This window comes from Pseudomonas sp. AK-TSAG1-1 (genome assembly GCF_056821665.1).
Genome location: NZ_CM165965.1, coordinates 6,059,928 through 6,116,896 on the forward strand (window position 1 = coordinate 6,059,928; position 56,969 = coordinate 6,116,896).

The window sequence follows — 56,969 nt, forward strand, 5'->3', positions numbered from 1 at the left end:
GATGCGCCGGTACAGCGCGTTGACGAAATGATTGGGTTTGCCCAGCCCCAGCGGCATGCCCATGTGGATATGCGCCGGCAAGCGTGCGAGCACCTCGTCCACTGCCTGTTCGATCGAACACAACTGCACCATCTGAAGCCTCCTGCCCGTTCCGTGAATAGAGGTACGACCGAGATTGCCCTGAGTTTGCTGCAAAGGACAGCCCGCGCCGTGAATCGCGGGCACAAAAAAACCGTCCGAAGACGGCTTTTTTCGTCAGAAGCGTGGCTTATTTCAGGCCGGACATCTTCTGGATAGCGCCCTTCAACTCGTCATCCGAGCAGTCGGCGCAGGTGCCTTTCGGCGGCATCGAGTTCAGGCCGGTGATGGCTTTGGCCAGCAGGCCGTCGAGGCCACCCTGGTGATCGGCGCGGTCTTTCCAGGCCGCCGCGTCACCGATTTTCGGTGCGCCCAACAGGCCCGTACCGTGGCAAGCGTTGCAATGTTTTGCAATCACTTCATCAGGCGTCTTCGCCCCGCCACCGCCGCCAGCGGAGGCTGCCACTTCCATACCCTTGCATTCCTGCCCCTGAACGCACACCTGGCCGACCGGCTCGAGGCGCTTGGCAATGTCGTCATTCGTCGCAGCTTGAGCGCTGACAGCCCAGAGGGCCAGTACGGTTGCTGGTGCGGCCAGCATTTTCATAATTAGGTTCACGCGTTCACCCTCAATGGTGGCTATTCACGCCTGCGGCCACGGTTCGCAGGCGGGCGCAAGTATAGCGGGTAGCCCGCCACACTGAAACAACCCCATAGTCGAAGGGGTTATACCGCGCAGTGGAAAAACTCTTCGGATGCCTTCGCCGTCATGGCTTGGCACCTCTCTTTTCAAAAATTCGCCGGCGTGGCTGCGCTGATTAGTCGCGCAGGCAAGTCGAACGGATTACGGAAACGATGCGGCTTGGTACTTTCAAAGTAGTAGCTGTCGCCGGCTTCGAGAATAAAAGTTTCCAGCCCCACCACCAATTCCAGACGCCCTTCAACCAGAATCCCGGTTTCCTCGCCTTCATGGGTGAGCATTTCTTCGCCGGTATCTGCGCCCGGCGGGTAGATTTCGTTGAGGAACGCGATAGCCCGGCTCGGGTGCGCGCGACCGACCAGTTTCATGGTCACGGCGCCGTCGGAAATGTCGATCAGCTCGTTGGCCTTGTAGACGATCTGGGTCGGAATTTCCTGCAGGATTTCTTCGGAAAAGAACTCGACCATGGACATGGGGATGCCGCCCAGCACCTTTCTCAGCGAACTGATCGAAGGGCTGACGCTATTCTTTTCGATCATCGAAATGGTGCTGTTGGTGACGCCCGCGCGTTTGGCGAGTTCACGCTGGGAAAGCCCTTTGAGCTTGCGGATCGATTGCAGTCGTTCACCGACGTCCAAGGCGGGAGCCTCCTGATGTTGTAAGAATATTGAGCGTTATCATGGCGACAGCGTTCAGTATTTACAACACTTGGCCCCCGCAGCGGCCTCAACCCTCGGAATAGAGCCTTGGCACTCGACGCAGGTTGCAGAAGATCTGGTACGGAATGGTGTCGGCCCACTGCGCCACTTCGCTGGCGAGGATGTTTTTGCCCCACAGCTCAACGGTCGAACCCAGGTCGGCGTCCGGCACATCGGTAAGGTCGACGCAGAGCATGTCCATCGATACGCGACCGAGAATCCGGCTGCGCTTGCCGGCCACCAGCACCGGCGTGCCGGTCGGTGCCTGACGCGGGTAGCCATCGGCATACCCCATGGCGACCACGCCGATGCGCATCGGTTTGTCGGTGATGAACCTGGCGCCATAACCAATCGGCTCGCCGGCGGGCAGTTCACGTACGCAGATGACTTTCGATTCGAGGGTCATCACCGGTTGCAGGCGCTCGGCCACGGCGTTGGCTTCTTCGAACGGGGTCGCGCCGTAGAGCATGATGCCCGGGCGCACCCAGTCGCTGTGGATCTGCGGCCAGCCGAGCACGGCGGGCGAGTTGCGCAGGCTGACTTCGGCAGCCAGGCCCTGGCGCGCAGCCTCGAACACCGCGACCTGATCGGCGCTGCTCTGTTCGTGCAGCTCATCGGCGCGGGCGAAATGGCTCATCAGCACGATCTTCGCCACTTTGCCGCTGGCCAGCAGACGCTGGTAGGCCGCCGCGTAATCCTTCGGATGCAGACCAACACGGTGCATGCCCGAATCGAGCTTGAGCCACACGGTGATCGGTTTGCTCAAGGCCGCCTGCTCAATCGCTTCGAGCTGCCACAGCGAATGCACCACACACCAGAAATCATGCTCGACGATCAGCGCCAGCTCATCGGCTTCGAAGATGCCTTCGAGCAACAACACCGGTGCCTTGATCCCGGCGGCGCGCAGCTCCAGCGCCTCTTCGATGCAGGCGACGGCAAATCCGTCGGCTTCGGCTTCCAGCGCCTGGGCGCAACGCACTGCGCCGTGACCGTAGGCATCAGCCTTGATCACCGCCAGCGCCTTGGCGCCGGTGACTTCGCGGGCAATTCGGTAGTTGTGGCGCAGGGCTTCTAGGTCGATCAGGGCACGGGCAGGACGCATGGCGGCAGACTTCTAGGCGGTCATGGGAAGAAAAACCGGCGCTGGCTGACGACGTGAACCGCCAACAGCGCCGGGAGAGGGATCTTTAAACGGTTACGGCAGCGCGGCGACGATAGAGATTTCTACCAGAATGCTCGGCTTGGCCATCTTCGCTTCGACGGTGGCACGGGCCGGTGCAGCACCTTTGGGCAGCCACTCGTCCCACACCGAGTTCATCCCGGCAAAGTGCGCCTCGATGTCGTTCAGATAAATCGTCGCCGACAGCAGATGCTGCTTGTCAGTCCCGGCCAGATCCAGCAAACGCTCGATGTTGGCGAGCACGTCGCGGGTCTGCTGCTCAACCCCGGCGTTGAAGTCGTCGCCGACCTGGCCGGCCAGATACACGGTGCCGTTGTGGCTGACGATCTGACTCATGCGCTCATTGGTGAGCTGGCGCTGGATTGCCATGTTTTGCAGACTCCTGAGGTTTGTTGCCGTAACGGGAAATATCGAGGCCTTCGGCGCTGATCTGTGGTTTTTTCTTCGCCATCAGATCGGCCAGCAAACGACCGGAACCGCACGCCATGGTCCAACCCAGGGTGCCGTGACCGGTGTTGAGGAACAGGTTCTTGAACGGCGTGGCGCCCACGATCGGCGTGCCGTCCGGGGTCGTCGGACGCAGACCGGTCCAGAAGCTTGCCTCGGCCAGATTGCCGCCCTGAGGATAAAGGTCGTTGACGATCATCTCCAGGGTTTCGCGCCGGCGCGGGTTCAGCGACAGGTCAAAACCGGCAATCTCCGCCATGCCGCCAACGCGGATACGGTTATCGAAACGGGTGATCGCGACCTTGTAGGTCTCATCGAGAATGGTCGAGGTCGGGGCCATGTCCGGGTTGGTGATCGGCACGGTCAGCGAGTAACCCTTGAGCGGATACACCGGGGCCTTGATGCCCAGCGGCTTGAGCAGTTGCGGCGAATAACTGCCGAGGGCCAGCACGTAGCGGTCGGCGGTTTCCAGCTTGCCGTCGATCCACACGCCGTTGATGCGATCACCCGCGTAGTCAAGGCGCTGGATGTCCTGACCGAAGCGGAATTCCACACCGAGTTTCACAGCCATTTCAGCCAGGCGCGTGGTGAACATCTGGCAGTCGCCGGTCTGGTCGTTCGGCAGACGCAGGGCACCGGCGAGGATGTCGGTGACATTGGCCAGGGCCGGTTCGACGCGGGCGATGCCGGCGCGGTCGAGGACTTCAAACGGCACACCGGACTCTTTCAGCACGGCGATGTCTTTGGCGGCGCCATCGAGCTGCGCCTGAGTGCGGAACAGTTGGGTGGTACCGAGGCTGCGGCCTTCGTAGGCGATGCCGGTTTCCGCACGCAGTTCGTCGAGGCAGTCGCGGCTGTACTCGGACAGACGCACCATGCGCTCCTTGTTCACCGCGTAACGGCTGGCGGTGCAGTTGCGCAGCATTTGCGCCATCCACAGGTACTGGTCGATGTCGGCGGTGGCCTTGATCGCCAGCGGCGCGTGGCGTTGCAGCAACCACTTGATGGCCTTGAGCGGCACGCCCGGGGCGGCCCACGGCGAGGCATAACCCGGCGACACCTGGCCGGCGTTGGCGAAGCTGGTCTCCATGGCCACGGCTGGCTGCCGGTCGACCACCACCACTTCAAACCCGGCACGGGCCAGATAGTAAGCACTGGCGGTCCCGATGACGCCGCTACCCAAGACCATTACGCGCATTTTTGTATCCCTCATCGCGGCAGGGCCGCGTACGTCTGTTGTTAGAGCAATGATGCGCGCAGTGTAAAAAAGAATGGCCAGTGCTTTTCACTGTATAAGCGCCTATATTTGGCGACAATTCTCGGCAAAAACCCTTTTCACGGAGGCGCATCCCCTATGCGTACCAACACTCAGACCAAACGTGAGCTGGACAAGATCGACCGCAATATCTTGCGGATCCTGCAGGCGGACGGGCGGATATCGTTTACCGAACTCGGGGAGAAGGTCGGCCTGTCCACCACGCCGTGTACGGAGCGGGTGCGGCGACTGGAGCGCGAGGGGATCATCATGGGCTATAACGCCCGGCTCAATCCGCAGCACTTGAAAGGTAGCCTGCTGGTGTTCGTCGAGATCAGCCTCGACTACAAATCCGGCGATACTTTCGAGGAGTTCCGGCGCGCGGTGCTGAAATTGCCGCATGTGCTTGAGTGTCACCTGGTGTCCGGGGATTTCGACTACCTGGTAAAGGCGCGGATTTCCGAGATGGCCTCCTACCGCAAGCTGCTGGGCGACATTCTGTTGAAGTTGCCGCATGTGCGCGAATCAAAAAGCTATATCGTGATGGAAGAAGTGAAAGAGAGCCTGAGCCTGCCGATTCCGGATTGAGGTTTGTGGCGCCCCCTTCGCGAGCAAGCTCGCTCCCACATTTGAAATGTATTTCCCTGTGGGAGCGGGCTTGCTCGCGAATGCGTCGCCACGGTGCCGAGTGAACCCGCTAAACCAGCACCTGCCGATTCGAAGCCATGTACTCGAAGATCTGCTTTTCAACCCGCGGATGAATCAGCTCCACCGGCCCTCGCCCGTTCGGGCAAGGCAACGTCTTGGTCGTACCAAACAACCGGCAGATCAACGGCCGCTCTTCATACACCGTGCAGCCTTCCGGCCCCAGGTGCACACAATTCAACTCGTCCATTGCCGCATCCTGCTCGGCGCGGGTCTTGCGCGGCAGGCGCGACATTTCTTCCGGCGAGGTCGTCACCGGCCCACAGCAGTCATGGCAGCCCGGCACGCAGTCGAACGTGGGGATCTGCTGACGCAGGTCGCGGATTGTCTGGCGGTTGCAGCTCATCGAAACGGTAACCCACATGAAATAGGCGGCGATTGTGCCGCAAAAGCCGTGATCCAGACAGCAACGGCCGACCAGTGTTGCCCCGCTTCGGGCGTGCGGCTTATGCTCCGTCAAATTTTCTCGACACTCAGCCGTTGGACGATGCCCATGAATGCCCGCGCCCGAACCTTCGCGAGCCAACCCCACGTTGCCTCTTACTACGCCGCCAGCAGCCTGCCGCAGCCGGATCATTCGCAGTTGCGGGGTGAAGTGATCGCAGACGTGTGCGTGGTCGGCGGCGGGTTTTCCGGGCTCAACACCGCACTGGAACTGGCCGAGCGTGGCCTCAGCGTGGTGTTGCTGGAAGCGCACCGCATCGGCTGGGGCGCCAGTGGCCGCAACGGTGGGCAGTTGATTCGCGGGGTCGGCCACGGTCTCGATCAGTTCGCCAACGTCATCGGGGCCGACGGTGTTCGCCAGATGAAACTCATGGGCCTGGAAGCGGTGGAAATCGTCCGTCAGCGGGTCGACCGTTTCCAGATCCAGTGCGACCTGACCTGGGGCTACTGCGATCTCGCCAACAAGCCCGGCGACCTCGAAGGCTTTGCCGAAGACGCCGAAGAACTGCGCGGCCTCGGCTATCGCTACGAGACCCGCCTGCTGCAAGCCGACGAGATGCACACCGTGGTCGGCTCCAAACGCTATGTCGGCGGCCTGATCGACATGGGATCCGGGCATCTGCATCCGCTTAACCTGGCGCTGGGCGAAGCCGCTGCCGCGCAGCAGCTGGGGGTCAAACTGTTTGAGCAGTCAGCAGTCACCCGCATCGATTACGGCCCTGAAGTTCGCGTGCACACCGCGCAAGGCTCGGTGCGCGCCAAGACGCTGGTGCTCGGCTGCAACGCCTACCTCAATGACCTCAACCCGCAACTGAGCGGCAAAGTCCTGCCCGCCGGCAGTTACATCATCGCTACCGAGCCACTGAGCGAAGCCCAGGCCCACGCCCTGCTGCCGCAAAACATGGCGGTCTGCGATCAGCGGGTGGCGCTGGATTACTACCGGCTCTCGGCGGACCGGCGCCTGCTGTTCGGCGGCGCCTGCCATTATTCGGGGCGCGATCCGAAGGACATCGGTGCGTACATGCAGCCGAAGATGCTCGAAGTGTTTCCGCAATTGGCTTCAGTGAAGATCGACTATCAATGGGGTGGCATGATCGGCATCGGCGCCAATCGTCTGCCGCAGATCGGCCGGCTCAATGATCAGCCGAACGTGTATTACGCCCAGGCCTATTCCGGGCACGGGGTGAATGCCACACACCTGGCGGGCAAGTTGCTGGCCGAGGCAATCAGCGGCCAGCACAGCGGCGGGTTCGATCTGTTCGCCAGGGTGCCGCACCTCACCTTCCCGGGCGGCAAGCATTTGCGCTCGCCGTTGCTGGCGTTGGGGATGCTGTGGCATCGGCTCAAAGAGCTGGCCTGATAAATAGATGGCGCGATTTAAGACGCCTTCGCGAGCAGGCTCGCTCCCACATTGGAATGCATTTTCCTGTGGGAGCGAGCCTGCTCGCGAATGGGCCTCATGAGCTCCGAAGATTCAGATCCGCCAGAACGGTTTCAACCCCTCCTCCAGCGCCTGCTCGCGGGTCAACCCGACATCCTTGAGTTGCTCCGGCGTCAGGTTCAGCAACGCCTTGCGTGTGTGCAGACGATGCCAGAACAGGCCCCAGCGACTCAGGCCGGACGGTGCGTTGCGCAACATCTCATTGCGCGCACTGTCCCTCTGCCCCGCCTCCAGTTCCTGACTGTGTAACGTCAGCCGCACATCGCTCAAGCCGTTCATTTTTGTCGCTCCTGTTTACTTGGGTAGCCAGAGATTCCATGATGCGCGGGTCGGGAAAAGCATTACAGATTCAACACATCTGTATTAATCCCATACAGATTTGCCGTACCTGAGACTGAATCACCGATTTTTGCCGCATCTGTACTGGTTTAACGAATCACCTGCATCGAGGCAGTGCCATGACCCTGTATGTGAACCTCGCCGAGCTGCTCGGCACCCGCATCGAACAAGGCTTCTACCGTCCTGGCGATCGCCTGCCTTCGGTGCGCGCCTTGAGCGTAGAACACGGGGTTAGCCTCAGCACGGTGCAGCAGGCCTATCGCATGCTTGAAGACAGCGGTCTGGCCACACCGAAACCCAAGTCCGGCTACTTCGTGCCGGTGGGGCGCGAGCTGCCGGAACTGCCTGCGGTCGGGCGCCCGGCGCAAAGGCCGGTGGAGATTTCGCAGTGGGATCAGGTGCTGGAACTGATTCGCGCGGTGCCGCGCAAGGACGTGGTGCAACTGGGTCGCGGCATGCCCGATGTGACCACCCCAACCATGAAACCGCTGCTGCGCGGACTGGCGCGAATCAGCCGTCGCCAGGACATGCCCGGCCTGTATTACGACAACATCCACGGCACCCTCGAACTGCGCGAACAGATCGCCCGACTGATGCTCGATTCCGGCTGCCAGTTAAGCGCCAGCGATCTGGTGATCACCACCGGTTGCCACGAAGCCTTGTCCACCAGCATCCACGCGATCTGCGAGCCGGGTGACATCGTCGCGGTGGATTCGCCGAGCTTTCACGGCGCCATGCAAACGCTCAAAGGGCTGGGCATGAAAGCGCTGGAAATCCCCACCGACCCGCTGACCGGTATCAGCCTCGAAGCGCTGGAACTGGCGCTGGAACAATGGCCGATCAAGGTCATCCAGATCACCCCCAACTGCAACAACCCGCTGGGCTACATCATGCCGGAGTCGCGCAAGCGCGCTCTGCTCAACCTTGCGCAGCGCTTCGACGTGGCGATCATCGAGGACGATGTGTATGGCGAACTCGCCTACACCTACCCACGTCCACGCACGATCAAGTCCTTCGACGAGGACGGTCGGGTATTGCTCTGCAGTTCGTTTTCCAAAACCCTGGCGCCGGGGCTGCGCATCGGCTGGGTCGCGCCGGGACGTTATCTGGAGCGAGTGCTGCACATGAAATACATCAGCACCGGCTCCACCGCGCCACAGCCGCAGATCGCCATTGCCGAATTCCTCAAAGGTGGGTACTTCGAACCGCATTTGCGGCGGATGCGCACTCAATACCAGCGCAATCGCGACGTAATGATCGACTGGGTCACGCGTTATTTCCCGGCCGGCACCCGCGCCAGCCGCCCGCAGGGCAGTTTCATGTTGTGGGTCGAATTGCCCGAAGGTTTCGATACGCTGAAGCTCAATCGCGCGCTGCATGACCAAGGTGTACAGATTGCTGTCGGCAGCATCTTTTCCGCCTCGGGCAAGTACCGCAACTGCTTGCGGATGAACTACGCTGCCAAACCGACACCGCAAATCGAAGACGCGGTGCGCAAGGTCGGTGCAGCCGCGATCAAATTGCTGGCCGAAGCCGACTGACCTTTTTCGAGTGATCAGCGTCCATATGCCGACCTTTGCCGCCGACCGGAACGTTCCTACGTGAGCTTCAGACAGCCCCTACTCGCTTTGCTGATGTTCGCCTCGCTCCTGAGCGGCTGCGCCAGCCTCGACGTCCCGCGTGAGCCAAGCCAGGCCCTGCCGGCGTCAGACTCCAGCTTCGGCCGCTCGATTCAGGCCCAGGCCGCGCCCTATCAGGGCCGCTCAGGTTTCCGCCTGCTGTCCAACAGCACCGAAGCATTCACCGCCCGCGCCGAGCTGATCCGCAACGCGCAGACCAGCCTCGACTTGCAGTACTACATCGTCCATGACGGCGTCAGCACACGGATGCTTGTGGAGGAACTGCTCAAAGCGGCCGACCGTGGCGTGCGCGTACGCATCCTGCTCGACGACACCACCAGCGACGGCCTCGACACGATCATCGCCACGCTGGCGGCGCATCCACAGATCCAGATCCGCCTGTTCAACCCTCTGCACCTGGGCCGCAGCACCGGCGTGACCCGCGCCGCCGGACGCTTGTTCAACCTGTCGCTGCAGCACCGGCGCATGCACAACAAATTGTTCCTGGCGGACAACAGCGTGGCCATCGTCGGCGGGCGCAATCTGGGTGACGAGTATTTCGATGCCGAGCCGAACCTGAACTTCACCGACATCGACATGCTCAGTGTGGGACCTGTGGCCGAGCAACTCGGGCACAGTTTCGACCAGTACTGGAACAGTGCGCTGAGCAAGCCGATCAACGAGTTCCTCTCCAGCAAACCGACCGCCAAGGACTTGCAGAACACTCGCACGCGCCTGGAAGAATCGCTGGATGAAACCCGCAAACAGAATCACGCGCTGTATCAACAGCTGATGACGTTCAAGACCGCACCGCGCATGGATGTCTGGCGCAAGGAACTGATCTGGGCCTGGAACCAGGCGCTGTGGGATGCGCCGAGCAAGGTGCTGGCCAAGGACGAACCGGACCCGCAACTGCTGCTGACCACGCAACTGGCGCCGGAGCTCAAAGGCGTCAACAAAGAGCTGATCATGATCTCGGCGTACTTCGTGCCCGGTCAGCCGGGGCTGGTGTACCTGACCGGGCGCGCCGACGCCGGGGTGTCGGTGAGCCTGCTGACCAACTCACTGGAAGCCACCGACGTGCCGGCGGTGCACGGCGGTTATGCGCCATACCGCAAGGCGCTGCTGGAACACGGGGTGAAGCTGTATGAACTGCGCCGTCAGCCTGGGGATAACTACGGCAGCGGCCCGCATCTGTTTTACAGCAAGTCGTTTCGTGGCTCGGATTCCAGCCTGCACAGCAAGGCGATGATATTCGACCGGCAGAAGGCGTTTATCGGCTCGTTCAACTTCGACCCGCGCTCGGTGCTGTGGAACACCGAAGTCGGGGTTCTGGTCGACAGCCCGGAACTGGCCGAACACGTGCGCGAACTGGCCCTGCAAGGCATGGCGCCAGCGCTGAGTTACGAGGCGAAACTGCAGGATGGGAAGATCGTCTGGGTGACCGAGGACAACGGCCAGACCCACACGCTGACCAAGGAACCGGGGAGCTGGTGGCGGCGGTTCAATGCGTGGTTCAGCACCGCCGTAGGCCTTGAGCGGATGCTGTAATCACGGTTGTCCCTTGTGGGAGCGGGCTTGCTCGCGAATGCGGTTTTACATTCAGTCAATGTACTGACTGACACACCGCTTTCGCGAGCAAGCCCGCTCCCACAGGGAAGCATTCAAGCAGGCTGTGCTTCGGTGCCGAATGCACCTTGGCGCATCAGCAGTATCACCAGCCCAAATGCGCCGACCGCCATCAACAACGGCAACGCATGCCCGCTGATCCATTGGCTGCCCGCCCCCGCCATCAAAGGCCCGATCAGACAGCCAACACCCCACAGCTGCGCAATGTGCGCATTGGCCCGCACCAGCGCATCGTCGCGATAGCGCTCGCCGATCAGGATCAGTGACAAGGTGAACAAGCCGCCAGCGCTGGCACCGAACAATACCCACAACGGCCAGATCAGCAGCGTATCGATCAACAGCGGGATCGCCAGGCTCGACAACATCAGGATCACCGCGCAGCCGGTGAACAATGTGCGCCGCGAGAGATAATCCGCCAAGGCGCCAATCGGCAATTGCAGCAGGGCGTCACCGACCACCACGGTGCTGACCATCGCCAGCGCGATCTCGGCGGTGAAGCCCTGCTGCAGGCAATACACCGGCAGCAGGGTCAGGATCATCGCCTCGAATGCTGCAAACAACGATACCGCCCAGGCAATCGCCGGCAACTCGCGGGCAAAGCCCCACAGATCGCGGAAGGTCACGCTGCTGGCTTCACTGCTCGGCGCACCGCTGCGCCCCAGCAACAACAAGGGCGAAACCAGCAACAGCCCGACGCCCACCCAAAACCCGTAATCGTGCTCAGTGCCGAGCGCGCCCAGTAGCAGCGGACCAGACAGTTGGCTCAACGCATAGCTGCTGCCATACAGCGCCACCAGACGCCCGCGCCAGTTCTCCACCACCAGTTGGTTGATCCAGCTCTCGCCAAGGATAAACACGATGGTCAGGATCACCCCGATCATCAGACGCAGGACCAGCCAGATCGGATAACTCGGCAACAGCGCCAGCAACCCGATCGACAACGCCCCGGCCCACAGGCACAGGCGCATCAGGTTCGCCGTGCCGAAACGCGCCGCCAGATGGCTGGAAATCTTCGCCCCCAGCAACACGCCAATTGCCGGCATCGCCGCCATCACACCAATGGCGAAGGCGCCGTAACCCCAGCCCTCGAGGCGCAATGACACCAGCGGCATGCTGACCCCCAGGGCCAGACCGACACTCAAGACAGACGCCAACACGGCGAAATACGTCGCCCAACGCATGGTCCACGCTCCTGTGGATATTCTTGTATGCAGCACAAAACCACTGTGGGAGCGGGCTTGCTCGCGAATACGGTTTCACATTCAGCAAATGTGCTGACTGATACGCCGCTTTCGCGAGCAAGCCCGCTCCCACAGGGGATCTCTGTATGTTCGGGAGCCTGAACGACCCAGGCTCCCGCTAAAGGCTTACAGCTTGATCCACGTCGCCTTCAGCTCGGTGTACTTGTCGAACGCGTGCAGCGACTTGTCACGACCGTTGCCCGACTGCTTGAAGCCACCGAACGGCGCAGTCATATCGCCGCCGTCGTATTGGTTGACCCACACGCTGCCGGCACGCAGGGCCTTGGCGGTGAGGTGCGCCTTGGAGATGTCCTGGGTCCATACCGCAGCGGCCAGGCCATACGGCGTGTCGTTGGCGATCTGGATCGCTTCTTCGGCAGTGTCGAACGCGATGACCGACAGCACAGGGCCGAAGATCTCTTCCTGAGCGATCTTCATCGCGTTGCTTACGCCGTCAAAGATCGTCGGCTCAACGTAAGTGCCACCGGTTTCCTGCAGGATGCGCTTGCCGCCAGCCACCAGTTTGGCGCCATCGGTGTGGCCGGATTCGATGTACGACAGCACGGTGTTCATCTGCTGGGTATCGACCAGCGCACCGACGTTGGTCGCCGGATCCAGCGGGTTGCCCGGCTTCCAGGTTTTCAACGCCTCGATCACCATCGGCAGGAATGTGTCCTTGATCGAACGCTCGACCAGCAGACGCGAACCGGCGGTGCAGACTTCGCCCTGATTGAAGGCGATAGCGCTGGCGGCGGATTCGGCAGCGGCCTGCAAGTCCGGCGCATCGGCAAACACGATGTTCGGGCTCTTGCCACCGGCTTCCAGCCACACGCGCTTCATGTTCGATTCGCCTGAGTAAATCATTAGCTGCTTGGCGATCTTGGTCGAACCGGTGAACACCAGAGTGTCGACGTCGTTATGCAGGGCCAGCGCCTTGCCAACGGTGTGACCGTAGCCCGGCAGCACGTTGAGCACGCCTTTTGGAATACCGGCTTCAACGGCCAGCGCAGCGATACGGATGGCGGTCAGCGGGGACTTTTCCGACGGCTTGAGGATCACCGAGTTACCGGTCGAAAGCGCAGGTCCCAGTTTCCAGCAGGCCATCATCAACGGGAAGTTCCACGGCACGATGGCGCCGACCACGCCCACTGGCTCGCGGGTGACCAGACCCAGTTGATCGTGCGGCGTGGCGGCGACTTCGTCGTAGATCTTGTCGATCGCCTCACCGCTCCAGCTCAGCGCTTGCGCCGCACCTGGCACGTCGATGTACAGCGAGTCACTGATCGGCTTGCCCATGTCGAGGGTTTCGAGCAGCGCCAGCTCCTCGGCGTGCTGCTTGAGCAGGCCGGCGAAACGAATCATGGTGGCTTTGCGTTTGGTCGGCGCCAGGCGCGACCAGACGCCGGAATTGAACGTGGCGCGGGCATTTTCCACAGCGCGCTGGGCGTCGGCGGCATCACAGCTGGCAATCTTGCCCAGCAGACGGCCATCGACCGGGCTGATGCACTCGAAGGTCTCGCCGGAGACGGCGTCGGTGTATTCGCCATTGAGGTAGGCGCGGCCTTCGATCTTCAGGTCGCGGGCGCGTTGTTCCCAATCGGCACGAGTCAGGGTGGTCATTCGAGTGTCCTCCTCTTGTTGAATAGAGCGCCGCGTTCTTCGCGGTCGTCTTCAGGAATGCTGCCCGGCCAGCCTGCTTTTCGGCCCAAGGCACCCGCCACCCTAAACCAGCGGCCGGGGTTGTTTCAATATATTTGACATAAGCGCGCTATACGGCCTTGCGGTGTTCATTTTAATAAACATAGACTTTGGCCCTTTCAAGCCAACGCGCCGTCATCACGGGAGAAAACAACAATGAACATCCAGAACGTCGTCGACATCAGCCTGACCAGCAGCGAAGCCGAACGCTATCGCCCGGACCCGGCCAAAGTGCTCAAAGGTGACCCTGAACAAGCGGTGTTCCATCAATACGAAAGCCCTTGTGGGCAAATGGGCGTTGGCGTGTGGGAAGGTGCGGTTGGCCAATGGACGGTGAATTACACCGAACATGAATATTGCGAAATCCTGCAGGGGGTTTCGGTGCTGCGTGACAGCGATGGCAATGCCAAGACGTTGCGTGTTGGTGATCGCTTTGTGATTCCGGCAGGGTTCCGCGGCACTTGGGAAGTGCTGGAGGCTTGCCGCAAGGTCTATGTGATCTTTGAACAGAAGGCCTGAGGATTTTCGCTGATATTACCGGCCCCTTCGCGAGCAGGCTCGCTCCCACAATGGAATGCGGTCGAATGTGGGAGCGAGCCTGCTCGCGAAAGCGTCGCAACAGTCAGCACAAAACTCCAGGCAACAAAAAAGGCCCGTATCGTGAGATACGGGCCTTTTTTGTAAGTCGGGAAAAATCAATTACTTGATTTTGCCTTCCTTGTAGATCACGTGCTTGCGAACAACCGGATCATATTTCTTGATCTCGATTTTGTCCGGAGTAGTACGCTTGTTCTTGTCGGTAGTGTAGAAGTGACCAGTACCGGCGCTCGAGATCAAACGAATCAATTCACGCATGATTAGCTCCCTTAAATCTTGCCATCGCGGCGAAGTTCGGCGAGCACGACACTGATGCCACGCTTGTCGATGATGCGCATGCCTTTGGCAGATACGCGCAGACGCACAAAACGTTTCTCTTCTTCAACCCAGAAGCGGTGATGCTGCAGGTTCGGCAGGAAACGACGACGGGTTTTGTTGTTTGCGTGGGAAATGTTATTCCCGGTTACCGGACCCTTACCGGTAACTTGACATACTCTCGACATGCCTCAGCCCTCTAAAACCACATGCCCAACCCGGCATGGGTTGGCCGCTTAATCTCTCAGTCATTTGGCGCCAGGCGCCGCGTTTCTTTAGAGGTCTTACCGGCTACACCTACAGTGAAGGAACCGGGCCCCTAGAAAAGAGCGCTGCTTTATACCAGAAAGACCGGGGTGCAACAACAATGGATGTGCAATCAACCGGCAAAAAGGCGCTTTTTCCGGCTGCGGACGCTTTGGATAAAGGCTGCCGCGAGTTTTGACCACTCGTCGCAGAAAACCGCTCTCCAGGGCGTTTCCGACTTTTCGCCACGCGCCGCGGTCTGAAAAACGCCACTGCGCTGCCCCAAAAATGCAAAAAGGGGATAGTCATTTGCAATCCAGCCCTCTAGGGTAACCCTTTTCCAGACTGCACCTGCAGATGGCCTTCGATCTGTAAAGGAAGCCGACCATGCGCCTCGCTGCCCTACCCCTGTTGCTCGCCCCGCTTCTGCTGAGCCCTCTGGCCCAGGCTGCCGCCCTGAGCGTCTGCACCGAGGCCAGCCCTGAAGGGTTCGACGTGGTGCAATACAACTCGCTGACCACCACCAATGCTTCGGCCGATGTACTGATGAACCGCCTCGTGGACTTCGACACTGCCAGCGGCAAAGTCGTGCCCAGCCTGGCCGACAGCTGGGAAGTCAGCACCGATGGCCTGAGCTACGTGTTCAAACTGCACCCGCAGGTGAAGTTTCACAGCACTGACTATTTCAAGCCGACCCGCACCCTGAGCGCCGAAGACGTCAAGTTCAGCTTCGACCGCATGCTTGATCCGGCCAACCCATGGCACAAAGTGGCGCAAAGCGGCTTCCCGCACGCCCAGTCCATGCAGTTGCCGGCGCTGATCAAGAAGATCGACGCACTCGACCCGTTGACCGTGCGCTTCACCCTCGACCACCCGGACTCGACGTTCCTCGCAACCCTGAGCATGGGCTTCGCCTCCATTTATTCCGCCGAATACGCCGACAAATTGCTCAAGGCCGACGCGACCGACAAGCTCAACAGCCAGCCGGTCGGCACCGGCCCGTTCGTGTTCACGCGCTTCCAGAAAGACGCCTCGGTACGCTACAAGGCCAACCCGGACTACTTCGGCGGCAAGCCTGCGGTCGACCCGCTGATCTTCGCCATCACCCCGGACGCCAACGTGCGCCTGCAAAAGCTGCGACGCAACGAGTGCCAGATCGCGCTTTCGCCAAAACCGCTGGACGTGAAGGCGGCGCAGCAAGAGCCGACGCTGAAAGTGGAAAAGACTGACGCCTTCATGACCGCCTTCGTCGGCATCAACAGCCAGCACCCTCCGCTGGACAAGCCGGAAGTCCGCCAGGCGATCAATCTTGCCTTCGACAAGGCCAACTACGTCAAAGCCGTGTTCGAAGACACCGCAGAACCGGCCAGCGGCCCTTACCCGCCAAACACCTGGAGCTACGCGAAGAACCTGCCGGGCTATCCTCACGACGTGGCCAAGGCCAAGGCACTGATGGCCAAGGCCGGACTCAAGGACGGTTTTCAGACCACCATCTGGACCCGACCGTCCGGCAGCCTGCTCAACCCGAACCCGAGCCTGGGCGCCCAGCTGCTGCAATCGGACCTGGCAGAAATCGGCATCCAGGCGGAAATCCGCGTGATCGAATGGGGCGAACTGATTCGCCGCGCCAAGGCCGGCGAGCATGACCTGTTGTTCATGGGCTGGGCCGGCGACAACGGCGACCCGGACAACTTCCTTACACCGCAGTTTTCCTGTGCGGCGGTCAAGTCCGGCACCAACTTCGCCCGCTACTGCAACGCCGACCTGGACAAGCTGATCAGCGCCGGCAAGACCACCAGCGAACAAGGTGTGCGCACCAAGCTGTACGAGCAGGCGCAGGCGCAGATTCAGCAGCAGGCGCTGTGGCTGCCGCTGGCGCATCCGACGGCGTATGCGCTGACGCGCAAGGACGTGCAGGGTTACTCCGTCAGCCCGTTTGGCCGTCAGGACTATTCCAGGGTCACCCTGAAATAACCCGCCACAACACAGCCCCCAGTGGGAGCGGGCTTGCTCGCGAATGCGTCGGATCAGCCAACATTTTTAGTGACTGACCCACCGCCTTCGCGAGCAAGCCCGCTCCCACAGGGGGTGGCGTTTGTTCTTGAAAGTTACATCCAGCCACACTCCGCCATCGACAGCGGCTCGCCATCGCCGACGATGAAGTGATCGAGCACCCGCACATCAATCAGCTCCAGCGCCTTCTGCAAACGCTTGGTCAGTTGCCTGTCCGCCTGACTGGGATCGGTATTGCCCGACGGATGGTTGTGGCAGAGGATCACGGCCGCGGCATTGTTCGCCAAGGCACGTTTCACCACTTCACGTGGATGCACACTGGTGTTGTCGATCGAGCCACGAAACAGCGCCTCGAACGTCAATACTTGATGCTTGGAGTCCAGAAACAGGCAACCAAACACCTCGTGCGGCTCGTGGCGTAGCATCGATTTCAGGTAATCCCGAACCGCCTGCGGATTCTCCAGCGCCGGCTCTCTGCGTGTGCGCTCAGCCAGATACCGCCGGTTCATTTCTTGAGCAGCCTGCAACTGTGCAAACTTTGCGGGCCCCAAACCTAACTGTTTGCTGAATGCTTCCTGATCGGCCTCAAGCAACAAACGCAGGCTGCCGAACTGATTCAACAAGTGTCGCGCCAAGTCCACTGCGCTTTTTCCAACAACTCCCGTGCGCAAAAAAATCGCCAGTAACTCGGCGTCCGAGAGGCTCGCAGAACCCTGTTCAAGTAACCTTTCCCGCGGCCGTTCCGCCGCAGGCCAATCGCGAATACTCATACACGTTCCTTGTCTGTGAGCGCCGCTGTTCCGTAGCGGTCGCTGTGATATCGTAGCCCATCTTTTTTGCGGGCGAAGTCACCCTGGGGAGGGGGTTTCGCCACGTATGTCACCCACGAAATGAAAGGCAGACCTATGCAGCGGCTGTATCGGAAACGCATCGTTCTGGGCGTCGGCGGCGGCATCGCGGCCTACAAGAGCGCCGATCTGGTTCGTCGCCTGATCGACCAGGGCGCCGAAGTGCGCGTGGTCATGACCCATGGCGGCGCCGAGTTCATCACCCCGCTGACCATGCAGGCCCTCTCCGGGCACCCGGTTCACCTGGATTTGCTCGACCCGGCCGCCGAAGCGGCGATGGGCCACATCGAGCTGGCCAAATGGGCCGATCTGGTGCTGATTGCCCCGGCCACTGCCGACCTGATCGCCCGCCTGGCCCAAGGCATCGCCAACGATTTGCTGACCACCCTGGTGCTGGCCACCGACGCTGTAGTGGCCGTCGCTCCGGCGATGAACCAGGCGATGTGGCGCGACCCGGCGACCCAGGCCAACCTGCAACTCCTGGAAAGCCGTGGCCTGAAGACCTTCGGCCCGGCCTCCGGCAGCCAGGCCTGCGGCGACGTCGGCATGGGCCGGATGATGGAGGCCACCGACCTGGCCCAATGCGCGGCGGATTGCTTCCAGCGTCAGGCGCTGACCGGCAAGCACGTGGTGATCACTGCCGGCCCGACCCAGGAAAACATCGACCCGGTGCGCTACATCACCAACCACAGCTCCGGCAAAATGGGCTTTGCCCTGGCCGAAGCCGCCGTGGAAGCCGGTGCCCGCGTGACGCTGATCAGCGGCCCGGTGCACCTGCCGACTCCGGATCGCGTTACGCGCATCGACGTGGTCAGCGCCCGCGACATGCTCGCGGCGTGCGAATCGGCCATCCCGTGTGACGTGTTCATCGCCTCGGCAGCGGTGGCGGACTACCGTCCGGAAGTCGTTGCCCCGCAAAAACTCAAGAAAGACCCTACAAGCGGCGACGGCTTCGTCCTGCAAATGGTGCGCAACCCGGACATCCTGGCCACCATCGCAACCCGCCCCGACCGTCCGTTCAGTGTCGGCTTCGCTGCCGAGACCGAACACCTGCTCGACTACGCTGCACGCAAGCTGAAAGACAAGAATCTCGATTTGATCGTCGCCAACGACGTCGCCAACCCGAGCATCGGTTTCAACAGCGAAGAAAACGCCTGCAGCGTGATTGACCGTGAGCTGCACGCCACGGTTTTCGCCCAGACCAGCAAGAGCAAGATCGCTCGCCAACTGGTCACTTTTATCGCCGAACGTCTGAACCAGGTTTAATTTACATGCACGCTTTGCAAGCCAAGATCCTCGACCCACGCATCGGTACCGAATTCCCGCTGCCGCAATACGCAACGCCAGGCTCCGCCGGCCTCGACCTGCGCGCCATGCTGGAACAGGACATCGTCATCAAGCCGGGTGAAACCGTGCTGATCCCGACCGGACTGTCGGTGTACATCGGCGACCCGAATCTCGCCGCGCTGATCCTGCCGCGCTCGGGCATGGGCCATAAGCACGGCATCGTGCTGGGCAACCTCGTCGGCCTGATCGACTCCGATTATCAAGGCCCGCTGATGGTGTCCTGCTGGAACCGTGGTCAGACCGACTTCACCATGACCGTCGGCGAACGCCTGGCGCAATTGGTGCTGGTGCCGGTGGTGCAGGCGCATTTCGAAATGGTCGAAGAGTTCGTTGAAACCGAACGCGGTACCGGCGGTTTCGGCCATACCGGCACTAAATAATCAGGTAGACAGCGGGCGTGGTGAGGGAGGCTCTTCCTCACCACAAATTGAAATTGTCATCTGCGCGGTTTAGCACCGAAAATCAAGGTTTTGGCGGACCAAAGCCACGCCCGACAAGGCGTCATGGCCCTTTCATACCACGAACTCTGCGTGGAAAACGCCGTCATACCCTTCAGTTTGAGCCTGCCGTCGAATGAATCGCCGGTGTGTCCCGCCACTTTCGAGATGGAGCATTTGTGCAGATGAGCACCCCAGCCAAGATCGCCCCGAAGCTTCCCGACAGCATCTTCCGCGCCTATGACATTCGTGGCACCGTGCCGGAATTCCTCAATGCCGAAACCGCTTACTGGATCGGCCGCGCCATCGGCTCGCAGAGCCTGGCCCAGGGCGAACCGAACGTGTCGGTCGGCCGCGACGGCCGACTGTCCGGCCCGGAACTGGTGGCCGAGCTGATCCGCGGTATCGCCGAAAGCGGCTGCCATGTCAGCGATGTCGGCCTGGTGCCGACCCCGGCACTGTATTACGCGGCCAACGTACTGGCCGGCAAGTCGGGGGTGATGCTCACCGGCAGCCATAACCCGTCGAATTACAACGGTTTCAAGATCGTGATCGCAGGTGACACTCTCGCCAACGAACAGATCCAGGTGTTGCACGAGCGCATCAAGACCAATGACCTGACCAGCGGTCAGGGCAGCGTGACCCAGGTCGAGATCCTCGACCGCTACACCACCGAAATCGTCCAGGACGTCAAGCTGGCCCGACGCATGAAAGTCGTAGTCGACTGCGGTAACGGCGCAGCCGGCGTGATCGCCCCGCAACTGATCGAAGCATTGAACTGCGAAGTCATCCCGCTGTTCTGCGAAGTCGATGGCAACTTCCCCAACCATCACCCGGACCCTGGCAAGCCTGAAAACCTCGTCGACCTGATCGCCAAGGTCAAGGAAACCAACGCCGATATCGGCCTGGCTTTCGATGGCGACGGTGACCGTGTCGGCGTGGTGACCAACACCGGCAGCATCGTCTACCCGGATCGCCTGCTGATGCTGTTTGCCCGTGACGTGGTCGCGCGCAACCCGGACGCGGAAATCATCTTCGACGTCAAATGCACCCGCCGTCTGGTGCCGCTGATCAAGGAATACGGCGGTCGCCCGCTAATGTGGAAAACCGGTCATTCGTTGATCAAAAAGAAAATGAAACAATCCGGTGCTCTATTGGCCGGCGAGATGAGCGGGCACATCTTCTTCAAGGAGCGCTGGTTCGGTTTCGACGATGGCATCTACAGCGCCGCGCGCCTGCTGGAGATCCTCAGCAAGGAAAAATCCACCGCCGAGGAGCTGTTTGCGACCTTCCCGAACGATATTTCTACGCCGGAAATCAATATCCATGTGACCGAAGAGAGCAAATTCAGCATCATTGATGCACTGCACGACGCACAGTGGGGCCCAGGCGCTGACCTGACCACCATTGACGGCGTGCGGGTCGATTACGCCGAAGGCTGGGGCCTGGTGCGCGCATCCAACACCACGCCGGTGCTGGTGCTGCGCTTCGAGGCCGATGACGAGGCGCAATTGCAGCGCATCAAGGATGTGTTCCACGCCCAACTGAAACGCGTTGCACCTGATCTCCAACTACCGTTCTGATTCACCCGGAGCCCTGAATGACCCTTGAACGCGAAGCCGCCGCCCACACCGCCCAGGTCCTGTCCGAAGCGTTGCCTTACATCCGACGTTATGTCGGCAAGACCCTGGTGATCAAATACGGCGGCAACGCGATGGAAAGCGAGGAGCTGAAAACCGGCTTCGCCCGCGACATCGTCTTGATGAAAGCCGTGGGCATCAACCCGGTGGTGGTTCACGGCGGCGGCCCGCAGATCGGTGATCTGCTCAAGCGTCTGTCGATCGAAAGCCACTTTGTCGACGGCATGCGCGTCACCGACGCCGCGACCATGGACGTGGTGGAAATGGTCCTCGGCGGCCAGGTCAACAAAAGCATCGTCAACCTGATCAACCGCCACGGCGGCAGCGCCATCGGTCTGACCGGTAAAGACGCCGGGCTGATTCGCGCGAAGAAACTGACCGTCACCCGCCAGACCCCGGAGATGACCCAGCCGGAAATCATCGACATCGGTCAGGTGGGCGAAGTAGTCGGGATCAACACCGAACTGCTGAACCTGCTGGTCAAGGGCAACTTCATCCCGGTGATCGCGCCAATCGGCGTCGGTGAGAACGGCGAGTCGTACAACATCAACGCTGACCTGGTGGCCGGCAAGGTTGCCGAAGCGCTGAAAGCCGAAAAGCTGATGCTGCTGACCAACATCGCCGGCCTGATGGACAAGTCGGGCACGGTCCTGACCGGCCTGAGCACCCAGCAGGTCGATGACCTGATCGCCGACGGCACCATCTACGGCGGCATGCTGCCGAAGATCCGCTGCGCACTGGAAGCGGTTCAGGGCGGTGTGGGCAGCTCGCTGATCATCGACGGTCGCGTGCCGAACGCGATCCTGCTGGAAATCTTCACCGATACCGGTGTGGGCACGCTGATCAGCAATCGCAAGCGTCCGTAAGCGGTAGCGCAAACAAAAAGACCCCGCTCAGCCTGGCTGAGCGGGGTCTTTTTTATCACCGCAAATTTTGTGGGAGCGAGCTTGCTCGCGAAAGGGGTCTTTGCCTCACATCTATGTTGAATGTGAGGCCCTCTTCGCGAGCAGGCTCGCTACTACAATATTTTGCAGTTATACGCCGAACTGGGCGCGATAGGCTTCAACGGCTGGCAGGTGCTGCTTGAGCTGCGGGTCGTCTGCCAGGAATTCCAGTACCTGATTCAGCGAAACGATGCTGATCACCGGGATACCGAAATCACGCTCGACTTCCTGAATCGCCGACAATTCACCGTTGCCACGCTCCTGACGGTTCAGGGCGATCAGCACGCCGGCAGCCTTGGCGCCGTCCTGGGAAGCGATGATCTGCATCACTTCGCGGATCGCGGTGCCGGCGGTGATCACGTCGTCAATGATCAGCACGTCACCGGTCAGCGGCGCGCCGACCAGGCTGCCGCCCTCGCCGTGAGCCTTGGCTTCCTTGCGGTTGAAACACCATGGCAGGTCACGGTTATGGTGCTCGGCCAGCGCCACGGCGGTGGTCGCCGCCAGCGGGATGCCTTTGTAGGCCGGGCCGAACAGCACGTCGAAGGGAATACCGCTCTCGGCGATGGCTGCGGCGTAGAAACGACCCAGCTGCGCCAGCGCGGAACCCGAGTTGAACAGGCCGGCGTTGAAGAAGTAAGGACTGGTGCGCCCGGACTTCAGGGTGAACTCACCGAAGCGCAAAACGCCGCGATCGATGGCAAAACGAATGAAATCGCGCTGATACGCTTGCATGAAAAAAACCCCAAATACCACGGATTTAGCTAATTAGCTTGACGCCGTGTATCATACACGCACGCGATTTTTGGGGCCATTTATGCGGATCATCAGTGTGAACGTCAATGGTATTCAGGCTGCAGTCGAGCGTGGTTTGCTCAGTTGGCTGCAGGCTCAGAATGCCGACGTCATCTGCCTGCAGGACACCCGTGCCTCCGCCTTTGAACTGGATGACCCAGCCTTCCAACTGGACGGCTACTTCCTTTATGCCTGCGATGCTGAAGTCCCTGCCCAAGGCGGCGTGGCTTTGTATTCGCGGTTGCAACCGAAGGCTGTCATCAGCGGTCTCGGTTTCGAGACGGCCGACCGCTACGGGCGCTACCTGCAAGCAGATTTCGACAAAGTCAGTATTGCCACCTTGCTGCTCCCTTCGGGGATGAACGGCGATGAGGACTTGAACCAGAAGTTCAAGCTCATGGACGACTTCGGCAAGTACCTGGACAAACAGCGGCGCAAACGTCGCGAGTACATTTATTGTGGCTCGCTGTACGTTGCGCAGCAGAAGCTCGACATCAAGAACTGGCGCGACAGCCAGCAATCTCCGGGCTTCTTGGCGCCAGAACGCGCCTGGATGGACGAGATTGTCGGCAACATGGGCTATGTCGATGCGTTGCGCGAAGTCAGCCGCGAAGGCGACCAGTACAGCTGGTGGCCGGACAACGAACAGGCCGAGATGCTTAACCTCGGCTGGCGTTTCGACTACCAGATCCTGACCCCGGGCCTGCGGCGCTTCGTGCGCAGTGCACGCCTGCCGCGTCAGCCAAGGTTCTCGCAACACGCGCCGCTGATCGTCGACTACGACTGGACGCTGACCATCTAAGCGTCGATTCGTGGATGCAAAAAAGCCGACATCGCTGTCGGCTTTTTTGTGCGCGCTGATTTTTCTGTGTGAGCGGGCTGGCTCGCGAAGGCTTCGTGTCAGTCGATATTAATGCTGAATGACCCATCGCATTCGCGAGCAAGCCCGCTCCCACAAGGGGAAAACGTCGCTGGTTGTTATTTGATCAGGCGCCAGGTGAACGGGTAACGGTAGGGGAAGCCGTCATTGGCCTTCACCCCGGCAATGATCGTCAGCACCAGCGCGCCGATGGCCAGCAGACCCAGCAGGAAGAAGCCGATGATCAACACCATCAGCAGCAGACAGATCGCTGCCGCAATCGCCACGGTGATCTGAAAATTCAGCGCCTCCTTGCCTTGGGCATCGATGAACGGATCGGTCTCGCGCTTCATCTGCCAAAGGATCAGCGGCCCGATCAGGTTGCCGAACGGAATCCAGATCCCCAGCAAGGCGGACAAGTGACAAAACATCGCCCACTGACGAACTTCCTGGCTCGGTTTGGGCAGTAACTCTTGCTCATCACTCATCGCGTCCTCCTTGCGGGTTACGAACCTGCTCAGTCGGCCAGTGCAGCCTGTTGCAGTTCGAAGATTTCGTTCATGCCTTTCTTGGCCAGTTCCAGCATGGCGTTCAGCTCTTCAGGCTGGAACGGTGCGCCTTCGGCGGTGCCCTGCACTTCGATGAAACCACCGGTGCTGGTCATCACCACGTTGAGGTCGGTCTCGGCGGCAGAGTCTTCAAGATAGTCCAGATCCAGCACCGGCTCGCCCTGATACATGCCAACCGACACCGCGCCGATCATTTGCTTGAGCGGGTCGCCGCCTTTCAGGCCGCCGCGCTTCTTGATCACTTTCAGTGCATCGACCAGTGCCACCATGGCGCCGGTGATCGACGCGGTACGGGTGCCGCCGTCAGCCTGGATCACGTCGCAGTCGACGTACAGGGTCACGTCGCCCAGCTTGGACATGTCCAGCGCAGCGCGCAGGGAACGACCGATCAGGCGCTGAATTTCCAGGGTGCGGCCGCCCTGCTTGCCACGGCTGGCTTCACGCTGGTTACGCTCGCCGGTGGCGCGCGGCAGCATGCCGTATTCGGCAGTCAACCAGCCCTGGCCCTGGCCTTTGAGGAAACGCGGCACGCCGTTTTCGACGCTGACGGTGCAGATGACTTTGGTATCACCGAATTCGACCAGTACGGATCCCTCGGCGTGTTTGGTGTAGTTGCGGGTAATGCGGATCGAGCGGAGCTGATCGGCAACGCGACCACTTGGACGTTTCATAGGGAATACCTGTACTGGGGACGGAAAACTGCCGAGCATTATAGAGCGCTGCACCGTGCCTGGGCACGGGTTAAAAATTCCGGTCGTCGACCCAGGGCCCTGAAACGCGCATAACCGACGGCCTGCAGCCCTTTGTCACACCGTGTGTTTGGGCGCATCCGCTGCACTGCGCTACAATCCTGCGCCTTTGCTGCCAGTCGGCTTAAATTCATTGATATCGAGCTTGCGGGATGTTCTTGGCGAGCCGATCTGCATTGCGAGGTCACCGCCATGGTGCACAGCATGACCGCCTTCGCCCGCGTCGAGAAAGCCGGCGTCCAGGGCACCCTGAGCTGGGAACTGCGCTCGGTCAACAGCCGCTACCTGGAACCGCACCTGCGCCTGCCGGAGTCGTTCCGCGACCTCGAAGGCGCCGTGCGCGAAGCACTGCGCCAGGGGCTGTCGCGAGGCAAACTGGAATGCACCCTGCGCTTTACCGAAGAAAGCACCGGCAAACCACTGCAAGTTGATCGCGAGCGCGCCGCGCAACTGGTCGCCGCTGCCGAAACCGTTGCTGGCCTGATCAAGAACCCGGCGGCGCTGAATCCACTGGAAGTGCTGGCCTGGCCCGGCGTACTGGTGGCCGACGCGACCGATCCACAGGCGCTGAACGCCGAGGCCCTGGCACTGTTCAATCAAGGCCTCAAGGAACTCAAGGCCGGCCGCGAGCGCGAAGGCGCGGAGCTGGCTCGCCTGATCAACGAGCGCCTGACCTCGATTGAAGAAGACGTCGTGACCCTGCGCGAGCTGGTTCCGCAGATGCTCGCCACCCAGCGCCAGAAAGTCCTCGACCGCTTCGCCGACATGAAGGCCGAGCTGGACCCGCAGCGCCTGGAACAGGAAATGGTCATGCTCGCGCAAAAGAGCGATGTGGCCGAAGAACTGGATCGCCTGAGCACCCACATCATCGAAGTTCGCCGGGTGCTCAAGTCCGGCGGCGCAGCCGGGCGGCGCCTGGACTTCCTGATGCAGGAACTCAACCGCGAAGCCAACACACTGGGCTCCAAGGCCTTCGACCCGCGCAGCACCCAGGCCGCCGTCAACCTCAAGGTGTTGATCGAGCAGATGCGCGAACAAGTGCAGAATATTGAGTAAGGCAACAGACATGACCCACAGCACCGGCACCCTGTACATCATTTCCGCCCCATCGGGCGCAGGCAAGAGCAGCCTGGTCAAGGCTTTGACCGATGCCAACCCGGAGATCCGCGTCTCGATCTCCCACACCACCCGCGCCATGCGCCCGGGTGAAGTGGACGGCGTGAACTATCACTTCGTATCCCGCGAAGAATTCGTGAAGATGGGCGAGCACGGTGACTTCCTTGAGCGCGCCGAAGTCTTCGGCAACTTCTACGGCACCTCGCAAAGCCGCCTGCAGCAAACCCTGGACGAAGGTCACGACCTGATTCTGGAAATCGATTGGCAAGGCGCCGAGCAAGTGCGCAAGCTGATGCCGCAGGCCCGTTCGATCTTCATTCTGCCGCCGTCGTTGCAGGCCCTGCACCAGCGCCTGACCAACCGCGGTCAGGACAGCGACGAGATCATCGACGGTCGGATGCGCGAAGCGGTCAGCGAGATGAGTCACTATGTCGAGTACGACTACCTGATCATCAACGACGATTTCGCCCACGCGCTGGACGATCTGAAGGCGATTTTCCGCGCCAATCAGCTGCAACAGAAACGCCAGCAAGTGCGTTTCGGCAAATTGCTGGCCGAATTGCTCGGTTAATCAGCACTTCCCAAAACCGCTGCAAGCGCTTTACATTGGTGCTTGCAGCGCGTTGAAGGGTCTGGTCAAAAAATCAGCGCTTCCCTAATCGCTGGTGATTTTTTAAACTGTTGAGTCCGCTCGCCCAACCGGGCAGCGCGCATATTGCATTCGCTCCGAGGAATACCATGGCCCGCGTAACCGTTGAAGACTGCCTAGAACACGTGGAAAACCGCTTTGAGCTGGTCATGCTCTCTACCAAGCGTGCCCGTCAACTGGCCACCGGCGGCAAAGAGCCACTGGTCCAGTGGGAAAACGACAAGCCTACCGTTGTCGCCCTGCGTGAAATCGCTGAAGGCCTGATGAGCTACGAGTTCATCGCCGAGCAGGAAATCGTCCAGGATGAACCGCTCTTCGCTGCATTCGAGGACGAGTCCAACGAGGCCGTCTAAGCCTATGCCTGGTCGACGTAGCACGGCGCGGGAACACAGCCTACGGCAGGAGTCATCATGCCGAGCATAGACGCCCTCGCCGATCGCTTATCGACCTACCTCGGCAACGACCAGGTCAACCTGGTCCGCCGAGCGTATTTCTACGCCGAACAAGCCCATGACGGTCAGCGCCGTCGCAGCGGCGAGGCGTACGTCACGCATCCTCTTGCCGTGGCCAATATTCTTGCCGACATGCACATGGACCATCAGAGCCTGATGGCCGCGATGCTGCATGACGTGATCGAAGACACCGGTATCGCCAAGGAAGCGCTGCAGGCGCAGTTCGGTGAAACCGTGGCCGAACTGGTCGACGGGGTCAGCAAACTGACCCAGATGAACTTCGAGACCAAGGCCGAAGCCCAGGCCGAGAACTTCCAGAAAATGGCCATGGCCATGGCGCGCGACATTCGCGTGATCCTGGTCAAACTCGCCGACCGCCTGCACAACATGCGCACGCTGGAAGTGCTGTCCGGGGAAAAACGCCGCCGGATCGCCAAGGAAACCCTCGAGATCTATGCGCCCATCGCCAACCGCTTGGGCATGCACGCGATTCGTATCGAATTCGAAGACCTCGGTTTCAAGGCGATGCACCCGATGCGTTCCGCGCGGATCTACCAGGCGGTCAAGCGCGCCCGGGGCAATCGCAAGGAAATCGTCAACAAGATCGAAGAGTCCCTCGGCCACTGTCTCGCCATCGACGGTATTCAGGGCGAAGTCAGCGGTCGTCAGAAACACCTCTACGGCATCTACAAGAAAATGCGCGGCAAGCGTCGGGCCTTCAACGAGATCATGGACGTCTATGCGTTCCGGATCATCGTCGACAAGGTCGATACCTGCTACCGCGTGCTAGGCGCTGTACATAATTTGTACAAACCGCTGCCGGGGCGCTTCAAGGATTACATCGCGATCCCCAAGGCCAACGGCTATCAGTCGCTGCACACCACGCTGTTCGGCATGCACGGCGTACCGATCGAGATCCAGATCCGCACCCGCGAAATGGAAGAAATGGCCAACAACGGCATTGCCGCCCATTGGCTTTACAAATCCAGCGGTGACGAGCAGCCCAAAGGCACCCATGCCCGCGCCCGCCAGTGGGTCAAGGGCGTGCTGGAAATGCAGCAACGTGCCGGCAACTCGCTGGAATTCATCGAGAGCGTGAAGATCGACCTGTTCCCGGACGAGGTCTACGTGTTCACGCCCAAAGGCCGGATCATGGAGCTGCCCAAAGGCTCCACGGCGGTCGATTTTGCCTACGCGGTGCACACCGACGTTGGCAACAGCTGCATCGCCTGCCGGATCAACCGTCGCCTCGCACCGCTGTCCGAACCGCTGCAAAGCGGCTCCACGGTCGAGATCGTCAGCGCACCCGGGGCCCGGCCGAACCCGGCGTGGCTCAACTTCGTGGTCACCGGCAAGGCCCGTACGCACATCCGCCATGCGTTGAAACTGCAACGTCGTTCGGAATCCATCAGCCTGGGCGAACGCCTGCTGAACAAGGTCCTCAACGGTTTCGACAGCTCGCTGGAGAAGATCCCGGCCGAGCGCGTCAAGGCAATGCTCACCGAGTACCGCCTGGAACTGATCGAAGACCTGCTCGAGGACATTGGCCTGGGCAACCGCATGGCCTACGTCGTGGCACGTCGACTGCTCGGTGAAGGCGAACAGCTACCGAGTCCGGAAGGTCCGCTGGCGATTCGCGGCACCGAAGGCCTGGTCCTGAGCTACGCCAAGTGCTGCACGCCGATCCCGGGCGACCCGATTGTCGGTCACCTGTCGGCGGGCAAAGGCATGGTCGTGCACCTGGACAACTGCCGCAATATCAGCGAAATCCGCCACAACCCGGAAAAATGCATCCAGCTCTCGTGGGCCAAGGATGTCACCGGCGAATTCAACGTCGAACTGCGCGTCGAGCTGGAGCACCAGCGCGGCCTGATCGCCCTGCTGGCCAGCAGCGTCAACGCCGCCGACGGCAATATCGAGAAAATCAGCATGGACGAGCGCGATGGCCGCATCAGCGTCGTCCAACTGGTGGTCAGCGTCCACGACCGTGTGCACCTGGCCCGCGTGATCAAGAAACTGCGCGCCCTGACCGGGGTCATCCGCATCACCCGCATGCGTGCATAACTCAACCATTACAAGGAGTCATACATGACCAAGACTGTTATCACCAGCGACAAGGCCCCAGCCGCCATCGGCACTTACTCCCAGGCGATCAAGGCCGGCAATACCGTCTACATGTCGGGTCAGATTCCTCTGGACCCGAAGACCATGGAACTGGTTGAAGGCTTCGAAGCCCAGACCGTCCAGGTGTTCGAGAACCTGAAAGCCGTCGCCGAAGCAGCCGGTGGTTCGTTCAAGGACATCGTCAAGCTGAACATCTTCCTCACCGACCTGAGCCACTTCGCCAAGGTCAACGAGATCATGGGCAAATACTTCGACCAGCCGTACCCGGCCCGCGCCGCCATCGGCGTTGCTGCCCTGCCGAAGGGCTCGCAAGTCGAAATGGATGCCATCCTGGTCATCGAGTAATGCACACGGCGCAGCCTTCAACCGCTGCGCCGACTGCTCTGCGGTAAAGAAAAGGTTTTGAAAGGATTCCACCATGCGCAAAGCGCTTGCTCTCTCGCTACTCGCCGTTTTCCTCGGCGGCTGTGCCAGCGACCCCGCCGACCGTGACATCAGCGGCACCTGGATCAACCAGGTGGCGATCGATGCTGCTGCCAAGGGCGGCCCCCTGCGCGAAGCGCTTCAGGCCTATGGCCCGAACCTGGAGTGGGACGTCAACACCAAGGCCGGTCAGGCCCGCTACACCAACGGTTTCGAGAACGTCGAAGGACGGCTGCAAGGCGAACAGTCCGGCGCCTGGAAAGTCGACTTCTATGGCAGCTCCGGCAGCGAACTGAAACGTGCCGGAGGCCAGATGAAACAGGCCGCCACCGAGAACGAACCCGACCAGTTGTTCGATCGCGCGCAAATCCCCGTGCCGGAAGGCGCACCGATCGGTGCGAGCTTCGAACGGGCGCTGTATTCGGCGTACCTGGGCGGCAGCTGGAAGATTGCCAGCGGCGATGGCGAAGGCAACACCGTGCAGTTCCAGGCCGATGGCCAGGTCTCCGGCCTGCCCGGCGCGGATCGCTATGCCCTGTGCCTGGCAGGCGACTGTGCCTCGATGAACAGCGACCACGACAGCATGTGGCTGCAGCAGAACGGCCAGGGCAACAACTGGATCTTTGTGCGCAAGGGCAAGGAACTGGAAATCCTGCAGGCGGTGAACACGGCGCTGGCGGATGAACAACCGCAGTTCAGCCCCGGCGAACGCAAGTGGTTGCTCGAGAAGCAGTAAGCCTCACCGAGAGCCACACATAAACCTGTGGGAGCGGGCTTGCTCGCGAAAGCGGTGTGTCAGTCGACATCCATGTTGCCTGGCACGCCTTCTTCGCGAGCAAGCCCGCTCCCACAGTGTTTTGCGGGGTCAGAGAGTCAGCACTTACCTTCCAGAATTGCCGCGTAACCTTCGCGGTAACTCGGATACGTCGGCGTCCAGCCCAATGCCTTCGCCCGGGCATTGCTGCAGCGCTTGCTGCCGGTGCGGCGCACGCTGGCGTCGTCCGCCCATTCGGTAACTCCCAGATAGTCACGCAGCCACGCGACCACCTCGGCTAGCGGCGCCGGCGCGTCGTCCACACCGATATAGATGTCTTGCAACGACTCGCCCCGACGGTCCGCTTCCAGCAAAAAGGCCATCAAGCCGGCAGCATCATCGGCATGAATGCGATTGCCGTACAACGGCGGCTCGACCGCGACCCGATAACCGCGACGCACCTGGGTCAACAGCCACTCACGTCCCGGGCCATAGATACCGGTCAGACGCACGATGCTCGCCGGGATACCGCTGTTGAGCGCGACTTGCTCAGCCTCAAGCATCAGTCGTCCGGAATAGCCACTGGCTACCGTCTCTGAATGCTCGTCGACCCACTCCCCTTCCTGCTGGCCATACACGCTGCTGCTGGACACGAAGATCAGCCGCTCGGGCACCTGGCCATAGTCGCCCAGCCAGCTCAGCACATTCTGCAGACCCTGCACATACGCGGCGCGATAACCGGCCTCGTCGTGATCGGTGGCTGCCGCGCAATACACCAGGTAATCCACCGCGCCGAACGGCCAGGTCTCTGGGCAGTCTTCATTGAACAGATCACCGGCCACGCCAATGACCCCCTCAGGCAAGCGTGAAACATCACGGCGCAGACCGTGGACCTCCCAGTCGCCAGCCAGCAATTGCTTGGCCAGACGGCTACCGACATCACCGCAACCGGCGATCAGAACAGAGGGCGCAGACATCAAAAATCTCCCGTCATAAAGGGAAAGACTAGCCCCGCCATTGGACGAGTGGCTAGCAATCAAGGAAAAAAAGAAACTCTATTACTTTTGTTAACAAGAATTACTTGCAATAATGCACGTCACTTTTGTTCTCGGCCTCACGAGGCCTGGAAGAGCATTACCGTTTTTCTATCTCAGGTCCGGCCAGCATGACACGTAATCAATTCCCCGCTTCGCCAACCACACGACCTCGCGCCTGGAGCGCGGTGGCGGCCCTGCTGCTCAGCCTGATGCTGGCGCCGACCGCCGCTTTCGCTGACGCCCAGGCGCCAGCCGCTCCGGCAGCCGCCGAACAGCACGCACCTGCTGCCGCCGCTCCAGCCGCCACCGACCCGGTTCAGGCTGTGGACGCCAGCGAAGTGAACGTACCTGAAGTCCTCGAGCCGGATAACACCCTGGGCATGGCCCACGATCTGTCGCCATGGGGCATGTACCAGAACGCCGACATCATCGTGAAAATCGTGATGATCGGTCTGGCCATTGCCTCCATCATCACCTGGACCATCTGGATCGCCAAAGGCTTCGAGCTGATGGGCGCCAAGCGTCGTCTGCGTGGCGAAATCGCCGCCCTGAAAAAAGCCGCCACCCTCAAGGAAGCCAGCGCGACTGCAGCCAAAGAAGGCACCCTCGCCAACCTGCTGGTGCACGACGCCCTCGAAGAGATGCGCCTGTCGGTCAACAGCCGCGAGAAGGAAGGCATCAAGGAGCGCGTCAGCTTCCGCCTTGAACGCCTGGTGGCCGCCTGTGGCCGCAACATGAGCAGCGGCACCGGCGTCCTCGCCACCATCGGTTCCACCGCGCCGTTCGTCGGTCTGTTCGGTACCGTGTGGGGCATCATGAACTCCTTCATCGGCATCGCCAAAACCCAGACCACCAACCTTGCTGTCGTGGCGCCGGGTATCGCTGAAGCGCTGCTGGCAACGGCCCTGGGTCTGGTTGCAGCGATTCCGGCGGTGGTTATCTACAACGTATTCGCCCGCTCCATCGCCGGTTACAAGGCGCAGGTGTCCGATGCGTCGGCAGAAGTCCTGCTGCTGGTCAGCCGTGACCTCGACCACCAGCCTGAGCGCAGCTCGCAGCCGCACATGGTCAAAGTGGGGTAATCGGCCATGGGCCTGCATTTGAAAGAAGGCGCAGACGACGATCTGGCCGAGAACCACGAAATCAACGTCACGCCATTCATCGACGTGATGCTGGTACTGCTGATCATCTTTATGGTGGCCGCTCCATTGGCCACCGTGGACATCAAAGTCGACCTGCCTGCCTCGACCGCCAAACCGGCGCCGCGGCCAGAGAAACCGGTGTTCCTCAGCGTCAAGGCTGACCAGCGCCTGTTCATTGGCGAAGACGAAGTGAAGCCGGAAACACTCGGCGCCATCCTCGACGCCAAGACTCACGGCAAGAAAGACACCACCATCTTCTTCCAGGCCGACAAAGGCGTGGATTACGGTGACCTGATGAGCGTGATGGATAACCTGCGTGCCGCGGGTTACCTGAAGGTTGGTCTGGTGGGCCTTGAGAGCGCAGCCAAGAAATGATCACGACGCGCCATAAGCTGACGCGTTACAGCGGTAGCCTGGCCGTGGTGCTGGGCGTTCACGCGCTGGCCATCGCGCTGGCGCTGAACTGGACCGCCCGCCCGCCCATCGAATTGCCGCCGCAGGCAATGATGGTCGAGTTGGCACCGGTTCCAGCCCCGCCACCGCCTGCTCCGCCGAAAGTCGTCACACCGCCACAGCCACCGGCTCCGGTTGAAGAGTTGCCGATTCCGAAACTGGCCGAAGCACCGAAGGCTGAAATCGCGGTGCCGAAACCTAAACCGAAGCCAAAGCCTCAGCCGCCGAAGCCCGTCGAGAAGAAGCTGCCGGATCCGCCAAAGGAAAAACCTTCCGAGGAAAAACCGGCTGACACCCAACCGACCCAGGCACCAACGGAGAAATCCGCCCAGCCGGCACCAGGCCCGTCGCCAGCACAAATGGCCGCCAAGGCCAGTTGGCAAGGCACCCTGCTCGCGCATTTGGCGAAGTACAAAAAGTACCCGCAAAGCGCACAGGCTCGTGGCAAGGAAGGCTTGAACCGACTGCGTTTTGTAGTCGATGCCGAAGGTAATGTGTTGTCGTTCGAACTGGTGGGCCGCTCCGGCAACGCCGATCTGGACCGGGCCACCCTGGAAATGATCCGCCGCGCGCAACCGCTGCCCAAGCCCCCGGCCGATATGCTGAACAACGGCTCGATCGAAATTGTTGCGCCGTTTGTGTACTCCCTCGAGAGACGCCGCTGATCCAAGTGGGAGCGGGCTTGCTCGCGAAGGCGTCGTGTCAGTCGACATCAATGTATCTGACACGAAGCCTTCGCGAGCAAGCCCGCTCCCACAGGGTTTATGTGTCGACCAGATATGCAAAAGGCACCGAAAGGTGCCTTTTGCATATCTGGCAACGGCAAACTCACATTGCCCGGTGTCGCATTCCTCACTCAGTCTGATAACGTGCGTCTATCGATTGCAGCCGTTATGCTTGGCCCGCAACTTCATGGACGCTCGCTATGACTCTCACAGAATTACGCTACATCGTTACCCTCGCCCAAGAGCAGCACTTCGGCCACGCGGCCGAGCGTTGCCACGTCAGCCAGCCGACCCTCTCGGTGGGCGTGAAAAAGCTTGAAGACGAACTCGGTGTGCTGATTTTCGAGCGCAGCAAAAGCGCTGTGCGCCTGACCCCGGTCGGCGAGGGCATCGTTGCCCAGGCGCAGAAAGTGCTTGAGCAAGCGCAAGGCATCCGTGAACTGGCCCAGGCCGGCAAGAACCAACTGACTGCACCGCTGAAAGTCGGCGCGATCTACACCGTCGGGCCGTACCTGTTCCCGCACCTGATTCCGCAACTGCACCGGGTCGCCCCGCAGATGCCGTTGTACATCGAAGAAAACTTCACCCACGTGCTGCGCGACAAACTGCGCAACGGCGAGCTCGACGCGATCATCATCGCCCTGCCGTTCAACGAAGCCGACGTGCTGACGCTGCCGCTGTACGACGAGCCGTTCTACGTCTTGATGCCGGCTCAGCACCCCTGGACGCAAAAAGAAACCATCGACCCGGCCCTGCTCAACGACAAGAGCCTGCTGCTGCTCGGCGAAGGCCACTGCTTCCGCGACCAGGTGCTCGAAGCCTGCCCGACCCTGACCAAGGGCAACGACGGCGCCAAGCACACCACGGTCGAGTCCAGCTCGCTGGAAACCATCCGCCACATGGTCGCGTCCGGCCTGGGCATCTCGATCCTGCCGCTGTCAGCGGTGGACAGCCATCACTACGCCCCGGGTGTGATCGAAGTGCGGCCGCTGTCGGCGCCGGTACCGTTCCGCACCGTGGCGATTGCCTGGCGCGCCAGCTTCCCGCGGCCCAAAGCCATCGAAATCCTCGCCGACTCCGTTCGCCTGTGCTCGGTTGCCAAGCCCGCAGCGCCGGTTACGGCCGGTTAAGCGAGCGTCATGACTGAGCTGTCGCAAGTGTCGGTGACGGCACTCAAGGGTGTCGGCGAAGCCATGGCCGAGAAACTGGCCAAGGTCGGTCTGGAGAACCTCCAGGACGTGCTGTTTCACCTGCCGCTGCGTTATCAGGATCGCACCCGTGTAGTGCCGATCGGCCACTTGCGGCCGGGCCAGGACGCCGTGGTCGAAGGCACCGTCAGCGGTGCCGACGTGGTCATGGGCCGGCGCCGCAGCCTCGTCGTGCGCATGCAGGACGGCACCGGCGGCCTGAGCCTGCGCTTCTACCATTTCAGCAATGCGCAGAAAGAAGGCCTCAAGCGCGGCACGCGGATTCGCTGCTACGGCGAAGTGCGACCCGGCGCCTCGGGGCTGGAAATCTACCACCCGGAATACCGCGCCATCACCGGTGACGAACCGCCGCCAGTGGACGAAACCCTGACCCCGGTCTACCCGCTCACCGAAGGCCTGACCCAGCAGCGTCTGCGCCAGTTGTGCATGCAGACGTTAACCCTGCTCAAGCCCGCTACCCTGCCAGACTGGCTGCCGACCGAACTGGCCCGTGACTATCAACTGGCGCCGCTGGCTGATGCGATCCGCTATCTGCACAACCCACCCGCCGATGCCGACGTCGATGAACTCGCCCTCGGCCATCACTGGGCCCAGCATCGCCTCGCCTTCGAAGAGCTGCTGACCCATCAACTGTCGCAGCAACGCCTGCGTGAAAGCATGCGGTCACTGCGCGCGCCAGCGATGCCGAAAGCGACGAAGCTGCCGCCGAAATACCTGGCCAACCTCGGCTTCAACCCGACCGGTGCCCAGCAACGCGTTGGCAACGAAATCGCCTACGATCTCAGCCAGCACGAACCAATGCTGCGGCTGATTCAGGGCGACGTTGGCGCGGGTAAAACCGTGGTCGCCGCCCTTGCCGCGCTGCAAGCGCTGGAGGCCGGTTATCAGGTCGCGCTGATGGCGCCGACCGAGATCCTCGCCGAGCAGCACTTCATCACCTTCAAGCGCTGGCTCGAACCGCTGGGCATCGACGTCGCGTGGCTGGCCGGCAAGCTCAAGGGCAAGAACCGCGTCACCGCGCTGGAACAGATCGCCAGCGGCACACCGATGGTGGTCGGCACTCACGCGCTGTTCCAGGACGAAGTGCAGTTCAAGAACCTCGCGCTGGTGATCATCGACGAACAACACCGCTTCGGCGTGCAACAACGCCTGGCGCTGCGACAGAAAGGCGTCGGCGGGCGCATGTGCCCGCATCAACTGATCATGACCGCCACGCCGATTCCACGAACATTGGCGATGAGCGCCTACGCCGACCTCGATACCTCGATCCTCGACGAACTACCGCCCGGTCGCACCCCGGTCAACACCGTGCTGGTCACCGACACCCGCCGCGTCGAAGTCATCGAACGGGTGCGCAGCGCCTGCGCCGAGGGCCGTCAGGCCTATTGGGTGTGCACGCTGATCGAAGAGTCGGAAGAACTGACCTGTCAGGCCGCCGAAACCACCTTTGAAGACCTCACCGCCGCCCTCGGCGAGTTGAAAGTCGGGCTGATTCACGGGCGCATGAAGCCTGCCGAGAAAGCCGCCGTCATGGCTGAATTCAAGGCCGGCTACCTGCAACTGCTGGTCGCCACTACGGTGATCGAGGTCGGCGTCGACGTGCCCAACGCCAGCCTGATGATCATCGAAAACCCCGAGCGCCTCGGCCTCGCGCAACTGCACCAGTTGCGTGGTCGCGTCGGGCGGGGCAGCGCGGTCAGCCATTGCGTGCTGCTCTACCATCCGCCGCTGTCACAGATCGGTCGCCAGCGCCTGGGCATCATGCGCGAGACCAACGACGGTTTCGTCATCGCCGAAAAAGACCTCGAACTGCGTGGCCCCGGCGAAATGCTCGGCACCCGCCAGACCGGCCTGCTGCAATTCAAGGTCGCTGACCTGATGCGCGACGCCGACCTGCTACCCGCCGTGCGCGACGCCGCCCAAGCCCTGCTGGAACGTTGGCCGACGCACGTCAGCCCCTTGCTCGACCGCTGGCTGCGCCACGGGCAGCAATACGGCCAAGTGTGAGCACCGTCGCAGTTTCTGACAGCTCGTTCCGACAGAGCTGGTTATACTCCTGCCATTGTTTCAAAAACGGATACACACCATGACTGACGCAGCTCTCGCCCCCGAACTCCCGCACGCGCCGTCTGTAATTCGGCTGCTGCTCGGCAAGCTGGGTATCGCCTACGAAGAAGTGCTCGACCACCACGGCCTCAATGCCTCGCGCAAAGTACAAGCCGTGTTGCTGGACGATGCCGTCGGCGCGCTGATGGTGCTGTTTCCACAGAGCCAGCTGCTCGACCTCAACCGCCTCGCCGAACTGACTGGCCGGCGCTTGACCGCCGTGTCCACCGAGCGCCTGGAAAAGATGCTCGGCAAACACAGCCTGAGCCTGCTGCCGGGCCTGCCGGCGCTGACCAGTTCGCCGTGCCTCTACGAAGAAAGCCTGCTGCGCGAGCCAAAGTTGCTGATCAACTCCGGCGAGCCGGGCCTGTTGCTGGAAATCGCCAGCGAAGACTTCAAAACCATGCTGACCAAGGCCAGCGCCGCCAACTTTGGCGAAGCCCTGAGCAGCATCCGCCCGAACCTCGACCGCCCCGACGATGACCGCGAGGAAATCACCCAGGCCGTGCAAGCGTTCACCGCGCGCCGGATCCAGCAGCGTCTGGAAGCGACCATCGAGATTCCGCCGCTGGCCGAGACTGCGCAAAAAATCATCAAGCTGCGCGTCGACCCGAACGCCACCATCGACGACATCACCGGCGTCGTCGAAACCGACCCGGCGCTGGCTGCGCAGGTGGTGAGCTGGGCGGCGTCGCCGTACTACGCTTCGCCGGGCAAGATCCGTTCGGTGGAAGACGCGATCGTTCGCGTACTCGGCTTCGATCTGGTGATCAATTTGGCGCTGGGCCTGGCCCTCGGCAAGACCCTGAGCCTGCCCAAAGACCACCCGCAACACACCACGCCGTACTGGCAGCAATCGATCTACACCGCCGCCGTGATCGAAGGCCTGACCCGCGCGATGCCGCGTGCCCAGCGCCCAGAAGCCGGCCTGACCTACCTCGCCGGTCTGCTGCACAACTTCGGCTACCTGCTGCTGGCCCACGTGTTCCCGCCGCACTTCTCGCTGATCTGCCGCCACCTGGAGGTCAACCCGCACCTGTGCCACAGCTACATCGAGCAGCACCTGCTGGGCATCAGCCGCGAACAGATCGGCTCGTGGCTGATGCGCTACTGGGACATGCCGGATGAACTGGCCACCGCCCTGCGCTTCCAGCACGACCCAAGCTACGACGGCGCCTACGCCGAATACCCGAACCTCGTCTGCCTGGCCGTACGCCTGCTGCGCAGCCGCGGCATCGGCTCCGGCCCCGACGAAGACATTCCCGACGCCCTGCTCGACCGCGTCGGCCTGAGCCGCGACAAAGCCAACGACGTCGTCAGCAAAGTCCTCGAAGCCGAAGTTCTGCTGCGCGAACTGGCCTCGCAGTTCAGCCAGGCCTAAAAGCAAACAGGCCCGCTCCCCCAGGTTTTACACAACCCCTGTGGGAGCGAGCCTGCTCGCGAAAAATCCACCTCGATCCAACAGACCGCATCAAGCCTTCGGCTTGGCCTTCCTAGGCTTCAAATACTTCATCAACCCCTGAAACCACATCACCAGCGCCGGATTCCCCTTGAGCTGGATCGACTTGTCCTGAATCCCCTGCATAAACGCCAGTTGCTTGTGCTTCGCCTGCATCGTGGCAAAGGCATAACCCGCATCCTTGAACGCAATCGCAAACGCCGGCTCTGCCACCACGCCAGACTTGCTGGTGATGCGCTGATTCTTCACCACGAAATGCCGCGCCACTTTCCCGTCCAGCGTCTGCAGCTGAAACACCAGATCCTTGTCACCCAACTGCTGCTGGAACGCAGGATTTGTCCGACTGGCCTTACCCATCAACAAACCCATCATCCACAGAAGAAAACGAAATTTCATGCGCACAGCCTCAAAAGGAAAATGAACGGCCGGGGAAGTGTAAGGGATTCGGGAGATAACGCCACTATCTGACGATATTGGGAGATGATGCTGGCTATTTCCTGCACGATGACCGCCAAGTCACGCTTCTGCACCCAACGTCCTACACCTGTTGAAACACATACCTGTAGGAGGTGCCGAAGGCCGCGATCTTTTGATCTTCCAGCCTGCAAACCTATGGGAAATTTCCTGCAAAGTGCCGGGATACCCATGAACCAGGCAGGTTGGCAGTTCGTCGATAGCCTCTGTGTGTCGCCGCAAAATCGGCGACTCGGACGTGCAAGTCCGGTTCAGGTGCACATCCGTTGATGGCATTTCGCCGAGCGCGGTTGTCTAGCCACGCATTTCGCATAGCCGTCCGCAAGCTTGGCATCGAATGACAATGCCATCGGTTCGTCCAGTTCGGCCGAGGTATTGAGCAATACGCGTGTCGCGGGGGTGTATTTGACCCAGCCAATGGTCCCCGTGCCATCGGTGTCAAAGAACAGTTGGGCGCGCACCTTTTCTCCGTCATCCTCATCAATCAGCAGATTGACCTTGTCCTTGTCGACATACCGAAACGGGAAGTCGCTGCTCCTGACCATTTCAGTGAGGTAGCCGTAGCAACTGCTTTCACTGGCACTCGCCGGCAGGGCGAAAGGCAAAAGCAGCAGCACGCTCAGCAGGCTCGGAATTAAAAAACGGTTCATCCCATCATCCTTATTCAAGCGTCGGCGATTGCGCGTCGGTCATCGTCAGCAGGCGGAATTCGTTGTTCACAAATTCGTAGTAGCGATTCCGGTTGATGCTTTCCAGTGAATTGCCCTGAACGTCTTCTTCACCGTCGAGGGTGATTCCGGTGATGAAGATCAGGTGGCTGTCGGGTTGGTAGAGCATGGCGAACGTACTGCCGTCATAGGCATTCGGCAGCCCGCCGACGACTTCTCCGGTGCGCGCATCGAGCACCTCGGCGCAGATGGCGCCACCGCCGCAACCGAGCTGGTGAAGGATGAAATGGCCGGCGAAGTTGACCTTGCCTTTCAAGGCCTTCGCTCGTGCACTGTCCATCCCCGGGCTGCTGCTTTCCTGTGGCACGAGTTCATGGTGAGTGCCGCTGAAAACGCCTGAAACGCGGTAGTCGTTGAACACCGGTTCGGCAGCAAATGCCATGGTTGCCGAAACCGCCAAGAGACTAACCGCCGCCATCGACAGCCAACGCGTACACAACAACTGTCGCTTCACTTCATATCCTTTGAATTCATCAATTCCAGTTCACCATCCCGATACACCACCTCACACCCCACCCACGCCGGATCCACCTGCGGCATCACCGCCGACGGCTTGCGCAACTCGCGCAGCAACGTCGAGCCGTGAGACAACCGTCCACCCATCCGCGCAATCACCGCCCGCGCGGCCTGATAGTGCGCGTGACGGCCCGGATCGAGGGTGTCCTCCAGCAAGATGTCCTCGCCAAGTACACCTTGCACCTGCCCCGGATAAATCATGAATCCGATCGCCTGCTCAGCGCCTTCACAACCGTCCTGCCAGAAGCTGCCATCGCGGGTACGCACGTCCGGATGCGGCGCAAACCAGTGCTCGCGATCCGCCAGCGGCATGGCGTGGTGCAGGCGGAAGAAGATGCGCATCAGATTGTCGCGATACCACTCGCGCACTTGCAGGTAGTAGCCACGCAGGCCCGGCAGGCCAGCCGAGTGCGCGAGGCGGATCAACCCGGACCATTGCGGGAATGGCTGTAGCGGCAGTTCGCTCGACGCGGGTCGCGGGGTGGCCGGATCGGTTTCCCACGGCAATCGATGAGGACTGTTTTCCAGATTGTCGTACGCGGTCGGCGGGCGGCCCAGCCAGTCGCCGCCACTGCTGGCCAGCGCCGTGGCGATGCACAGGTTGCCTTGCACCACGAACACATAGAACCGCGTGAACCAATCTGCCAATTGCTGGCCATCGGCAGCTTGGGCGACGAGTTCGGCCAGTTCCTGATCGAAGCGCTGCAAGCCGTTTTCAAGGTTCAGCAAATGGCCGCGAGCATTGCGCTGCATGCGCAAAAACAGCGGCAGCGAACGCAGCATCTTCAATGGTTGCCAAGGCAAATGCGGCGTCGCGCCGCCGACTTCACCAGCGTAGTTACTGGCGCTGATGCCCCAGTCGGCGAGTCGGGCGAGAAACAGGTCATTGTTGATGTAGGACGCACCGCCGAACACTGCGGTAAACGGCTCGTTGTCCTGCAACACCCGCGCATCCCAGCGCGCCATGATCGCCGGGATACTCGCTGCCGCGCGGCGCTGGGCGTATTCCACCAGCACGCTCGGTTGCGGCGGCAGGATCTCCGCGATGTTGGCGGCTGTGAGGTGCCGGCGCCAGCCGTAATCGCTGATCGGCCGGTATTGCAGCAGCCACAGTTGCGCGCCGTCCCAGGCCCATTCGACGTCGCCGGGCACGTAGTGGAACACGCGCAACACGTCTTGCAGAAAGTCCCACAGCAGCGCTTCGGTCAAACCGTTGGACGCCGTGAACTTGCCGCTGCGCCACGCATTGCCGAGCCGCGAAAGTGTTGTCTGTGAAGGGCTGACGTGACCATCGGCCAGCGATTCGAGATGGCCTTCAACCCACTCCAGTTCTACCGAGAGATGGCGCAGGAAGGCGATCCCGGACACTACCGGCGTGATGAAGCGTTGCACCACCACTTCCTCGACGCCTTCGGCCGTCAGTTCGGCAATGCGTTTCGGCACATTGGCGGTCGGCTCGCGCAGATAGGTGGTACTCAAACCGGCATTCGCCGAATCGGCCTGATCCTCGCCATAACTGGAGGAGCGCACCGCCCAGGTCACGTCAGGTAGGGCGGCGAGAAACGCTGACAGACGCGGATCATCGCAATCATTAAGGGTCAGCGCCGCCGGCACCGGTTGCCGGGCAAGCTCCGCCAGACGCAAACGGCCGCCCTTGGTGTGCGCGACAAAACCACGCTCGCCGGACTCCAGCCACGCGGCAAATTCGGCCGGCGCGTCGATCCACGGGTAATGGCCCCAACCGGGTTTGAGACTGATAGTCAGATCAGCGCGGGCCAGAATCGCCGACCACGCCGCCGCCTGCTCGATGCCCAGCACGGCATCCTGATCGCCCCAAACCAGCTCGACCGGATCGGTGATCCACTCCAGCAGCGGCAGCGCAGTGTCGGCGCGAATCAGATCCCAGTGCGGCACAAACGCACGGCAGCGCGCATAACCGGCGCCCATGCGCTGGTACTGCGCAGGCGTCCACGTCTGGTTGGAAAACTTGCGCGCAAACAGCGTGGGTTTGTTCGACAGCAGCCAGTGAATGGTCTTGCGGATCGGCAGCGGCGACATCAGGGCAGGCAACCGCCGCTGCCACAAAAACGCCCCGACTGGTGCCAACAAAACGCTGCGGGAAAAGTGCCCGGGCCGACGTTGCAACGCATGCAGCACAAGCAAGGCATTGACCCCCACCGCCATGATCGCGCTGCCCTGCTGCGTCATCGCCAGCAAGGTATGCGCGTAGTCCGCGAGATCCTCGCAGGGCGGCTGCGGATTGGCGCCGAAGCCCGGCAACTCCAGCGGCACCACATCGTAGCGCTGGAAGTGCGGCAGCGCGTCATCCCACCAATCGGCGGCGCTGCCGTTGCCGGCCAGCAGGTACATCAAGGGCTTGCTCATGGGCGATCCTCAGGCCAGATCGCGCAGAGCGGCGTCGAGGGTTGGATAGCGGAACGTGTAGCCAGCCTCGGTCAAACGCTGCGGTACCACGCGCTGACCGTCGAAGAACAACTGCGCCATCTCTCCTGCTAAAGCTCGCACTGGCGCGGCGGGAATATGGAACCACACCGGACGCTTGAGGACCTTGCCGGCCTGCTCGGCGAACACTGCCTGACTGACCGTTTCCGGTGCCACCATGTTGTAGGTCCCGCGCAGACTGTCGTCGTTGAACGCCCGCGCGATCACCTTAAGCACATCGTCGCGGTGCACCCAACTCATGATCTGCTGACCGTCACCCATCCGACCACCGAAACCCAGGCGGAACGGCAGCAGCAACGGTGTCAACGCACCGCCGGGACCGAACACCACGCCGAGGCGTAGCACCACCTGACGCACACCAAACTCGGCGGCCGGTTGCGCGGAGGATTCCCAACGCGCGCAGAGTTCGGCCATGAAACCGTCGCCCTTGCTGGCGTGTTCGTCGAGGTTTTCGCAGGCATCGCGCACGCCGTAGAAACCGATGGCCGAGGCTTGAATCCATAGCTTTGGTTTGTGCTTGGTGTTTTTCAGCCAGGTCATCAGTGCTTCGGTGGTGCCGACTCGGCTGGCGAGCAGTTGCGCCTGACGTTCAGGAGTCCAGCGTGGGCCGGCGACGGGGGCGCCGGCGAGATTGATCACTGCGTCGAAGGCTTCGTCGCGGCTGAGTTCGCTGAGCGAGTGCACGCAGCGGACGCGGCCGTTGAACAAGGTGGCGGCGCTCAGCGGATCACGCGTTAGAACGCTGACCGAATGGCCGGAGTCGAGCAGTTGGTTGACCAAGGCCTCACCGATAAAACCGGTGCCGCCGGTGATCAGCACTCGTTTGTGTGCGACACCGGCAAACGGGGTGGAAAGGCTCGGTGTCTTTACTGCAAGAGACTTCCGGCGGTCATGGCGATAAAGCCAAACCAGCGGTGGCAACAACACCAGCAACGCAAAACCATCGAGCCACAGGTGCGACCAGACCTGTTGTTGCGCTGAGAGCCACATGTCCTGCGGCGCCCATAACAGGATGCCGGCGATCAACCAGCCCCACACTGCCGGGGTTTTCAAGCGATTGCCCAGGTGCACCAGCGCGAGCATGTACAGCGAATAACTTTGCAGCGTCGCGCCGAACAGCGCGAGCCACCAGACCTGCTGTTCGTGACCGGCGGAGGGGACTGCATCTGCGCCCCAGAACGACAGTTCGAGAACGTGCAGATAGCCGTCGAGTAAACCGGAATGCCCGGCCCAAGTCAGGGTGATGCCGGCGAGCACATGTACGATCGCGGCGGCATACAGCCAAAGCACCATCGCGGAGCGAAGAGAGAAAGAGGGGGCTGGCATTCCGTGTCCTGAGCGCATTCCTTGGGGGGTGGGGAGTTTAAAGGAAAATCGCGATCGTCAGATGCTCAGGTATTAAACGTTTGAGCGTGACGGACTCAGACTCAACACGTGCGGAAGCTCATCAAACATCACCCCGAACTTCAAATGCACTGACTGGCCTTGATCGGCTGCGATCCCAATCGCTTCACACTGTCGATGCTCGACTGATCACCTTTGTCAGCCGCCATCTGATAACAGGCTAACGCTCGGGATATATCCTTAGTTCCCAACTCGCCACCCTCAAAGGTAGAAGCCAGATAACTCATCGCGTCTGTGGAACCCATGGTGATCGCCCGAATGACCTGCTCTTTTGCCTGCTCGGGATGAAGGCAAGGGCCGTCATAGTCGGTGGAGTTTCCTGAACAAAGAAACGTGGCATAGCCCAAAGCCCCACTTGGTATTTTCGAGGCCGCTTTGAACAACGCCTCAACCTTGTTGGTTTCCAGCTGAGAGGCCATCTGCGAAAGGCTCAGGCGTGCCGCCGACAGGCTCGCCTTCGCATCACCCGACTCTGCAGCACATACATAATTTTCCAGAGACGCCTCAATCAACTCCACAGTCAGCGGATATTGCTCAAGAAATCCCAGCCCTCCTAAAGCTTCAGCACGTTGTTCACAGAAGTTCTCGGCGCGGCTCATGCCGGGATTACGTGTTGCGATAAGGTCCCTCTCACTGATCGACCAATCCTCAATCCCCTCAAGCACCCAACATGCCTGACGAGAGAAGTTGAAGACTTTCACATTGCTGTTGCCCGCTCGCTTATCCACCACATTGACGTGACTGTCGTCCACTTCTTCAATCTCGACTCCAGGAGTCTTGCCGGGCGTGATTGCAGCCATCAGCGGATAGGTGAAAGTAGCTCCACTGACACCCGAGGTCGAAGGCTCAAAGGTACTTCGATCCTTTCCCGCTACCGGTTTCAACACCATCGATTTGACCGTCATCGCCGTGAGACGGCGTTGAGATTCGCTGTTGGCGGAAAACGCCGTCAGGAAGGGAGCGAACTCCTCCGAAGGACACGCGCCGCTGGCCGGCGCCGTTGAAGTGCTCTTATCGGCTGCAAGAGCAGGGACAATCTTGTCCAGATACGCCGAACGCTCGCGGCTCATTCTGGCGACACACGAGTTGACGGCGAACACATGTGCCGGCATCCCGGTCTCGATCTCGAACGCCTCCAACGGACAGTTCGCATCACGCAATTTCAGCCACGCACGCTGCGACTCCTTGACCTTCGCGGCGTACTCCGCACCCAACGCCGGGTCTGTTCGATAGTCAGACTCAAGTCGCGTCATTAGCTGCTTGTAGCTGACATTCAACTGCGCATCGGCAGCCTTCTTCGCCGCCTCCGAGCAGGGCACCATTTCCAGGCTTGAGGTGACATGGCTGCAGTCATCCTGCGCATACGCCACTGAAACCGGCAGCAGCATGGCCAGCAGGGTAAAAACGAAACGGTTCACTGTGTTCATCCTTGAGTCATTCAGGTTTTGCGCTTGGCGAACCGGGTGACGCATTGCTTGGGTAGGTTCATTTCCCAGTAAGTGCTGAGCAACGCTTTACGTTTTTTGTCGACGCGCAGGTTAACGAAGCCATCGCCGCAGTCCGGCTGCAACTCTTCGAACGTGCCGGTTTTGGCTTGATAAATGAACACCCGGTAGTAGTCGTAAGTGCCCATGCCGTCATCGAGCTGCCAGATCGCGAAATCCTTGGCGTCGTCAAAATTGAAATCATCGAACTGCGCATGGAGTTCGTTCTTGGTTTCAAAAGCGATTGTTCGCGACTCGCTGTGCGTTTCGGTTTTAACCGCGATGTTCAGCTTGGAGCCTTCGAGAACCAGCGTCGCGTCGACGCCTTTGGTTGGGCTGAACGTGGTGGTTTCGGCTAACGCCGGCATCGTCCACATCAGGCCGAGCAGTGACACCGCTAGAGTTTTGAATTGCATGTGCTCGCCCTACTCCCACTTGCATCCGGACTCTGGAGTGGAGTCAGCACTGGTGCTGACTTCGAAGCTGGATCCCTCAGGGACAGACCACGTTTTTTGACAATTACTGAAAAGTGGTCTGTGCCCAGTTCATTTATTAAACCTCTACTCTCCTGACCAGTACCAAATCGTATCGCCCCATCGCGAATCATCTACATTCGGCATAATTTCGCCCTGCTTGAAGTATCGGCGGGAGTTAGCTTGTGCAGGAGTAAACCAATAACCTTGTTTAGTACATGGCTGCCCCGAGTCAACTCGACCAATCTGCAAGATGCTCGAACCGGTATAGTTTCTAGCATACTCAACCAAGTCCTTCGGATAAACCATATGGTCTATTTTGCTATCATCGATCCCATACAGAAAGGCTATAGCACCCGCTTCAAATGCCCAATACCCAAAGTAACTACCATCATCACCATCAATACTTAAATGCGAGTCATGCCAACTCGCCCGGAGGTCACCAAAAGACTCATACCACTGACCGCAATACTCATTCAAAAGCTTAGAGGCCTCAGTTTTGCTAGAGGCATAAATTGACCTGATCAGCTTCGTATATACTGGGTGAAACCACTCATCTATATCAGCCCTTCCTGCTAAGTTTTTACGTAGCAAATCTTCGTAAAGAGTATCCTCACTATTAAAACCCGCTGCATCTGTCAAATGTACAAATCTGGCCAAAAGATCATTTCGATGCAAAAGTATGCACAGGCTGGCCACCTGGACAAACTCTTCAAAATCGGTTGGAGACTCTTCAAGATCCAGTGGCGATATATTAGGTACGCCCTCATAATCAGCCAAGGCCTTTTGATACATCTCGAAACTTCGCACGACTCTTTCAAGCGGCTCATACAACTCTGAAACCGGTTCACCAGCTGTATATTTTATTATCAAAGCGCCGAGAGAATCCTGTTTAACCTCAAAGGCTTTCAAAGATGCTTCCTGACCCGGAAAATCCTCTTCCAGATTGTGAGTACTCCAATAAGATTCCGAAGAATCATAAAAGCCAACAAGGTTTTTATAATACGCCTCTGTAATAAACGGCTGCCTTCTATTCATTTTCTATTTAAACCTCAAGCCGCAAAGAATCTAGTGCACCATGTTTTTTCGCCAGCGATTTTTTTCGCCTATTCACAGCTTGCTTTACCTCATCCTCACCATAGTGAAATGCGGCATGCTTCGCATGGCTGGATTCAGGAGATCCACTAAGAAGTGCTGTAGCATGCTCCTCCGGGCTTCCCGAAAGATGATACAACGGAGAAAAAAACAGATGCCTTGAGTAAGAATCAAGAATCTCTCTAGTCATCGTAACTCCCACTGCGTCCCTCAAATTTTTTGATATCCACTCTTTACTCATCTGAACCATCAAGTCGTTCTTTTGGGCTTTAGAGGGTTTCGTAGCCTTCTCAGATGTATTATCAGCGGATTTTTTACCAGATACCTTTGATCGATTTTTTCCGGCAGCTTTTCCCGTACGATCATTATCATCCTTGGCCTCTTCAATAGGCTCCAGAAGATTGCTCAATTGAGGTTCTCCGGAAACACCAAGTTTTGAATTAATGCTCGGCTTACGGGTATTATTTGGCTTCCTCAAAAATTTTGGAGCATCCTCGTTCTTGCTCGCTTTTGCCTCGATAATGGCAAATTTTCTTCCTGCGTTCGTCGCGGGATCTGCTCTCCACACTGCGTCGATGCCCGTGCCGTTAGCAGGGTCCGACAACTTATAAAGAATATTGTGACTTTTCGGGCTCCCACCTTTAGAGAGCTTACCCAGTTTACTTGCGCTTGGTTTCCCTTCTAGCCATTTTCCGTCAGCTCCCTTATCATGGCCATCCCAATCTTTACCCCAACCAAACTCCACTGCGCAAATGTAGTCGGCGATGTGTTCTCCGCTTACACCCAAGCCCTCGTTGGAGATGTGGTAACTCTTCTTTTCTGTTTTGTTTTTATCTATAGAGTTAGGTCGAGTTTCACTTGCGCCGCTCTTACCTTGCGTTGCAACTGCGGGATCTTTACCCGCTGGCTTATGACCTTTGGCCGACTTACTTGAGCCCGATGCCATAGCCGAACTATTGCGCTGCATCCCTTTCCACTTAAGCAAACGCTTCTCAACAATCCCTATCATCTCAGGCATATTGTCACGTGCAGTAGCAAGCACAGTAACGATAGTAGATTGAGTCCAAGCAGGGAAACTTTTATAAGTAGAGGACCCTTTCACTCCGCTGATAATATCGTCCAACTCTGCGCGCAACTTTGAGGCATCAAAAATTTGCTTTAGCAATTCTTCTGGACTTGTTTTTACACCACATTCATCTAACACGAAACGCAGGAGATCAAATAATACTGGCGCAAAACGCTGAGGGTCGCGATTGACTATACGCAAACTCTTCTTGAGTCCGTCACCCGGACCGGGAATCCAACCGATGACAGCCATCAGCAAATCAAACTTTGCGTCCTCTTTACTCTCTGCAGTTCCAGCATTGTAGAGATCAATGGAGGACTCCACGGTATCGTAAGCATCAATGGCTTGGCCTAGGAATGGCACTGCCCCCAAAGCAATCCCTTTTGCCAGTTCAACAGCGGCCTCTTGATAAGCGGCTTTACGATCTTCGTCTCCAGCAGCGTTCGTCGTTTTTAAATCCTCAGTCATTTCAGCCTCCCTGCGGCTTGCTCAATCAGTGCTTGTAAATCAACTTGAGCGGGATCCAGCCCAAGTTTTTGCAGGTCTGAATTGACCTTGTCATCGGAACTCTCAACTACCTTGACTGACTCACGATCAAAGGGCCTCGGGTCTTCACCGTAATAAACTTCAATCGGGCCAGGTGGCACGTCCTCCAACCGAGCGAACCCCTTGGTGTCCAGGATACCTTCACGGCTCGACCCATCTGAAAACTCGACTCGGTAAGAGGCTCCAGGAACAGGTTCAAGATTACTTTGGTGCAAATTCAACTCAAGCCAAGTCGGATTCGCCTTCCCCGCCTCCAGCACCGCTCCCGCTTTCGCTGCGTCAGCCAATCCGGGCAACCCCGGAACTTTGATACCAATTCCTGAACCAGTTCCAGCAGCACCACCCGCATTAATCTTCACCACCGGCCCAACCACCGTCACACCACCGCCATCCAGCTTGATGAAACTGCCGCCGCCGAGAATCGTCAGCTCTGTCCCCGCCTCAATGACAATCTTGTCCCCAGCCTTGATGTGTATCTCTTTCCCGGCACTGGTCAGTTGCGCAGTCCCGAGCTTCACATGCTGGCTCTCACCAATAGTCAGGTGGTCATCCATCCGTGCTTCGATCTTGCGGTCGCTGATGGTGGTTCGGTGTTCTTCAGCCTTCAGTTCGGTGTAGGTGTTCTTCACCACAGTGTCGTGGCGTTCATTGCCGACGCGGATTTTCTGGTCGTGTTCGACGTTTTCATCCCAGTCCCGCTGGGCGTGGATGAAGATTTGTTCGGCGCCTTTTTTGTCTTCGATGCGCAGTTCGTTGTAGCCACCGCCGCCCGGGGAGCTTAGGGTTTTGAAGACGCTGCGGGTCTTGTTTGCCGGCAAGGCGTATGGCACCGGGTTTTCCTTGTGGTACAGGCAGCCTGTGACCAGCGGTTGGTCGGGGTCGCCTTCGAGGAAGGTGACGAGGACTTCCATGCCGACGCGCGGGATGGAGATGGCGCCGTAGCGGTCGCCGGCCCAGGAGCTGGAGACGCGCAGCCAGCAACTGGTCTTGTCGTCGGCCAGGCCTTCGCGGTCCCAGTGGAATTGCACCTTGATGCGGCCGTATTGGTCGCAGTGGATTTCTTCGCCCTTGGGGCCGGTGACCATGGCGGTCTGGCTGCCGAGCACGCGGGGTTTCGGGTGTTCGAGGGCCGGGCGGTAGAACACGTCCCACGGGGTGGCGAGGAAGGTGTTGCGGTAACCCTGGTGGAAGTCGTCCTTGTTGTCGGTGGTGTCGCTGGTCACGCCTTCTTCGAGGACTTGCGGCTGTTTGCCTTCGTGGAAGATTTCGGTGAGCAGCCACAGGTCGTTCCACTCACTGCGCGGGTGGTCGGACATGGCCATGAAGTGGCCGCTGACCAGTTTGGTCTGGTCACCGCGACCTTCGGCCTGGCGGTAGTCGGCGCGGTGGCGTTCGAGGGCGCGCTGGCTGAGGAACTTGCCGCGCGCGCGGTCGATGAAGCGGCCCGGGTAGTCGTAGTCTTCCAGATCCGGTTCGCTGTTTTCGCTGTCGCAAGCACCATCCGGTTTATACGCCGCTTCCATTTGCAGGCGCGGTTTTTCGAAGTCGTAGTCGCGGCGCGTGGTGCGGCTGGTGCGGGTTTCCAGGCGCAGTTTGAAACCTTTGATCACCGGTTCTTCAGCGACCATGCCGCTGCCTTGCACGTACGCGGTTGGCTGCCCGAGGTCGGGGAACACGGTCTGGTCGTCGCCGAACACCAGCAGATGAGCCTTTTCGCTGTGCTGGAAGTGGTAGTGAATGCCCTCCTCCTCGCACAGGCGCTGGACGAAGTGCAGATCGGTTTCGTCGTACTGCACGCAGTAGTCGCGATCCGGGCACGGCTGGCTCAGCTGGAAGCTGTAGGCGTTGCCCTTGATCCCGTGTTCGTCGAGGATCAGCGCGATGATTTTCGGCGCTGACATCTGCTGGTAGATACGCTGGTTGGTGCGGTGATGCAGGTATTGCAGTTGCGGCACCAGCAAGACTTTGTAGCGGGTCAGGCGTTTGCCGGCATCGCCTTGGGCGACGCGGTAGATCTGGCCATGGATGCCTGAGCCCTGTGGATCGAATGCGAGAAACGCCTGCTTGTGCAGGAGTTTTTCCAGGTCCAGATCGGGGTTTTCGCTGACCAGTTCGAGGTCGAAACGAAACGGCTGGCTGATGCCTTCGGTGCCGGTGAACGACAGCACTTGCAGGTCGCCCACGTAGTCTTCGACCTTGAGGCTGAAGTGGGTTTCGTTAGCTGGGTTGAACATAAAGTGCTCCCTGTTCGAATGTCGTCCGTTACGCCCGAAGTCGCAACCGTTGCAGCCAGGACGAAGTGGCGCCCAAGGCGTCACGCAATTGATCGGCAGTGATGGTGCGATCTGCCGCATTGAAGCTCAGCGCGGTTTTCAGCGCTGGCCAGCCGTGTTTTGGCAGATTCGCCGGGGCTTGCAGCTCGCGCTCCAGGTGCTCGTCGCGGGCCTGGGTCGAGGGCAAGCGGCGGAACGGGTGTTTGCCGCTCGCCAGTTCATAAATCACGCAGGCCACGCCGTACACGTCCGCGCTGGCCGACAACGGTTGGCCCTCAAGCAGTTCGGGGGCGGCGTAGCCCGGGGTCCAGGCGTTGAAGCGTTCGCGGCTCAGGTGCGGCAGGCCGGGCAACACGCCCTCGTCTGCCTGGCCGAGACCGAAGTCGAACAGGCGCAGACCGTCTTCGCTGAGCATGACGTTGCTCGGTTTCATGTCTCCATGCAGCACGCCGCGACGGTGGGCATAGGCCAGCGTATCGAGCAGCGGCAGCGCGATGTCGCGCGTTTCTTTCCACGGCAGGCCCAGGGGCCGCTCGCAGAGCAATTTGTCCAGGGTCAGGCCACGCATGTATTCCATGGTGATGAAGGCCCGCTGGCAGTCGGTGTCGACTTCAAAAGTGTGTGCACGCACGACGTTGTCGTGGCGCAGGCGTCGGGTCAGGGCGAACTCGCTGTAGAGCAAGGCGCTGGCGTCCGGCGACTCGGCAAATTCTTCGCTGAGGATTTTCAGCGCGATGTAAGGATCGGGATCGCCGAACTGCTCGTGCAGCAGATCCCGCGCCCGGTAAACGGCGCCCATGCCGCCTGCCCCGAGCAGACGCTCGAGGTGGTAGCGGCCGGCGAGTACGTCCGGCAATGCACCGATGCTGGCCTTGGTTGGCGCCAGCAAAGGCTCGGCGTTGTTTGCCTTGGCGAAGGCGAAGTAGGTCAGGTTGTTGGCCTGATCTTCGCTCATCAGCAAGTTATCGACTGACGATTCGATTTCACTCATTGGCGGATCACCACGGCAGTCAGGTTGTCCCGGGCGGCGCCACGCAGGGCACCGTCGAACAGACGTTCCAGCGCCACGTGCGGCGCACTCAGGCTGAGGGCGTTGCCAAGGGCATCGCTGCTCAGGCCCTGGTACAAACCATCGCTGCACAACAGGAACGCATCGCCCGGGTAGACCTCGAGTTCGAGGACATCCAGGGTCAGTTGTTCGGCCGCGCCGACCGCCCGGGTCAAGGCCTGGGCCGCTGGGTGCGCTGCGGCCTGTTCGACGCTCATCTGTTGCTCGTCGATCAGTTGCTGTTGCAGCGAATGGTCCTTGGACAGCTGATACAACCGCTGCCCACGCCACAGGTAGCAACGGCTGTCGCCAGCCCAGATGCAGGCCGCGCGATTGCCTTCCACCAGCAGCGCCACGACGGTGCTGCCCATGATGCTGTCGTGACGCCCGGCGGTAACCGTCAACTCTTGCCCCAAACGCCGGTTCAGCCAGTGCAGGCACTGGCGGATGGCTTTGAGGCGTTCGTCGAAGTCCTCGTGCTGCGGCAGTTCAGCCAGGCTGGCGACGATCAACTGGCTGGCGATGTCACCACCCTGATGACCGCCCATGCCGTCCGCGACCACCCACAGCCCCTGCTGCGGATTGTCGAGGAAGGCATCTTCGTTGCGCGCCCGCACCTTGCCCGGGTCGGTACGCGCCGCGCTGCGCCAGGGACTGGCCACCAGCATCAGAGCTGCACCGGCATACGGAAGGTGCGCAACACGCCCATGTCGAACGGGTTCGGCGTGCGCTGGCTGGTCAGCAGGTAGTTGGCGCGCAGGCCACCCACGTCGGCTTTCAGCACCAACACGTCGCGACCGGTCAGGTATTCGGTCTGCATCAGGTCGAACAGACGGAACAGCGACCATGGGCCGGAGTTCTTCTCGATACCGATCGGACGCCCCGCCATCTTGTCCATCACCAGGCTGGTACGACCGTCTTCAGCATCGGTCGGCCACTTGAACGTCATTGGCAGGATCGGACCGTGGCGGTATTCCATGGTCTTGTCGCCGAACTTGAACTCGGAACGGCTCACCGCCGGATCGAGGGTGTACGGCTCCAGTTTGAACTGCACGGTCGGCTCGGCCGGGTTGATCGAGAAGAAGCTCTGGCGAATCGTCAGGGCTGCCGCCATCTGGTCCAGATACATCTTCGACACCGGCAGGCTGTGGCCGTCGACGCTGCGCATCCGGTAGTTGCCCGGATCACCGCTGACGAACGGACGCATGTAGCTGTCGAAGAAGCGGTCGACGGTGCCTTGCGCCCGGAAGAACTCGCGGAAGTCGCTGATCGCCACGTCGCTGGTGCTGCTGGCGCTGAACGGATAACGCTTGCTGATGGTCTTGCCATACACGCTGTACAGCTCGTTCTGATAACGGCCGTTCAGGTATTGGTAGGCATCGTTGAGCACCAGGCGCCACGAGTCTTCGGCCAGCACGTTGAACCACACGCTCAGCGGACGCGGCAGGCGACCCGAGGCAGCACGCAGGTTGGTCAGCGCATCACGCTGGCCGCTCATGCGGGTTTTCGCCAGTTCGAACGCGGCTTGTTCCGGCGTACTGGAACGGGCCAGACCGGACAGTTGCAGTTGCAGGTCGTTGAGCGCACTGAGGGCCGGGGTCAGGTCAGCGGCCGGGCCGTTGTTGTCATCAAGCAACCGGTGCAGCGGCTCGAAACGACGTTGCAGCGACTTCTTCGCGGTGTCCGGCAGGTTCTTCGCCACGTTCATCGCCGAGGCTTTGTCCGCGACAGCCGAGGCCAGCTTGCCGACCTTGCCCAGTTTGCCCTTCTGCCCCGCCAGTGCATCAGCGGCATCACCGGCTTCATCCACCGGATCGGCAGCAGCCGGGAAGCGCGTGTTTTCGCGCACTTCAGTGAGCAACGCCAGCACCGGTGAGTTGGCCGAAGTCAGGCCCGCCAGTTGCTCGGCGCCTTCACCGGCGTCGCTGATCGGCGGCAACGCCACCTGGCCAACGGCTTCGCTCCAGTAGTTGGCGTAGTCGCGGAAGTACAGTTGCTCCAGCTCGACCATCAGGCGACGCAAGTCCATGTCGCTGATGCCCGCACCTTCGCCCAGCACCCAGTTGTCACGCAAGATGTCGGTGACCAGCGCCGAACCCTGCACCGAGAAATACTGCTGATAACCCTGCTGGGTGTAGAACCCCGGGATCACGTATTCGGTGCCGATGAACAGCGAGCCCTGCGGGCCGAGGTGCTGGCTGAAACGGTATTCCGGCAGGTTGCGCGCCTGCTCGCGGAGCATGCGGTAGACCACGGTGGCCAGCGATTCGGAACGCAGAACCTGACGCGCCTGAGTCACCAACTGATCGTTCAGCGGGTAGATGAACGGCTGCTTCAGCAGGCGCTCGAGGTGAGTGTTCAGACCGTTCTGCACCGCGGTGTTGCCGGTGTAGCGCTGCGACCAGTCAGTGGCGACCCAGTCCTTGAGCCACGCGGCGTCACGGCGGTCTTTCATGTTCAACATCAGGTACGCGCGCAGGCTGTTGAGCAGCTTTTCGCGGTCCTTCATGTTGGCGCGGATCTGCCCTTCGAGCATCGTCGCGACCCGTGGCAGCAGTTGCACTTCGAGTTCGTGCTCGTAGGCCTGCCTGACCACCGGATTGACGTCTTCGCCCTGATACAGACCGCCCCGCTCGTGGTACGAGACGTCGCCCTTCTTCGGGAACACCTGAGTCGCGGCGTAGCTGGTGTCGAGGGTTTTCAGCACGCCCATCGCGTCATCACGCGGGGTCAGCGCCGAACGCTGTTGAGTCCAGTTCTGCGCCAGTGCGCGCAGGTTTTCCAGACGCTCGTAGTTGGCCGAGAAACCACCGGCCCAGAGCATGCCGAACAGCGCCAGTGCAGCCAGTGCGCCGACATACAACGCACGCTGGCCCCAATGGATACGACTGCGTTCACGCTTGTCGAGGCCGGCCAGATCGGACTCCGGGAAAATCACCCGGCTGAACAGATGATGGATGAAACGCGAACGGCCACTGCGCAGGGTTGGCAGCACGCCGGCATTCATGCCCAGATTGGCGCCGATGCCGGCGGTGGTCGCGTCCATTTCCTGAGTCAGGTGCGGAGCGCTGGTCAGGTAGAAACCACGCAGCAGCGTCGCGCGCTGGTAGCGGTTGCCGGTGAACGCCAGGTCGACGAACAGGCACAGATGCTCGCCGATCTGCCCCAGTTGATGCGGGAAGTCGAGGATGCGGCCACGGCGCTGGGTATCGCGCTCGGAGTGCATGCGCATGATCACCTGATTGTTCAGGCGACGCAGCAGCTCTTCGAACTCGCTGCGCAGTACCGCGACGTCGGTGCCGAGCTGATCCTTGCGGAAGCTGGTACCCAGCACTTGATCGCTTTCTTCGCGGGTCAGTTGATCGAAGAACTCGTCGAAACCGAGCAGCTTGTCAGCCTTGCTCAGCACCAGATACACCGGTACGTCGACGTGCAGCTTCTGATAGACATCTTGCAGGCGACCGCGTACCTGGCGCGCCAGGGCGTCGATGTCCTGCTCGCTGCCACCGATGAGCGATTCCACCGGAATGGTCACCAGCACGCCGTTCAACGGACGCCCGCGACGACGCTTGCGCAACAGCTCGAGCAAGGTGGTCCAGGCACTGCCGTCGACTTCCGCGTCCGGCTGCGCGGTGTAGCGCCCGGCGGTGTCGATCAGCACACCGTGGTCGGCGAAGTACCAGTCGCAATGACGGGTGCCGAGGGTGTCGCGGGTCAGCTTGCGGTCGATCTTGTTGATCGGGAATTCGAGCCCGGAGAAGTCCAGCAGGCTGGTCTTGCCGCAGGACTGCGGGCCGATCAGCAGGTACCACGGCAAATCGTTGCGCCAGCGTTCGCTGCGGCCGCGATACAGGCTCGAGGTCTTCAGGGTTTTCAGCGCGTCCTTGAACCGCGCCTTCAACTCTTTCTGCTCTTCTTCGATCAGATCGTCACGACGGATGCGATCCTGGCCGTCTTCGGTTTCTTCGACGGCTTTCTTGCGGATGCCCGCGCGCCAGCTGACGAAGACCATGGTCAGGCCCCAGATCAGGAACAGCACGCTGATGGTCAGCAGACGCGAGGTCGCGCTTTCCCAGAACTTGTAGTCATCCACTGCCAACAACGGGCCAACGAACCACACCAGCAGTGCCACGAACAGCACCAGCAGCAGAGTCCAGACCCAGGTCTGGCGCAGGAAGGCGCCGACTTTCTTGAAAAACTTTTTCATCACACGTCCCTGTTACGGCTGCGACTGCGGTTGAACCGCGGCCGGATCAAGCGGCTGATATGGTTGCAGAACGGTGTCGCGCTGCTCGCCCAGGACCCAGGCGAAGCCCGAATACATCACCACCAGGCAGACGAAAGTGAACAGCACCACCATCCACGCCGGCACGATGCGCACCAGGTTGCGGCGCTGATCGTTGAGGCCTTCCCAGTGCGGCGACAACTCGCGCGGCACGTCGCCACGCAACTGACGGATCTGCCGGTACAGGGCGTCGCGGATGCCTTCGAGTTCGAGCATGCCACGCGCTTGCACGCGGTACTTGCCCTCGAAACCGAGGGACAGGCACAGGTACATCAACTCGAGCATCGGCAGGTGTTTGACCGGGTTCTTCGACAGGCGATCGAGCAGCTGGAAGAACTTCTCGCCACCGAAGGTCTCGTTGTGGAAGCTGCTCAGCAGGCTCATCTGCGACCACTCGCTTTCGTTGCCCCACGGCGTGGTCACGACGGCTTCGTCGACCACGGTGCAGAGCACGTAACGAGCGGCCATCACCTGGCTGCTTTCGGCGCCGTTATGCAGGGCGCGCACTTCAAACAGCTTGAGCCCGGCGGTCAGGCGCTCGTTGAGCGCGTAAAGGTCTTCGCGGGTTTCGCTGTGCTTGAGACGCACCACTTCCGAAAGCAGTTCGGACGAGGCCGCCACCAGCGAATTGAG

At 60.5% G+C, this 56,969-nt stretch carries 53 protein-coding genes and 1 pseudogene (2 of these 54 cut by a window edge); 23 read left to right on the plus strand and 31 right to left on the minus strand.

Features of this window, described 5'->3' with window-relative positions:
- The 6 genes from AC1UK9_RS27535 to dadA form a co-directional block, all read right to left on the minus strand.
- A protein-coding gene (locus AC1UK9_RS27535; RefSeq protein WP_482578848.1) for an acetyl-CoA hydrolase/transferase C-terminal domain-containing protein crosses the window boundary here: on the minus strand, window positions 1-132 show its 5' end (the start). It extends 1,791 nt beyond the left edge of the window; only the first 132 of its 1,923 coding nucleotides appear in the window; its start codon is at window positions 130-132; its stop codon lies beyond the left edge, outside the window.
- 136 nt (window positions 133-268) lie between these two features.
- On the minus strand, window positions 269-685 hold the full coding sequence (locus AC1UK9_RS27540; RefSeq protein WP_025112727.1) for a c-type cytochrome: 417 nt from the start codon (window positions 683-685) through the stop codon (window positions 269-271).
- A 182-nt stretch (window positions 686-867) separates the two neighbouring features.
- Complete coding sequence (locus tag AC1UK9_RS27545) at window positions 868-1,416, minus strand: cupin domain-containing protein (protein ID WP_025112726.1); 549 nt, start codon at window positions 1,414-1,416, stop codon at window positions 868-870.
- 88 nt (window positions 1,417-1,504) lie between these two features.
- Window positions 1,505-2,578 carry an alanine racemase gene (alr, locus tag AC1UK9_RS27550; protein WP_482578849.1) on the minus strand — a complete coding sequence of 358 codons (1,074 nt, stop codon included), beginning with the start codon at window positions 2,576-2,578 and terminating at the stop codon, window positions 1,505-1,507.
- Between the two features lie 93 nt (window positions 2,579-2,671).
- Window positions 2,672-3,025, minus strand: a complete 354-nt coding sequence (locus AC1UK9_RS27555) for a RidA family protein (protein ID WP_025112724.1) — start codon at window positions 3,023-3,025, stop codon at window positions 2,672-2,674.
- Window positions 2,997-4,301, minus strand: a complete 1,305-nt coding sequence (gene dadA / locus AC1UK9_RS27560; protein WP_025112723.1) for a D-amino acid dehydrogenase — start codon at window positions 4,299-4,301, stop codon at window positions 2,997-2,999. Before dadA ends, AC1UK9_RS27555 begins: the two co-directional genes overlap by 29 nt.
- 156 nt (window positions 4,302-4,457) lie before the next feature.
- On the opposite strand from dadA, the gene AC1UK9_RS27565 reads away from it, so the two are divergent.
- A complete protein-coding gene (locus AC1UK9_RS27565) occupies window positions 4,458-4,946 on the plus strand; it encodes an Lrp/AsnC ligand binding domain-containing protein (protein WP_003177284.1) in 489 nt (162 codons plus the stop codon).
- A 109-nt stretch (window positions 4,947-5,055) separates the two neighbouring features.
- Here AC1UK9_RS27565 and AC1UK9_RS27570 read toward each other — a convergent pair whose 3' ends face one another.
- Complete coding sequence (locus tag AC1UK9_RS27570) at window positions 5,056-5,409, minus strand: YkgJ family cysteine cluster protein (protein WP_473013938.1); 354 nt, start codon at window positions 5,407-5,409, stop codon at window positions 5,056-5,058.
- A 147-nt stretch (window positions 5,410-5,556) separates the two neighbouring features.
- Here AC1UK9_RS27570 and AC1UK9_RS27575 point away from each other — a divergent pair, with 147 nt between their 5' ends.
- Window positions 5,557-6,867 carry an NAD(P)/FAD-dependent oxidoreductase gene (locus AC1UK9_RS27575; RefSeq protein WP_482578850.1) on the plus strand — a complete coding sequence of 437 codons (1,311 nt, stop codon included), beginning with the start codon at window positions 5,557-5,559 and terminating at the stop codon, window positions 6,865-6,867.
- Window positions 6,868-6,981: 114 nt separating this feature from the next.
- Here the strand turns inward: AC1UK9_RS27575 and AC1UK9_RS27580 are convergent, their stop codons facing one another.
- Entirely contained in the window at window positions 6,982-7,227 is a 246-nt protein-coding gene (locus tag AC1UK9_RS27580) for a DUF1127 domain-containing protein (RefSeq protein ID WP_025112720.1), read from the minus strand.
- Between the two features lie 179 nt (window positions 7,228-7,406).
- Between AC1UK9_RS27580 and AC1UK9_RS27585 the strand changes: the two genes are divergently transcribed.
- Together AC1UK9_RS27585 and AC1UK9_RS27590 are read left to right on the plus strand one after the other, a co-directional pair.
- Window positions 7,407-8,828 carry an aminotransferase-like domain-containing protein gene (locus AC1UK9_RS27585; RefSeq protein WP_473013940.1) on the plus strand — a complete coding sequence of 474 codons (1,422 nt, stop codon included), beginning with the start codon at window positions 7,407-7,409 and terminating at the stop codon, window positions 8,826-8,828.
- A 60-nt stretch (window positions 8,829-8,888) separates the two neighbouring features.
- Entirely contained in the window at window positions 8,889-10,457 is a 1,569-nt protein-coding gene (locus AC1UK9_RS27590) for a phospholipase D family protein (protein ID WP_025112718.1), read from the plus strand.
- A gap of 113 nt (window positions 10,458-10,570) precedes the next feature.
- Here the strand turns inward: AC1UK9_RS27590 and AC1UK9_RS27595 are convergent, their stop codons facing one another.
- Together AC1UK9_RS27595 and AC1UK9_RS27600 are read right to left on the minus strand one after the other, a co-directional pair.
- The gene (locus tag AC1UK9_RS27595) at window positions 10,571-11,716 is read right to left on the minus strand and encodes an MFS transporter (protein WP_025112717.1); all 1,146 of its coding nucleotides are present in this window, start codon (window positions 11,714-11,716) and stop codon (window positions 10,571-10,573) included.
- A gap of 186 nt (window positions 11,717-11,902) precedes the next feature.
- Window positions 11,903-13,396, minus strand: coding sequence for an aldehyde dehydrogenase (locus tag AC1UK9_RS27600; protein WP_016985821.1), 1,494 nt, complete (start codon window positions 13,394-13,396; stop codon window positions 11,903-11,905).
- A 234-nt stretch (window positions 13,397-13,630) separates the two neighbouring features.
- Between AC1UK9_RS27600 and AC1UK9_RS27605 the strand changes: the two genes are divergently transcribed.
- On the plus strand, window positions 13,631-13,993 hold the full coding sequence (locus AC1UK9_RS27605) for a cupin domain-containing protein (protein WP_025112716.1): 363 nt from the start codon (window positions 13,631-13,633) through the stop codon (window positions 13,991-13,993).
- Window positions 13,994-14,173: 180 nt separating this feature from the next.
- On the opposite strand, the gene rpmG is transcribed toward AC1UK9_RS27605, so the two are convergent.
- Window positions 14,174-14,329, minus strand: coding sequence for a 50S ribosomal protein L33 (gene rpmG / locus AC1UK9_RS27610; protein WP_003177274.1), 156 nt, complete (start codon window positions 14,327-14,329; stop codon window positions 14,174-14,176).
- An 11-nt stretch (window positions 14,330-14,340) separates the two neighbouring features.
- A complete protein-coding gene (gene rpmB, locus AC1UK9_RS27615) occupies window positions 14,341-14,574 on the minus strand; it encodes a 50S ribosomal protein L28 (RefSeq protein ID WP_003229474.1) in 234 nt (77 codons plus the stop codon).
- Between the two features lie 445 nt (window positions 14,575-15,019).
- Between rpmB and AC1UK9_RS27620 the strand changes: the two genes are divergently transcribed.
- Window positions 15,020-16,606, plus strand: coding sequence for an ABC transporter substrate-binding protein (locus tag AC1UK9_RS27620; RefSeq protein WP_473013941.1), 1,587 nt, complete (start codon window positions 15,020-15,022; stop codon window positions 16,604-16,606).
- Window positions 16,607-16,740: 134 nt separating this feature from the next.
- Here AC1UK9_RS27620 and radC read toward each other — a convergent pair whose 3' ends face one another.
- The gene (gene radC, locus AC1UK9_RS27625) at window positions 16,741-17,415 is read right to left on the minus strand and encodes a RadC family protein (RefSeq protein WP_482578851.1); all 675 of its coding nucleotides are present in this window, start codon (window positions 17,413-17,415) and stop codon (window positions 16,741-16,743) included.
- Window positions 17,416-17,550: 135 nt separating this feature from the next.
- Between radC and coaBC the strand changes: the two genes are divergently transcribed.
- From coaBC to argB, 4 genes and pseudogenes are all read left to right on the plus strand, one after another.
- Window positions 17,551-18,759: a bifunctional phosphopantothenoylcysteine decarboxylase/phosphopantothenate--cysteine ligase CoaBC gene (gene coaBC / locus AC1UK9_RS27630; RefSeq protein WP_003229480.1), complete on the plus strand. Its 1,209-nt coding sequence runs from the start codon at window positions 17,551-17,553 to the stop codon at window positions 18,757-18,759.
- A 5-nt stretch (window positions 18,760-18,764) separates the two neighbouring features.
- Window positions 18,765-19,220 (plus strand): dUTP diphosphatase, encoded by a 456-nt coding sequence (dut, locus tag AC1UK9_RS27635; protein WP_016985816.1) that lies wholly within the window; start codon window positions 18,765-18,767, stop codon window positions 19,218-19,220.
- A gap of 263 nt (window positions 19,221-19,483) precedes the next feature.
- Window positions 19,484-20,860, plus strand: a pseudogene (locus tag AC1UK9_RS27640) (phosphomannomutase/phosphoglucomutase); the annotation flags it as partial.
- A 17-nt stretch (window positions 20,861-20,877) separates the two neighbouring features.
- Complete coding sequence (argB, locus tag AC1UK9_RS27645) at window positions 20,878-21,783, plus strand: acetylglutamate kinase (RefSeq protein WP_003229488.1); 906 nt, start codon at window positions 20,878-20,880, stop codon at window positions 21,781-21,783.
- A 168-nt stretch (window positions 21,784-21,951) separates the two neighbouring features.
- On the opposite strand, the gene pyrE is transcribed toward argB, so the two are convergent.
- Window positions 21,952-22,596: an orotate phosphoribosyltransferase gene (pyrE, locus tag AC1UK9_RS27650; RefSeq protein ID WP_011336558.1), complete on the minus strand. Its 645-nt coding sequence runs from the start codon at window positions 22,594-22,596 to the stop codon at window positions 21,952-21,954.
- Between the two features lie 82 nt (window positions 22,597-22,678).
- Here pyrE and AC1UK9_RS27655 point away from each other — a divergent pair, with 82 nt between their 5' ends.
- The gene (locus tag AC1UK9_RS27655; RefSeq protein WP_007920349.1) at window positions 22,679-23,458 is read left to right on the plus strand and encodes an exodeoxyribonuclease III; all 780 of its coding nucleotides are present in this window, start codon (window positions 22,679-22,681) and stop codon (window positions 23,456-23,458) included.
- A gap of 176 nt (window positions 23,459-23,634) precedes the next feature.
- Here the strand turns inward: AC1UK9_RS27655 and AC1UK9_RS27660 are convergent, their stop codons facing one another.
- Window positions 23,635-24,003 (minus strand): DUF4870 domain-containing protein, encoded by a 369-nt coding sequence (locus AC1UK9_RS27660; protein WP_025112709.1) that lies wholly within the window; start codon window positions 24,001-24,003, stop codon window positions 23,635-23,637.
- A 29-nt stretch (window positions 24,004-24,032) separates the two neighbouring features.
- On the minus strand, window positions 24,033-24,755 hold the full coding sequence (rph, locus tag AC1UK9_RS27665; protein ID WP_025112708.1) for a ribonuclease PH: 723 nt from the start codon (window positions 24,753-24,755) through the stop codon (window positions 24,033-24,035).
- 270 nt (window positions 24,756-25,025) lie between these two features.
- Here rph and AC1UK9_RS27670 point away from each other — a divergent pair, with 270 nt between their 5' ends.
- The 6 genes from AC1UK9_RS27670 to AC1UK9_RS27695 all read left to right on the plus strand — a co-directional run bounded on the left by AC1UK9_RS27670 (window position 25,026) and on the right by AC1UK9_RS27695 (window position 30,333).
- On the plus strand, window positions 25,026-25,889 hold the full coding sequence (locus AC1UK9_RS27670; protein WP_115986348.1) for a YicC/YloC family endoribonuclease: 864 nt from the start codon (window positions 25,026-25,028) through the stop codon (window positions 25,887-25,889).
- A 10-nt stretch (window positions 25,890-25,899) separates the two neighbouring features.
- Window positions 25,900-26,520: a guanylate kinase gene (gmk, locus tag AC1UK9_RS27675; RefSeq protein WP_025112706.1), complete on the plus strand. Its 621-nt coding sequence runs from the start codon at window positions 25,900-25,902 to the stop codon at window positions 26,518-26,520.
- A gap of 167 nt (window positions 26,521-26,687) precedes the next feature.
- Window positions 26,688-26,951 (plus strand): DNA-directed RNA polymerase subunit omega, encoded by a 264-nt coding sequence (gene rpoZ, locus AC1UK9_RS27680; protein ID WP_008030604.1) that lies wholly within the window; start codon window positions 26,688-26,690, stop codon window positions 26,949-26,951.
- Between the two features lie 57 nt (window positions 26,952-27,008).
- Complete coding sequence (spoT, locus tag AC1UK9_RS27685; protein WP_007920338.1) at window positions 27,009-29,114, plus strand: bifunctional GTP diphosphokinase/guanosine-3',5'-bis pyrophosphate 3'-pyrophosphohydrolase; 2,106 nt, start codon at window positions 27,009-27,011, stop codon at window positions 29,112-29,114.
- Between the two features lie 24 nt (window positions 29,115-29,138).
- On the plus strand, window positions 29,139-29,519 hold the full coding sequence (locus AC1UK9_RS27690; RefSeq protein ID WP_003229509.1) for a RidA family protein: 381 nt from the start codon (window positions 29,139-29,141) through the stop codon (window positions 29,517-29,519).
- A gap of 73 nt (window positions 29,520-29,592) precedes the next feature.
- The gene (locus tag AC1UK9_RS27695) at window positions 29,593-30,333 is read left to right on the plus strand and encodes a putative periplasmic lipoprotein (protein WP_025112704.1); all 741 of its coding nucleotides are present in this window, start codon (window positions 29,593-29,595) and stop codon (window positions 30,331-30,333) included.
- 137 nt (window positions 30,334-30,470) lie between these two features.
- Here the strand turns inward: AC1UK9_RS27695 and AC1UK9_RS27700 are convergent, their stop codons facing one another.
- A complete protein-coding gene (locus AC1UK9_RS27700; protein ID WP_473013944.1) occupies window positions 30,471-31,328 on the minus strand; it encodes an SDR family oxidoreductase in 858 nt (285 codons plus the stop codon).
- Between the two features lie 188 nt (window positions 31,329-31,516).
- Between AC1UK9_RS27700 and exbB the strand changes: the two genes are divergently transcribed.
- The 6 genes from exbB to AC1UK9_RS27730 all read left to right on the plus strand — a co-directional run bounded on the left by exbB (window position 31,517) and on the right by AC1UK9_RS27730 (window position 38,403).
- Entirely contained in the window at window positions 31,517-32,470 is a 954-nt protein-coding gene (exbB, locus tag AC1UK9_RS27705) for a tonB-system energizer ExbB (protein ID WP_025112702.1), read from the plus strand.
- A gap of 6 nt (window positions 32,471-32,476) precedes the next feature.
- Complete coding sequence (gene exbD, locus AC1UK9_RS27710; RefSeq protein WP_473013945.1) at window positions 32,477-32,905, plus strand: TonB system transport protein ExbD; 429 nt, start codon at window positions 32,477-32,479, stop codon at window positions 32,903-32,905.
- A complete protein-coding gene (locus tag AC1UK9_RS27715) occupies window positions 32,902-33,648 on the plus strand; it encodes a TonB family protein (protein WP_025112700.1) in 747 nt (248 codons plus the stop codon). The genes exbD and AC1UK9_RS27715 overlap by 4 nt, the downstream gene beginning before the upstream one ends.
- 260 nt (window positions 33,649-33,908) lie before the next feature.
- A complete protein-coding gene (locus AC1UK9_RS27720) occupies window positions 33,909-34,838 on the plus strand; it encodes a hydrogen peroxide-inducible genes activator (RefSeq protein ID WP_025112699.1) in 930 nt (309 codons plus the stop codon).
- 9 nt (window positions 34,839-34,847) lie between these two features.
- Window positions 34,848-36,923, plus strand: coding sequence for an ATP-dependent DNA helicase RecG (gene recG, locus AC1UK9_RS27725; RefSeq protein ID WP_482578852.1), 2,076 nt, complete (start codon window positions 34,848-34,850; stop codon window positions 36,921-36,923).
- A 79-nt stretch (window positions 36,924-37,002) separates the two neighbouring features.
- Window positions 37,003-38,403 carry an aminoacyl-tRNA deacylase and HDOD domain-containing protein gene (locus tag AC1UK9_RS27730; protein ID WP_025112697.1) on the plus strand — a complete coding sequence of 467 codons (1,401 nt, stop codon included), beginning with the start codon at window positions 37,003-37,005 and terminating at the stop codon, window positions 38,401-38,403.
- Window positions 38,404-38,493: 90 nt separating this feature from the next.
- Here the strand turns inward: AC1UK9_RS27730 and AC1UK9_RS27735 are convergent, their stop codons facing one another.
- The 14 genes from AC1UK9_RS27735 to icmH form a co-directional block, all read right to left on the minus strand.
- On the minus strand, window positions 38,494-38,877 hold the full coding sequence (locus AC1UK9_RS27735; protein WP_482578853.1) for a helicase: 384 nt from the start codon (window positions 38,875-38,877) through the stop codon (window positions 38,494-38,496).
- Window positions 38,878-39,206: 329 nt separating this feature from the next.
- Window positions 39,207-39,605 (minus strand): hypothetical protein, encoded by a 399-nt coding sequence (locus AC1UK9_RS27740; RefSeq protein WP_473013947.1) that lies wholly within the window; start codon window positions 39,603-39,605, stop codon window positions 39,207-39,209.
- 10 nt (window positions 39,606-39,615) lie between these two features.
- On the minus strand, window positions 39,616-40,065 hold the full coding sequence (locus AC1UK9_RS27745) for a hypothetical protein (RefSeq protein WP_473016035.1): 450 nt from the start codon (window positions 40,063-40,065) through the stop codon (window positions 39,616-39,618).
- Window positions 40,066-40,133: 68 nt separating this feature from the next.
- Window positions 40,134-42,584, minus strand: coding sequence for a PEP-utilizing enzyme (locus tag AC1UK9_RS27750; RefSeq protein ID WP_473013948.1), 2,451 nt, complete (start codon window positions 42,582-42,584; stop codon window positions 40,134-40,136).
- 9 nt (window positions 42,585-42,593) lie between these two features.
- Window positions 42,594-43,988, minus strand: a complete 1,395-nt coding sequence (locus tag AC1UK9_RS27755) for a TIGR01777 family oxidoreductase (RefSeq protein WP_482578854.1) — start codon at window positions 43,986-43,988, stop codon at window positions 42,594-42,596.
- A 140-nt stretch (window positions 43,989-44,128) separates the two neighbouring features.
- A complete protein-coding gene (locus tag AC1UK9_RS27760; RefSeq protein ID WP_482578855.1) occupies window positions 44,129-45,484 on the minus strand; it encodes a lysozyme inhibitor LprI family protein in 1,356 nt (451 codons plus the stop codon).
- A gap of 20 nt (window positions 45,485-45,504) precedes the next feature.
- Window positions 45,505-45,966 (minus strand): XAC2610-related protein, encoded by a 462-nt coding sequence (locus tag AC1UK9_RS27765; protein WP_482578856.1) that lies wholly within the window; start codon window positions 45,964-45,966, stop codon window positions 45,505-45,507.
- Window positions 45,967-46,110: 144 nt separating this feature from the next.
- The gene (locus AC1UK9_RS27770; protein ID WP_473013952.1) at window positions 46,111-47,061 is read right to left on the minus strand and encodes a PoNe immunity protein domain-containing protein; all 951 of its coding nucleotides are present in this window, start codon (window positions 47,059-47,061) and stop codon (window positions 46,111-46,113) included.
- A 7-nt stretch (window positions 47,062-47,068) separates the two neighbouring features.
- Entirely contained in the window at window positions 47,069-48,652 is a 1,584-nt protein-coding gene (locus tag AC1UK9_RS27775) for a hypothetical protein (RefSeq protein ID WP_473013953.1), read from the minus strand.
- On the minus strand, window positions 48,649-50,964 hold the full coding sequence (locus AC1UK9_RS27780; protein ID WP_482578857.1) for a type VI secretion system Vgr family protein: 2,316 nt from the start codon (window positions 50,962-50,964) through the stop codon (window positions 48,649-48,651). Before AC1UK9_RS27780 ends, AC1UK9_RS27775 begins: the two co-directional genes overlap by 4 nt.
- A gap of 28 nt (window positions 50,965-50,992) precedes the next feature.
- The gene (locus tag AC1UK9_RS27785) at window positions 50,993-51,994 is read right to left on the minus strand and encodes a serine/threonine-protein kinase (RefSeq protein WP_482578858.1); all 1,002 of its coding nucleotides are present in this window, start codon (window positions 51,992-51,994) and stop codon (window positions 50,993-50,995) included.
- Complete coding sequence (locus tag AC1UK9_RS27790) at window positions 51,991-52,719, minus strand: PP2C family protein-serine/threonine phosphatase (protein ID WP_025112686.1); 729 nt, start codon at window positions 52,717-52,719, stop codon at window positions 51,991-51,993. Before AC1UK9_RS27790 ends, AC1UK9_RS27785 begins: the two co-directional genes overlap by 4 nt.
- Complete coding sequence (tssM, locus tag AC1UK9_RS27795) at window positions 52,719-56,258, minus strand: type VI secretion system membrane subunit TssM (protein WP_025112685.1); 3,540 nt, start codon at window positions 56,256-56,258, stop codon at window positions 52,719-52,721. Before tssM ends, AC1UK9_RS27790 begins: the two co-directional genes overlap by 1 nt.
- Before the next feature lie 12 nt (window positions 56,259-56,270).
- Window positions 56,271-56,969: the 3' portion of a type IVB secretion system protein IcmH/DotU gene (icmH, locus tag AC1UK9_RS27800; RefSeq protein ID WP_008078709.1), read on the minus strand. It continues 177 nt past the right edge of the window; only the last 699 of its 876 coding nucleotides appear in the window; its start codon lies beyond the right edge, outside the window — the gene reads right to left on this strand; it ends in the stop codon at window positions 56,271-56,273.

Coding starts and splice junctions, on each gene's coding strand:
- dadA (WP_025112723.1), bottom strand. CDS start 4,301: ATGCGCGTAATGGTCTTGGGTAGCGGCGTCATCGGGACCGCCAGTGCT.
- AC1UK9_RS27555 (WP_025112724.1), bottom strand. CDS start 3,025: ATGGCAATCCAGCGCCAGCTCACCAATGAGCGCATGAGTCAGATCGTC.
- AC1UK9_RS27585 (WP_473013940.1), top strand. CDS start 7,407: ATGACCCTGTATGTGAACCTCGCCGAGCTGCTCGGCACCCGCATCGAA.
- exbB (WP_025112702.1), top strand. CDS start 31,517: ATGACACGTAATCAATTCCCCGCTTCGCCAACCACACGACCTCGCGCC.
- AC1UK9_RS27780 (WP_482578857.1), bottom strand. CDS start 50,964: ATGTTCAACCCAGCTAACGAAACCCACTTCAGCCTCAAGGTCGAAGAC.
- AC1UK9_RS27770 (WP_473013952.1), bottom strand. CDS start 47,061: ATGAATAGAAGGCAGCCGTTTATTACAGAGGCGTATTATAAAAACCTT.
- AC1UK9_RS27690 (WP_003229509.1), top strand. CDS start 29,139: ATGACCAAGACTGTTATCACCAGCGACAAGGCCCCAGCCGCCATCGGC.
- rph (WP_025112708.1), bottom strand. CDS start 24,755: ATGAAACGTCCAAGTGGTCGCGTTGCCGATCAGCTCCGCTCGATCCGC.
- AC1UK9_RS27565 (WP_003177284.1), top strand. CDS start 4,458: ATGCGTACCAACACTCAGACCAAACGTGAGCTGGACAAGATCGACCGC.
- AC1UK9_RS27720 (WP_025112699.1), top strand. CDS start 33,909: ATGACTCTCACAGAATTACGCTACATCGTTACCCTCGCCCAAGAGCAG.
- tssM (WP_025112685.1), bottom strand. CDS start 56,258: ATGAAAAAGTTTTTCAAGAAAGTCGGCGCCTTCCTGCGCCAGACCTGG.
- AC1UK9_RS27745 (WP_473016035.1), bottom strand. CDS start 40,065: ATGGCATTTGCTGCCGAACCGGTGTTCAACGACTACCGCGTTTCAGGC.
- AC1UK9_RS27765 (WP_482578856.1), bottom strand. CDS start 45,966: ATGCAATTCAAAACTCTAGCGGTGTCACTGCTCGGCCTGATGTGGACG.
- AC1UK9_RS27605 (WP_025112716.1), top strand. CDS start 13,631: ATGAACATCCAGAACGTCGTCGACATCAGCCTGACCAGCAGCGAAGCC.
- AC1UK9_RS27750 (WP_473013948.1), bottom strand. CDS start 42,584: ATGAGCAAGCCCTTGATGTACCTGCTGGCCGGCAACGGCAGCGCCGCC.
- dut (WP_016985816.1), top strand. CDS start 18,765: ATGCACGCTTTGCAAGCCAAGATCCTCGACCCACGCATCGGTACCGAA.
- rpoZ (WP_008030604.1), top strand. CDS start 26,688: ATGGCCCGCGTAACCGTTGAAGACTGCCTAGAACACGTGGAAAACCGC.
- coaBC (WP_003229480.1), top strand. CDS start 17,551: ATGCAGCGGCTGTATCGGAAACGCATCGTTCTGGGCGTCGGCGGCGGC.
- AC1UK9_RS27715 (WP_025112700.1), top strand. CDS start 32,902: ATGATCACGACGCGCCATAAGCTGACGCGTTACAGCGGTAGCCTGGCC.
- AC1UK9_RS27600 (WP_016985821.1), bottom strand. CDS start 13,396: ATGACCACCCTGACTCGTGCCGATTGGGAACAACGCGCCCGCGACCTG.
- exbD (WP_473013945.1), top strand. CDS start 32,477: ATGGGCCTGCATTTGAAAGAAGGCGCAGACGACGATCTGGCCGAGAAC.
- AC1UK9_RS27575 (WP_482578850.1), top strand. CDS start 5,557: ATGAATGCCCGCGCCCGAACCTTCGCGAGCCAACCCCACGTTGCCTCT.
- AC1UK9_RS27670 (WP_115986348.1), top strand. CDS start 25,026: ATGGTGCACAGCATGACCGCCTTCGCCCGCGTCGAGAAAGCCGGCGTC.
- AC1UK9_RS27735 (WP_482578853.1), bottom strand. CDS start 38,877: ATGAAATTTCGTTTTCTTCTGTGGATGATGGGTTTGTTGATGGGTAAG.
- AC1UK9_RS27540 (WP_025112727.1), bottom strand. CDS start 685: ATGAAAATGCTGGCCGCACCAGCAACCGTACTGGCCCTCTGGGCTGTC.
- AC1UK9_RS27620 (WP_473013941.1), top strand. CDS start 15,020: ATGCGCCTCGCTGCCCTACCCCTGTTGCTCGCCCCGCTTCTGCTGAGC.
- AC1UK9_RS27785 (WP_482578858.1), bottom strand. CDS start 51,994: ATGAGTGAAATCGAATCGTCAGTCGATAACTTGCTGATGAGCGAAGAT.
- AC1UK9_RS27775 (WP_473013953.1), bottom strand. CDS start 48,652: ATGACTGAGGATTTAAAAACGACGAACGCTGCTGGAGACGAAGATCGT.
- radC (WP_482578851.1), bottom strand. CDS start 17,415: ATGAGTATTCGCGATTGGCCTGCGGCGGAACGGCCGCGGGAAAGGTTA.
- alr (WP_482578849.1), bottom strand. CDS start 2,578: ATGCGTCCTGCCCGTGCCCTGATCGACCTAGAAGCCCTGCGCCACAAC.
- AC1UK9_RS27655 (WP_007920349.1), top strand. CDS start 22,679: ATGCGGATCATCAGTGTGAACGTCAATGGTATTCAGGCTGCAGTCGAG.
- argB (WP_003229488.1), top strand. CDS start 20,878: ATGACCCTTGAACGCGAAGCCGCCGCCCACACCGCCCAGGTCCTGTCC.
- AC1UK9_RS27660 (WP_025112709.1), bottom strand. CDS start 24,003: ATGAGTGATGAGCAAGAGTTACTGCCCAAACCGAGCCAGGAAGTTCGT.
- recG (WP_482578852.1), top strand. CDS start 34,848: ATGACTGAGCTGTCGCAAGTGTCGGTGACGGCACTCAAGGGTGTCGGC.
- AC1UK9_RS27570 (WP_473013938.1), bottom strand. CDS start 5,409: ATGAGCTGCAACCGCCAGACAATCCGCGACCTGCGTCAGCAGATCCCC.
- AC1UK9_RS27695 (WP_025112704.1), top strand. CDS start 29,593: ATGCGCAAAGCGCTTGCTCTCTCGCTACTCGCCGTTTTCCTCGGCGGC.
- AC1UK9_RS27740 (WP_473013947.1), bottom strand. CDS start 39,605: ATGAACCGTTTTTTAATTCCGAGCCTGCTGAGCGTGCTGCTGCTTTTG.
- AC1UK9_RS27595 (WP_025112717.1), bottom strand. CDS start 11,716: ATGCGTTGGGCGACGTATTTCGCCGTGTTGGCGTCTGTCTTGAGTGTC.
- AC1UK9_RS27580 (WP_025112720.1), bottom strand. CDS start 7,227: ATGAACGGCTTGAGCGATGTGCGGCTGACGTTACACAGTCAGGAACTG.
- AC1UK9_RS27700 (WP_473013944.1), bottom strand. CDS start 31,328: ATGTCTGCGCCCTCTGTTCTGATCGCCGGTTGCGGTGATGTCGGTAGC.
- rpmG (WP_003177274.1), bottom strand. CDS start 14,329: ATGCGTGAATTGATTCGTTTGATCTCGAGCGCCGGTACTGGTCACTTC.
- AC1UK9_RS27730 (WP_025112697.1), top strand. CDS start 37,003: ATGACTGACGCAGCTCTCGCCCCCGAACTCCCGCACGCGCCGTCTGTA.
- pyrE (WP_011336558.1), bottom strand. CDS start 22,596: ATGCAAGCGTATCAGCGCGATTTCATTCGTTTTGCCATCGATCGCGGC.
- spoT (WP_007920338.1), top strand. CDS start 27,009: ATGCCGAGCATAGACGCCCTCGCCGATCGCTTATCGACCTACCTCGGC.
- gmk (WP_025112706.1), top strand. CDS start 25,900: ATGACCCACAGCACCGGCACCCTGTACATCATTTCCGCCCCATCGGGC.
- AC1UK9_RS27790 (WP_025112686.1), bottom strand. CDS start 52,719: ATGCTGGTGGCCAGTCCCTGGCGCAGCGCGGCGCGTACCGACCCGGGC.
- AC1UK9_RS27755 (WP_482578854.1), bottom strand. CDS start 43,988: ATGCCAGCCCCCTCTTTCTCTCTTCGCTCCGCGATGGTGCTTTGGCTG.
- rpmB (WP_003229474.1), bottom strand. CDS start 14,574: ATGTCGAGAGTATGTCAAGTTACCGGTAAGGGTCCGGTAACCGGGAAT.